49 protein-coding genes, 2 tRNA genes and 1 pseudogene (1 of these 52 cut by a window edge) are annotated in these 55,488 nt (G+C 62.7%); 20 read left to right on the plus strand and 32 right to left on the minus strand.

Annotation, left to right across the window (positions count from 1 at the left end):
* The 4 genes from DNK06_RS13295 to DNK06_RS13310 all read left to right on the plus strand — a co-directional run.
* Positions 1 to 297, plus strand: partial view of a hypothetical protein gene (locus tag DNK06_RS13295; RefSeq protein WP_131174542.1) — the 3' portion only. 75 nt of this gene lie to the left of the window's left edge; only the last 297 of its 372 coding nucleotides appear in the window; its start codon lies beyond the left edge, outside the window; it ends in the stop codon at positions 295 to 297.
* Positions 298 to 308: 11 nt separating this feature from the next.
* Positions 309 to 569, plus strand: a complete 261-nt coding sequence (locus DNK06_RS13300; protein WP_131174543.1) for a hypothetical protein — start codon at positions 309 to 311, stop codon at positions 567 to 569.
* 144 nt (positions 570 to 713) lie between these two features.
* Positions 714 to 3,164: an autotransporter family protein gene (locus DNK06_RS13305; RefSeq protein ID WP_131180485.1), complete on the plus strand. Its 2,451-nt coding sequence runs from the start codon at positions 714 to 716 to the stop codon at positions 3,162 to 3,164.
* Positions 3,164 to 4,072 carry an alpha/beta hydrolase gene (locus DNK06_RS13310; RefSeq protein ID WP_165493625.1) on the plus strand — a complete coding sequence of 303 codons (909 nt, stop codon included), beginning with the start codon at positions 3,164 to 3,166 and terminating at the stop codon, positions 4,070 to 4,072. The genes DNK06_RS13305 and DNK06_RS13310 overlap by 1 nt, the downstream gene beginning before the upstream one ends.
* Before the next feature lie 17 nt (positions 4,073 to 4,089).
* On the opposite strand, the gene DNK06_RS13315 is transcribed toward DNK06_RS13310, so the two are convergent.
* Positions 4,090 to 4,746, minus strand: a complete 657-nt coding sequence (locus DNK06_RS13315) for an inovirus Gp2 family protein (RefSeq protein WP_131180486.1) — start codon at positions 4,744 to 4,746, stop codon at positions 4,090 to 4,092.
* 211 nt (positions 4,747 to 4,957) lie between these two features.
* Positions 4,958 to 5,140 carry a helix-turn-helix transcriptional regulator gene (locus DNK06_RS13320; RefSeq protein WP_131174546.1) on the minus strand — a complete coding sequence of 61 codons (183 nt, stop codon included), beginning with the start codon at positions 5,138 to 5,140 and terminating at the stop codon, positions 4,958 to 4,960.
* A gap of 348 nt (positions 5,141 to 5,488) precedes the next feature.
* Between DNK06_RS13320 and DNK06_RS13325 the strand changes: the two genes are divergently transcribed.
* Positions 5,489 to 6,226 carry a hypothetical protein gene (locus DNK06_RS13325; protein ID WP_131180487.1) on the plus strand — a complete coding sequence of 246 codons (738 nt, stop codon included), beginning with the start codon at positions 5,489 to 5,491 and terminating at the stop codon, positions 6,224 to 6,226.
* A gap of 173 nt (positions 6,227 to 6,399) precedes the next feature.
* On the opposite strand, the gene DNK06_RS13330 is transcribed toward DNK06_RS13325, so the two are convergent.
* From DNK06_RS13330 to DNK06_RS13415, 18 genes and pseudogenes are all read right to left on the minus strand, one after another.
* Positions 6,400 to 6,729, minus strand: coding sequence for a type II toxin-antitoxin system RelE/ParE family toxin (locus tag DNK06_RS13330; protein WP_131180488.1), 330 nt, complete (start codon positions 6,727 to 6,729; stop codon positions 6,400 to 6,402).
* Positions 6,726 to 6,962, minus strand: a complete 237-nt coding sequence (locus DNK06_RS13335; protein ID WP_131180489.1) for a type II toxin-antitoxin system ParD family antitoxin — start codon at positions 6,960 to 6,962, stop codon at positions 6,726 to 6,728. The genes DNK06_RS13330 and DNK06_RS13335 overlap by 4 nt, the downstream gene beginning before the upstream one ends.
* 296 nt (positions 6,963 to 7,258) lie before the next feature.
* A pseudogene (locus tag DNK06_RS13340) lies at positions 7,259 to 7,882 on the minus strand (HipA domain-containing protein); the annotation flags it as partial.
* A gap of 143 nt (positions 7,883 to 8,025) precedes the next feature.
* Positions 8,026 to 8,988, minus strand: a complete 963-nt coding sequence (locus DNK06_RS13345) for a nucleotidyl transferase AbiEii/AbiGii toxin family protein (RefSeq protein WP_131180490.1) — start codon at positions 8,986 to 8,988, stop codon at positions 8,026 to 8,028.
* Positions 8,969 to 9,376: a DUF6088 family protein gene (locus tag DNK06_RS13350; RefSeq protein WP_131174551.1), complete on the minus strand. Its 408-nt coding sequence runs from the start codon at positions 9,374 to 9,376 to the stop codon at positions 8,969 to 8,971. Before DNK06_RS13350 ends, DNK06_RS13345 begins: the two co-directional genes overlap by 20 nt.
* A gap of 473 nt (positions 9,377 to 9,849) precedes the next feature.
* Positions 9,850 to 9,926: transfer RNA gene (locus tag DNK06_RS13355), tRNA-Pro, on the minus strand.
* A 91-nt stretch (positions 9,927 to 10,017) separates the two neighbouring features.
* Complete coding sequence (locus DNK06_RS13360) at positions 10,018 to 10,374, minus strand: MerR family transcriptional regulator (protein ID WP_084303926.1); 357 nt, start codon at positions 10,372 to 10,374, stop codon at positions 10,018 to 10,020.
* On the minus strand, positions 10,355 to 10,657 hold the full coding sequence (gene ihfA / locus DNK06_RS13365; protein WP_013791841.1) for an integration host factor subunit alpha: 303 nt from the start codon (positions 10,655 to 10,657) through the stop codon (positions 10,355 to 10,357). Before ihfA ends, DNK06_RS13360 begins: the two co-directional genes overlap by 20 nt.
* Positions 10,658 to 10,660: 3 nt before the next feature.
* Entirely contained in the window at positions 10,661 to 13,039 is a 2,379-nt protein-coding gene (pheT, locus tag DNK06_RS13370; RefSeq protein ID WP_131180491.1) for a phenylalanine--tRNA ligase subunit beta, read from the minus strand.
* Between the two features lie 46 nt (positions 13,040 to 13,085).
* Positions 13,086 to 14,102, minus strand: coding sequence for a phenylalanine--tRNA ligase subunit alpha (pheS, locus tag DNK06_RS13375; protein ID WP_070883499.1), 1,017 nt, complete (start codon positions 14,100 to 14,102; stop codon positions 13,086 to 13,088).
* A 97-nt stretch (positions 14,103 to 14,199) separates the two neighbouring features.
* Positions 14,200 to 14,556 (minus strand): 50S ribosomal protein L20, encoded by a 357-nt coding sequence (gene rplT, locus DNK06_RS13380; protein ID WP_003461224.1) that lies wholly within the window; start codon positions 14,554 to 14,556, stop codon positions 14,200 to 14,202.
* Positions 14,557 to 14,583: 27 nt separating this feature from the next.
* Complete coding sequence (gene rpmI, locus DNK06_RS13385) at positions 14,584 to 14,778, minus strand: 50S ribosomal protein L35 (RefSeq protein ID WP_042552869.1); 195 nt, start codon at positions 14,776 to 14,778, stop codon at positions 14,584 to 14,586.
* A 60-nt stretch (positions 14,779 to 14,838) separates the two neighbouring features.
* Positions 14,839 to 15,390 carry a translation initiation factor IF-3 gene (gene infC / locus DNK06_RS13390; protein ID WP_207390023.1) on the minus strand — a complete coding sequence of 184 codons (552 nt, stop codon included), beginning with the start codon at positions 15,388 to 15,390 and terminating at the stop codon, positions 14,839 to 14,841.
* Positions 15,390 to 17,312: a threonine--tRNA ligase gene (thrS, locus tag DNK06_RS13395; protein ID WP_131180493.1), complete on the minus strand. Its 1,923-nt coding sequence runs from the start codon at positions 17,310 to 17,312 to the stop codon at positions 15,390 to 15,392. The genes infC and thrS overlap by 1 nt, the downstream gene beginning before the upstream one ends.
* A 295-nt stretch (positions 17,313 to 17,607) precedes the next feature.
* A tRNA-Val gene (locus tag DNK06_RS13400) sits at positions 17,608 to 17,684 on the minus strand.
* 327 nt (positions 17,685 to 18,011) lie between these two features.
* Positions 18,012 to 18,971, minus strand: a complete 960-nt coding sequence (locus DNK06_RS13405) for a PA2778 family cysteine peptidase (RefSeq protein ID WP_131180494.1) — start codon at positions 18,969 to 18,971, stop codon at positions 18,012 to 18,014.
* Positions 18,956 to 19,357 carry a PA2779 family protein gene (locus tag DNK06_RS13410; protein ID WP_131180495.1) on the minus strand — a complete coding sequence of 134 codons (402 nt, stop codon included), beginning with the start codon at positions 19,355 to 19,357 and terminating at the stop codon, positions 18,956 to 18,958. Before DNK06_RS13410 ends, DNK06_RS13405 begins: the two co-directional genes overlap by 16 nt.
* Positions 19,358 to 19,551: 194 nt before the next feature.
* Positions 19,552 to 20,445 (minus strand): LysR family transcriptional regulator, encoded by an 894-nt coding sequence (locus DNK06_RS13415; protein ID WP_131180496.1) that lies wholly within the window; start codon positions 20,443 to 20,445, stop codon positions 19,552 to 19,554.
* Between the two features lie 158 nt (positions 20,446 to 20,603).
* Between DNK06_RS13415 and dkgB the strand changes: the two genes are divergently transcribed.
* Positions 20,604 to 21,407: a 2,5-didehydrogluconate reductase DkgB gene (gene dkgB / locus DNK06_RS13420; RefSeq protein WP_131180497.1), complete on the plus strand. Its 804-nt coding sequence runs from the start codon at positions 20,604 to 20,606 to the stop codon at positions 21,405 to 21,407.
* On the opposite strand, the gene arfB is transcribed toward dkgB, so the two are convergent.
* The gene (arfB, locus tag DNK06_RS13425) at positions 21,404 to 21,817 is read right to left on the minus strand and encodes an alternative ribosome rescue aminoacyl-tRNA hydrolase ArfB (RefSeq protein ID WP_042552863.1); all 414 of its coding nucleotides are present in this window, start codon (positions 21,815 to 21,817) and stop codon (positions 21,404 to 21,406) included. The genes dkgB and arfB overlap by 4 nt on opposite strands.
* A 148-nt stretch (positions 21,818 to 21,965) precedes the next feature.
* Between arfB and DNK06_RS13430 the strand changes: the two genes are divergently transcribed.
* Entirely contained in the window at positions 21,966 to 23,099 is a 1,134-nt protein-coding gene (locus tag DNK06_RS13430) for a metal-dependent hydrolase (protein ID WP_131180498.1), read from the plus strand.
* A gap of 155 nt (positions 23,100 to 23,254) precedes the next feature.
* Here the strand turns inward: DNK06_RS13430 and DNK06_RS13435 are convergent, their stop codons facing one another.
* From DNK06_RS13435 to hppD, 6 genes are all read right to left on the minus strand, one after another.
* Positions 23,255 to 25,210 carry a methyl-accepting chemotaxis protein gene (locus DNK06_RS13435; protein WP_131180499.1) on the minus strand — a complete coding sequence of 652 codons (1,956 nt, stop codon included), beginning with the start codon at positions 25,208 to 25,210 and terminating at the stop codon, positions 23,255 to 23,257.
* Between the two features lie 282 nt (positions 25,211 to 25,492).
* Complete coding sequence (locus DNK06_RS13440) at positions 25,493 to 26,881, minus strand: amino acid permease (RefSeq protein WP_131180500.1); 1,389 nt, start codon at positions 26,879 to 26,881, stop codon at positions 25,493 to 25,495.
* A 104-nt stretch (positions 26,882 to 26,985) separates the two neighbouring features.
* Positions 26,986 to 27,636, minus strand: a complete 651-nt coding sequence (gene maiA / locus DNK06_RS13445; protein WP_242674665.1) for a maleylacetoacetate isomerase — start codon at positions 27,634 to 27,636, stop codon at positions 26,986 to 26,988.
* A gap of 79 nt (positions 27,637 to 27,715) precedes the next feature.
* Positions 27,716 to 28,696, minus strand: a complete 981-nt coding sequence (locus DNK06_RS13450) for a fumarylacetoacetate hydrolase family protein (protein WP_131180502.1) — start codon at positions 28,694 to 28,696, stop codon at positions 27,716 to 27,718.
* A complete protein-coding gene (locus DNK06_RS13455; RefSeq protein ID WP_131180503.1) occupies positions 28,696 to 29,835 on the minus strand; it encodes a homogentisate 1,2-dioxygenase in 1,140 nt (379 codons plus the stop codon). Before DNK06_RS13455 ends, DNK06_RS13450 begins: the two co-directional genes overlap by 1 nt.
* A 3-nt stretch (positions 29,836 to 29,838) precedes the next feature.
* The gene (gene hppD, locus DNK06_RS13460; protein WP_131180504.1) at positions 29,839 to 30,933 is read right to left on the minus strand and encodes a 4-hydroxyphenylpyruvate dioxygenase; all 1,095 of its coding nucleotides are present in this window, start codon (positions 30,931 to 30,933) and stop codon (positions 29,839 to 29,841) included.
* Between the two features lie 298 nt (positions 30,934 to 31,231).
* Here hppD and DNK06_RS13465 point away from each other — a divergent pair, with 298 nt between their 5' ends.
* From DNK06_RS13465 to DNK06_RS13505, 9 genes are all read left to right on the plus strand, one after another.
* Positions 31,232 to 31,834, plus strand: a complete 603-nt coding sequence (locus DNK06_RS13465) for a hypothetical protein (protein WP_131180505.1) — start codon at positions 31,232 to 31,234, stop codon at positions 31,832 to 31,834.
* A 119-nt stretch (positions 31,835 to 31,953) separates the two neighbouring features.
* Complete coding sequence (locus DNK06_RS13470) at positions 31,954 to 32,730, plus strand: efflux RND transporter periplasmic adaptor subunit (protein WP_131180506.1); 777 nt, start codon at positions 31,954 to 31,956, stop codon at positions 32,728 to 32,730.
* Positions 32,727 to 34,046 carry an efflux RND transporter periplasmic adaptor subunit gene (locus DNK06_RS13475; RefSeq protein ID WP_131180507.1) on the plus strand — a complete coding sequence of 440 codons (1,320 nt, stop codon included), beginning with the start codon at positions 32,727 to 32,729 and terminating at the stop codon, positions 34,044 to 34,046. The genes DNK06_RS13470 and DNK06_RS13475 overlap by 4 nt, the downstream gene beginning before the upstream one ends.
* 1 nt (position 34,047) lies before the next feature.
* On the plus strand, positions 34,048 to 36,144 hold the full coding sequence (locus tag DNK06_RS13480) for a site-2 protease family protein (protein WP_131180508.1): 2,097 nt from the start codon (positions 34,048 to 34,050) through the stop codon (positions 36,142 to 36,144).
* A 317-nt stretch (positions 36,145 to 36,461) separates the two neighbouring features.
* The gene (locus DNK06_RS13485) at positions 36,462 to 36,989 is read left to right on the plus strand and encodes a GNAT family N-acetyltransferase (protein ID WP_131180509.1); all 528 of its coding nucleotides are present in this window, start codon (positions 36,462 to 36,464) and stop codon (positions 36,987 to 36,989) included.
* Positions 36,990 to 36,998: 9 nt separating this feature from the next.
* A complete protein-coding gene (locus DNK06_RS13490; protein WP_131174587.1) occupies positions 36,999 to 37,346 on the plus strand; it encodes a DUF6916 family protein in 348 nt (115 codons plus the stop codon).
* Positions 37,343 to 37,960 (plus strand): phage tail protein, encoded by a 618-nt coding sequence (locus DNK06_RS13495; RefSeq protein WP_131174588.1) that lies wholly within the window; start codon positions 37,343 to 37,345, stop codon positions 37,958 to 37,960. Before DNK06_RS13490 ends, DNK06_RS13495 begins: the two co-directional genes overlap by 4 nt.
* A 61-nt stretch (positions 37,961 to 38,021) precedes the next feature.
* Positions 38,022 to 44,210, plus strand: coding sequence for a DUF4347 domain-containing protein (locus DNK06_RS13500; RefSeq protein WP_131180510.1), 6,189 nt, complete (start codon positions 38,022 to 38,024; stop codon positions 44,208 to 44,210).
* Positions 44,211 to 44,264: 54 nt separating this feature from the next.
* Positions 44,265 to 45,761 carry a TolC family protein gene (locus DNK06_RS13505; protein WP_131180511.1) on the plus strand — a complete coding sequence of 499 codons (1,497 nt, stop codon included), beginning with the start codon at positions 44,265 to 44,267 and terminating at the stop codon, positions 45,759 to 45,761.
* Positions 45,762 to 46,134: 373 nt separating this feature from the next.
* On the opposite strand, the gene DNK06_RS13510 is transcribed toward DNK06_RS13505, so the two are convergent.
* The 3 genes from DNK06_RS13510 to trhO are packed head-to-tail and all read right to left on the minus strand — an operon-like array spanning position 46,135 to position 49,479.
* The gene (locus tag DNK06_RS13510; protein WP_131180512.1) at positions 46,135 to 47,913 is read right to left on the minus strand and encodes an ABC transporter ATP-binding protein; all 1,779 of its coding nucleotides are present in this window, start codon (positions 47,911 to 47,913) and stop codon (positions 46,135 to 46,137) included.
* Positions 47,906 to 48,538 (minus strand): DsbA family protein, encoded by a 633-nt coding sequence (locus DNK06_RS13515; protein ID WP_131180513.1) that lies wholly within the window; start codon positions 48,536 to 48,538, stop codon positions 47,906 to 47,908. The genes DNK06_RS13510 and DNK06_RS13515 overlap by 8 nt, the downstream gene beginning before the upstream one ends.
* A gap of 2 nt (positions 48,539 to 48,540) precedes the next feature.
* A complete protein-coding gene (gene trhO / locus DNK06_RS13520; protein WP_131180514.1) occupies positions 48,541 to 49,479 on the minus strand; it encodes an oxygen-dependent tRNA uridine(34) hydroxylase TrhO in 939 nt (312 codons plus the stop codon).
* A gap of 421 nt (positions 49,480 to 49,900) precedes the next feature.
* Between trhO and yghX the strand changes: the two genes are divergently transcribed.
* Positions 49,901 to 50,788, plus strand: coding sequence for a YghX family hydrolase (gene yghX, locus DNK06_RS13525; protein WP_131180515.1), 888 nt, complete (start codon positions 49,901 to 49,903; stop codon positions 50,786 to 50,788).
* Between the two features lie 321 nt (positions 50,789 to 51,109).
* Here yghX and DNK06_RS13535 read toward each other — a convergent pair whose 3' ends face one another.
* Both DNK06_RS13535 and DNK06_RS13540 read right to left on the minus strand, forming a co-directional pair.
* Positions 51,110 to 51,415, minus strand: coding sequence for a BolA family protein (locus DNK06_RS13535; protein WP_131180516.1), 306 nt, complete (start codon positions 51,413 to 51,415; stop codon positions 51,110 to 51,112).
* Positions 51,416 to 51,468: 53 nt separating this feature from the next.
* Positions 51,469 to 51,969, minus strand: a complete 501-nt coding sequence (locus tag DNK06_RS13540; protein WP_131180517.1) for a DUF2059 domain-containing protein — start codon at positions 51,967 to 51,969, stop codon at positions 51,469 to 51,471.
* A 246-nt stretch (positions 51,970 to 52,215) separates the two neighbouring features.
* Here DNK06_RS13540 and DNK06_RS13545 point away from each other — a divergent pair, with 246 nt between their 5' ends.
* The 3 genes from DNK06_RS13545 to DNK06_RS13555 all read left to right on the plus strand — a co-directional run bounded on the left by DNK06_RS13545 (position 52,216) and on the right by DNK06_RS13555 (position 55,295).
* A complete protein-coding gene (locus tag DNK06_RS13545) occupies positions 52,216 to 53,220 on the plus strand; it encodes a DUF2804 domain-containing protein (protein ID WP_131180518.1) in 1,005 nt (334 codons plus the stop codon).
* A 67-nt stretch (positions 53,221 to 53,287) separates the two neighbouring features.
* On the plus strand, positions 53,288 to 54,682 hold the full coding sequence (locus DNK06_RS13550) for a class II fumarate hydratase (RefSeq protein WP_131180519.1): 1,395 nt from the start codon (positions 53,288 to 53,290) through the stop codon (positions 54,680 to 54,682).
* Entirely contained in the window at positions 54,675 to 55,295 is a 621-nt protein-coding gene (locus tag DNK06_RS13555; RefSeq protein ID WP_131180520.1) for an NAD(P)H-dependent oxidoreductase, read from the plus strand. Before DNK06_RS13550 ends, DNK06_RS13555 begins: the two co-directional genes overlap by 8 nt.
* Positions 55,296 to 55,488: the final 193 nt, after the last annotated feature.

Raw genomic sequence — 55,488 nt, forward strand, 5'->3', positions numbered from 1 at the left:
GGATGGGGCATTGCAGCCATTGTCCTGTCGATCCTCGGCGTCACCTTCAACAACTCCGCCATGGTACTGGGCGCCGGCTTCTTCATGAAGTTCCTGGCGGTGGTGGTCGGGTCGGTGCTCGGCCTGATAGGCGCCCTGCTTGGCGACGCGATCAGGAAATTCGCCCACCCCGACGCGGTTTTCACCAACGGAGGCCTTTTCCAGTTGATCTGGATAAAGGTGTTCTGGCTGATGGGCCCACAGCTCATAGGGCTGGTGCTGGGCGCCTTTCTCGGTATCAGCCTGGTGCTTCGGTAAGGACGCCGCCCATGAAATCCATAGTGATAACGCTATTTGCCATCGTGGCACTTGCCGGGTGCTCCGATGAGAACTCCAAAGTGAGGGGCGAGTTCATGGCCGGCTGCATCAAGGGCGGCGCGGGTAAATCCATCTGCACCTGTACCTTCGAGAAGCTGGAGAACGCCTACAGCCCTGAACAACTCAAGGCGCTAAACACCCCTTACAAGGCACCGCCCGACAGCTTCATCAAAGACACCCTGCGATTCGCGATGGCCTGTCGGACAGAGTAGCCGCTTTCCCCATCACCTTCGTGCGCCCGATCTGTTCGGAACGCTTGCGCGCGGCACCTCAGCACTCGCTCGGACTGACAACGCCCGCCTGTAGCCAACAAAAACACGCCAACACCCACACGCAGTCATGCAAGGAGCAACACAATGACACCCCCTACCTACCGCAAACGGCTTCTGGCACTTGCCATTTCCGCCAGTACTCTCCCGCTGGCGGCCCAGGCCCTCACCTTGACCAACGATGGAATCCACAGCGCAGGCAACACCTATGCCGACCGCGTTGAAGTCACGGGTACCTTCTCCAACCAGGACGTCCAGCCGCTGCAGTTCCATGGCGATGTCTTCAACGATGACCTGGTGCTCGACGCCTCGGTGAATGCGACCGGCAACGAGCTCAATGCCGTCGACCTAGCCTCTGCTGGAGACGACTCCGATCCTTCATCGGCCGGATCGACGACCCGGGTACAGGGCGATCTGATCAACAACGGCAGCCTTACGATGACGGGCGAGCGGGTTTCGGGAATACGGGTCGATTCCGCCGCCATTCACGGTGACCTGATCAATGCGGCCAGCGGCAAAATCCTGGCCGATGGCGAAGAAGCATCCGGCATCCTGCTCGAGGGAGGCAGCATCGCCGGCAAGCTGATCAACCATGGCTTGATCCAGGTCAGCGGAGAAGACGCTTCCGGCCTGCTGGCTACGGCTAATGCCGTAGGCGATCGCGCCGACCTCGGCGGCATCGAAAATCACGGCAGCATCGTTGCCAGTGGCGAGGACGCCACCCCGATCAAACTGGATGGCGTCAGTTTTGCCGGATCGCCAGTACAAGTATTGAACACGGGATTGATCCAGTCCGACGATGCAGCCATCGAGATCGGCACCTTCGACATCGACAGTACCGACGCCGTCGATACGCTGGTGATACAGAACAGCGGCACCATCGTCTCCCGGGATGAAGCCATCGACGCTTCCTTCGCCAGCGGCGACGTCAAACTGCTGTGGGATCAGGGCAGCATCACTGGCAACCTGATCGACCTGACCGGTATCGACATCACCGGCCAGGTTGCCTTCACAGGCAACGATGCCACGGAGGACGGCGCCCATATCCGCATGAAGAATGGCGGTTGGGTGCAGGTGGGTGGCAGCTCGGCCGCTCGCCTGGAGTTCGAGCAGCCGCATACGATCATCCAGGGCAACCTGAATGTCGCGGAGAACGCCGCGCTGGGCCTCAATCTGAGTAGCGCCACCGACCCGAGCAAGGCAGTGGTCGCAGTCTCCGGCACCGCGGCATTCGCCAGCGGTTCGCAGATCCAACTGGCAGCCCGGGGCAGCGATTTCACGGCCGCTGGCAGTACCTACACCCTGGTAGAGGCCAGCACCCTGGAGGATGCAGGTCTCGACGTCACCAGCCGCTCGGCGCTGCTGAATGTCGATACCTTCACCATCGAGGACAACCAGATCGTGGCCAAGGTCAGCACCAAGGCCGAGGAAGAAGTGGGCGAAGAGATCGGCAACGTGGGTGGCACGCCGAATGCCCAGCGGGCCGGGGCGGCGTTCAGCCAGGTAGTCACCGGCCTGGCGCAGAACAACCCCAACGATCCGGTATTCCAGGCCTACGTGAATGCGTCGCAGGATCCTGCCACGCTGAAGGCGCTGGCCGAGCAGTTGACGCCAGAGGTCAATGGCGGTGCCACCCAGGCCGCCACCAGCGGCCAGACCCTGGTCAGCAATGTCACCGGCAACCGCACCAGCAGCCTGCGCGGTGCCTCATCCGGCGACGCCTTCCAGGGCACCGGCGTCTGGGCACAGGCGTTGTACAGCGACGCCAGCCAGGATCTGCGCGACGGTGTGGCCGGCTTCAACGCCTACAGCCGCGGCATCGCCATCGGTGCCGACGGAAAGCTCAGCGATCAGCTCACCCTGGGCGTGGCCTACAGCTTTCTGCGTACCGGCGTGAACAGTGACAGCGGCAACACCACCGATGTCGACGGTAACGCCCTCACCTTGTACGGCAGTTTCGAACAGGGCGGCTACTTCGTCGATGCCAACCTGAGCTACGGGATCAACGACAACGAGAGCAAGCGTCGTATCGCCGGTACAACTGCCAAGGGCGACTACGATAGCAACGTCCTCGGCGCCAGCCTGGTCGGCGGCTACACCTACCGCCTGAACGACCGGTTCCTGGTCGAACCTCGCCTGGCAGCCCGCTACACGCGGGTGGATATCGACGGCTACCGCGAGAAAGGCTCGTCCGCGGCGCTCAGGGTCGAGGATCAACGCTACGAAGTGGCGGAACTGGGTGCCGGCGTGCGAGTGGCAGGCAACTTCCCGCTCGGACGCGGTAACCTGCAACCCCAGGCCAGGCTGATGGCCTACCATGACTTCGCCGCCGACGAGGCGAAAAGCACTTCGACCTTCCTGCTGGGCGGCACGCCGTTCGTGACGCAGGGTGCCGGCTCCGTGCGCAACAGCTATGAAGCAGGTATTGGTGCAGATTACCGTCTCGGCGCGATCACCGTGGGTCTCAGCTACGACTATGTCGGCAAGACCGACTTCAACGCCGACACCTTCAGCGCCAAGGTACGTTACGACTTCTGATGAGAAGCCACCTATCCGGCCTGTACAAGCAGGCCGGCCTTTATCGAATGGCAATGGCGCTGCTGGTCAGCGCCGTTCTCGCTGGATGCCAGACGCCCCATGAAGCCCTGCAGCAATTGGCTGATGAGCAGGGTCGAGCACTGGAAATCCTCCAGGGCCAGTCCTATCCACTTACCCTGCTCTCGCCGCGACAGGTTCCGACGGGTACGCGCCTCAGGGTCTACCTGGAGGGCGATGGCCACGCCTGGATCACCTCGAGGCAACCCAGCCTGGATCCAAGCCCGCGTAACCTGCTGGTGGCGAGGCTGGCAGCCAATGATCCTTATCCCAATGCCTACTTGGCCCGCCCCTGCCAGTTCGTCAGCGCTCCAGGTTGCAAACCGGAACTCTGGACGAACCGCCGCTTTTCCCAGGAAGTCGTGGATAGCCTCGGCCAGGCCCTGGATCACCTCAAGACGCGCTACGGCAACCGGGATTTCGAATTGGTGGGATACTCCGGAGGTGCAGCCTTGGCATTGCTGCTGGCGGCACAACGCGATGACGTCAGCTTCGTCCAGACCATCGCGGGCAACCTCAGCCCGAGGCTATGGGCGCAGATGAAAGGGCTCTCACCTCTCAGTGGCTCACTGGATCCGCTGGACTACGGTGACCGGCTCGCAGCCATGCCCCAACGGCATTTGATCGGGGAACAAGACAGCACCGTACCGGGACGACTGGCAGACCTGTATCAGCAAGCACTTGCGTGGCCATCTTGCTCCCTGCTTATTAGTGTCGCTGGAGCGAGCCACGACAGCGGCTGGGAGACCGCTGCCAGCCTCTGGAATCTATCGCAGCCTGAGCCAACCTGTTTCTCGCCACCTCAAGAGCCAAAGCCGAGCAGCTCCATCATTGGGGCCGCTCGACCCTAACTGGTGACAGTTCTTTTTTAGATTCGGCTGCATCCGAATGCATGCTGCCAGTCACCGTACTGCTTGGTAGCAACCTTGCACAGGTAGCTTGCCCTGTTGTAGAAGTCCACCATGTCTGCAAAGCAGTCACGTCGTAGCACGTAGGCAGCATTCTTCGGCAGCTCGACTAGACCCGCGACTGCCTCGACCGGCAACCCCAGCGCACTTCCCCACGCCTTGTGAAGTCGGTTGAACAGGTTGTCCCTGCCCAACTCGTACTTGCCCAAGCTGCAGTAGGCATCGCAGTTCAAGAAAATCACCAGGTGGTAGTGAGGGCGTCCCAACCGTCCCAACTCCCTGGCCCACACATACCTCACGCTGCTTCCGTGCACACGCTCGTTCGATTGACTGGCAACCTGCCGGTTGTGCCTTATCTGAGCCTTGAGCGATTCGAAGAATCGGTTGAGGGCCTGGTTCGCATTGGCGAGACCAGCCAGATCCGTGCTTGCAGGAAAACGAAGGTCGACCCTGAAGGCCAGCACTCGCGAATACTCATCAAGCGCACGGCTCACCGTCGTGTAGAGACGATCAAGATATTGGGCAATGAAGGGGCCTTTCTGCATCTGGATAGGGAGCCCTCGATAGTGAGGCTCATGGTGAAGAAGCAGATTGCTGTTTTCAGGATGGCGGTTCATTAAGATACTCCAGTGGTTAGTCACATAAACTAACCACCACGAGTATTAAATATATTCCTCTCATTAAGCATATTACTATTACCGACAGTGCTAGAGAGCACTGCCCTGACCAAGGCCACGAAATACGCCACAGAGAAAACCGACAAGAAACAGATGCTGCTCGGGGAAAATACCATTATCACTGACGGCATAACCGACAGCACGACAACAATCACATATCTCGCTCTTCGACCCTGGCAATTATCCAGCCCTGTACCTCACTCTCCAGCCAACCCACACACCGGTCGCCCAAAGGCACTGGTTTGGGAAAGAACCCTTCTGATACGTACTTGTAGATGGTCGAACGCGCCAGCCCGGTGGCGTTGGAGACTTCTTTCAGGCGAATTATTCTCATGAGCGGGTTCCTCTAATTCATTCAGAGGATTGGTTGGTGAGTATTTTTTAGTCTCCGTCAGAGCCAGAGCGCTCTGGCAGTAGCTCAAGCTCACCAGAGTGAGGCGCCTTATCACGATTGATCGCTTTTCTGTCCATACAGTGAATGCCACGTTCCCCCCTTACCTCGAAAGCTAGGCCATAGGGCTGAGACAAAATCGCACCGCGAAATCTCAAAAAAAGGCTGGTAAAACGTCTGAAAAACCGGCATACGTGTTACACGTAACGCTACCTGTAACGGCACCTGTAATGGCACCTGTAACGGCACCTGTAACGGCACAAAAACACTAATAATTAGTATGGTTATTTTATGTTAAAAAGTATGCAGAATGAACTTATAGTATTTCCATGGATTAATAAAATCCCCAAAGAAGATAGACAATGGGCTCGAGAGTATTTACGAAGTAAAAAATGCTACATTGACAACACTGCATTTGAACCATATGGAACTCAGCCAAGCCTTGCAAACGACGCTAATAATCGAGAAATCGAGTCACAACTAAGAAATGCTTGGCGCCAGAGGAAATCAAGGAGCAAACATTCAGAGAGGAAAAGTTATACATTTATTCTATCGCATGATACGAAGCGTGCACTGGATAAAATAGCTGATGAAATGTTTTCAACAATCACGGATGCGCTTGAAAGCTTCATAGGGCATGAACAACAGCGGATCAAAGAACACAAAGAAGCAATCGCTGAGACGAAGAAAAAACTTAAACTCCAAAAAGAAGCGCACCTTAGGGAGATAAAGAAATTAGAGAAAGATAACATGGAAATAGAACAAGTATTAAGGGCAACGCAAACCCAGTTCGAACTGCAAATCATGAAGCTGATACAGATCAGACTTCAACTCGACAACCCCTATGCCGCCCATGTTCCAACTGATGCAATAAAAGAAAAAGCAATCAGTCTATTCGAAAACGAACGCAATGAAGTTCTCAAGAGAATGGGAACCTTGTCGCTGGGGTTGAGAAGACCGGCCTCTAATACTGAAAGACTTTGGGATAGAGCGGTGTCTGAGATAGCTTCGACAGATACTGATAGCTAGCTCAGATCAGTGAATACAGTGCAAAACTCACGTCATTCAGAAATTTAGTCCGCACTGATCCATGCGCTCGCCCCATGCCCATTCGACCGCAAGTGCAATAGCTTCAGGAATGTTGAAATGACTGGACTTCAAAGAGAGTGCAGTCACTCACCCATAACTCAACCGCAACGAATCTAGTGGGAGGCGCTTTCAGCCAGCCATTCAGGAATGTCCCTCACGCCATGTAAGACGCGCCATACATCGACACGGTCATCGCGTTCAACGTAGAACACCAGATAGGGATAGCGTTTCAGCGGCCAGTAGAGCAACCCTGGTAAAGCCAGCTCATGGGCGTACCGAGGCATACCCGAGGCTGGATGGCGGCTGATGTGGGTATAGGCATTTTCCAGAGCATCGATAAACCCGAGTGCAGCCTGCTCGGCCTGCTCCCCCAGGTAATAGCTGACAGCGTCCTCTACATCCTGGCTGGCAAGGGCTCGCGGAATGACCGGCTTGGCCTTCATCCCCGAGCCTTACGAACCCTGGCGCGCAAGGATTCGAAGTAGTCGCCATCCACAGGAGCAGTGGGAGCCGACTCTGCCCCGGCCAGCAGCAGACCACGCAGGTGCTGCCGATCCTGATCCTTGCGAATCAGCTCCCGCACATATTCGCTACTGGTGCTGTAGCCTCGCTGGCTGACTTGGTCATCGACGAAGCTCTTGAGAGCGTCCGGCAGGGAGATGTTCATGGTACTCATGGCTTCGTCCGCCTTTGACAAAATTTGCCAAAGTATACACCCCTGCCCCTACCTCACCAGCATCGAAACCACTATGCCGACCTGCGACAAAACGAACCAACGAGGTCTTGTGGTGGCCTGAGAAAAACAGACGATGGAGATGCGATAGGCTGAAATACGCCCGCTTCCCGCTTATTGGCTACTGGTGCTGTTGTAGAACGCCTTCAGCAAGAAGCTGACCGACGCCTTCAAGGATCGTAAGCAGGGCGTTATCGGCCGAGCGCGCCGCCCTATCACAATAACCGAGGCAAAGCTTGCTAACTGAGCCGCGCAATATTGTCGTCGATGCGTGCCTGAATCGTGTGCGGCGTGTCTCGGGTGATGCTACGAGGAAACTGGCGCTTGGCGCTGGCAGTAAAACTGCTGGTTACCTGGCAGATCCGCTCGATGACGTCGGCGGCGTCCCGGGACGATAGATCCGCCTCCTCCACAGCCAGCCTGAGCAGATGCTTACGCGTGATACGAAGCGCCTCCCCCATCACGTCCATCTGGTGGTATCCGCCCGGCCCTTCGCAGAAAGTCACGTCGTAAGCCGGGGCCAGCTTCCATTGGCCGCTAGAAGACATGAGGTAGGCAAAATTCTTGGGGTGGTCATCGCGCTTGTTGAACGCCACGTTGAACACGATCCGCTCGAAGGCAACCGCCTTCTCCCGCACGTCGCTGCAGCAGTACTGGGTCGCTCGTAAGAAACTGGTGTAATCCAGCGCGCCGGTAAAGGCGGCAAGGCTTTGCATGGGGACACGCATGCCATTATGACGGTCGGAATCGATGGGTAGCGAAGACAGCTGTCCATTCGGCAACTCAAAGCGCTCGGTGTCCGGAGTATCGATGGCGCTCTCACGCAGGCATTGCGCATAGATGGCTTCGACGGCACATGCCTCGGGAGGGGCTCATGCCCTTCCCGGAAACGGGATCAACCCGGCCTCCAACATAACTCCACGAATTCCAGGCTTATGGCCGGACTTGGCCATATAACAAGCAAAATATTGGATTTATCCACTCACACAACGGCGTCATAGGCGGGTCACAATACATCAATCAAGAGCTCAGCCTGTCGGCGGAATACGCCGTAGGCATCATCGAAACCAGGCCTGACCGAGCCGAACACCAGCGGCAGCAAACGTGCTTCATAGTCCTCGCGAATCGCGGGATCCTTCTCGGCCTGCTCCAGCGCAGCGGACAGGATTGCCTTGGGCTCGGAAGCGAACGGCGGAAACTGCTGGCCGAACTCCTGAACATCGAACGCCACAAGGGCCTGAAACCCCGCGACTGCCCGCTCGGTAATCTTTGAGTCCGCTCTACAAATGCAAAAGACATCATAGATATGCCTGACCAACGTCCGATCCCAGTCCTGATGCATGGCACCCGCTCGGTGTTGAGCATATCGACGCAAAAAAGAAATCACCTTCTCCGCCAAGGTCTCCTCAACTGCCACACACTCGATTTGCCCCATAGGCTGGGAACATGACGCCAAACGCTCTACCAAGTAATCCAGGGGCTGGCGCGTAGTGGCGAACTGTGGTCTACGAACCGTAAGCTCAAGGCTCAGGTAGGGTCTCAGGCTGGCGTCATGCCCATAGCGAGGTTGGTACTGCCATCGGGTAGCGAAATAGCGATTCTGGTTACGGGCAATACGCTGCTGCGATTCCTCGACGAATCCCATGGACTCCAGCCGCCGTGCCAGCTCCACCTTCAAATGGCTCAGATGCTTTTTGATTGCGGAGGCGCCACCGAGGCTCGGCTCGTCCAACACAACCTTGAGATCCACATCTTCGGACATGCGCTCGATCAGGCCGTATGCCTTGGACAAGCTGGTACCGCCGCAGAACACCAGATGGGTTGCGGGATACTCCATGCCCAGCAAGGCGCGCAAGGCATCCGTGACGTGGATATCCTTCTCCAGGATGCTGGCAGTCAGCAGGCCGACATCGAGTTCAGCCAATACCGACTCGATCAGTTCGGACTGGTCAGGCGTGATGGCTTTCATAGGCTACCGTCTGCTTGCCGAAACCCAGCTTGCGGGTAATCCGGCGGCGTCCGGTGTCCAGCACAATGCCAGCAGCCAGTTGCTGGGAAGTACCCGAGTTGTAATCGCGCACTGCCTGAGAAGGCTTCACCTTGACACCAAGCTTTTGCAGAACCAGCGGTGCCAACACCTCGAGGGGTTGCACAGGGATGGGTTTGCCGGTCAACGCACTGGGCTTAGCTTTGGCGAACACACCCAGCCCCAGCTTGACCAGCACACCTTCAGCAATGAGCTGCCTCAAGGCTCGGGAGAGCTGGGCCGGGCTGCCAAAACGAGCGAACTCGGAACGCAGGAACACATTGTCCTTGCGCAACGCGATAGCCCTTTTCAAGCGTTCTTCGGTAATCATGCTGTCTCTCACCTACCCATAAAAAATACGCAATAGACTGTTTATAAAAGAATTTACAAGGAAGTACATGCTCATAACGTAACAGCAGTATACGCCACCCAGGATGCTGGCTCCACCTGCGCACCCTCGTTCCTTCAGACCCAGAAACACCACTCGCAGGGACACGATCGAGGGTTGTCATTGCGCCGGAGCACTATCGCCGATGCGACCATGCCCCATACCCCCCAACTCGACCTGGAACCAGGAAAGCAAGCTCGCCTCGAAGAGGCACTAGAGGAACAGGCGAAATCAGCACCTCGTTGGGACAAAGGCACATGGCTGACCGTTGCGGTTAACGCTCGACCGGAGTCGGCATTCATAGGGTGAAAACCCGCGGTGGGGCAAAAAGTGGGGCAAAAATCGGAAGCCCTCAAAAACCACCAGGCATAAAAAAATCCAGTCACCGCTAAGTGACTGGATTTCTTGAGGTTTTTTGGTCGGGACGGAGTGATTCGAACACTCGACCCCTTGCACCCCATGCAAGTGCGCTACCAGGCTGCGCTACGCCCCGACGGGTGTTACTGGTGCCTTTGGCGTTAGCCGAAAGCGGGAGGAACTATAAACTAAGCATCTGAATTACGGAAGGTTTTTCTTCACGAAAATCATTTGCGCAGTACGTGGAGGACATCTTCCAGCTCGGCGATCATCTGTTTGATGAGCTGCTTGTACTGGGTGGTGTCGTCCTTGGCTTCGTCGCCGGTCAGGCGCAGTCGCGCACCGCCGATGGTGAAGCCCTGGTCGTACAGCAAGGCGCGGATCTGGCGGATCATCAGCACATCCTGGCGCTGATAATACCGACGGTTGCCGCGGCGCTTGACCGGGTTTAGCTGCGGAAACTCCTGCTCCCAGTAACGAAGCACGTGCGGTTTGACCGCACAGAGTTCACTGACCTCGCCGATCGTGAAATACCGTTTGCCGGGTATGACAGGTAGTTCGTCGTTATGACTTGGTTCCAGCATATGCTTCGACCCTGGCTTTGAGCTTCTGGCCGGGGCGGAAAGTCACTACACGGCGGGCCGTGATAGGGATTTCCTCCCCTGTTTTTGGATTACGACCGGGGCGCTGACGCTTATCGCGCAGATCGAAGTTACCGAAGCCTGAGAGTTTCACCTGCTCATTGAGTTCCAGGGCCTGGCGGATTTCTTCGAAGAAGAGTTCCACCAGTTCCTTGGCTTCTCGCTTGTTCAGGCCCAGCTCATCGTACAGACGTTCGGCCATTTCAGCTTTCGTCAGAGCCCCCATACGCTAGTTCCTTAACGTGGCGTTGAACCTTTGTTCCAGGGAGGTGAGGATGTTCTGGGTTGCGGTGCTCACCTCATCGTCATTTAGAGTGCGCGATGGATGCTGCCAGGTCAAGCCAACGGCGAGGCTTTTTCTAAGCGGATCAATGCCTTTACCATGATAAACATCAAACAACCTGAGGTCGGTGAGCCATTCGCCGGCCTGCTCGCGGATATCGGCCAGCAAATGCTGGGCTGGCACGTCGCGGTCGACCAGCAAAGCCAGGTCGCGGCGCACTTCGGGGAAGCGCGACAGTTCCTTGAATGCCGGCATGCGGCCCTGGGTGATTTCACTCAGCACCAGCTCGAACAGGAACAGCGGCTGATCCAGGCCCAGGGTCTTGGCCAGCTCCGGGTGGATGGCACCCACGTAGCCGACCAGGCGCCCTTCCCGCTCGATGCGTGCGGTCTGGCCCGGATGCAGGGCACTGTGCTCACCCGGCACGAAGGCGAAGCTGCCGATGTCGCCAGCTGCAGCCAGCAGGGCTTCCACGTCTGCCTTGGCGTCGTAGAAATCCACGCCGTCACGGCCATGGGCCCAGCTCTCCGGCAGGCGGCTGCCGGTGATCACGCCAGCCAGCATCGGCTCTTGCTTGAGTTCGTCCAGCCGGCCAACGAAGCGCAGGCCGCTTTCGAACAGGCGCACGCGCGACTGCTGACGGTTGAGGTTGTGCTCCACGGCTTTGACCAGGCCCGGCCACAGCGAGGCGCGCATGGCGGCCATGTCGGCAGAGATCGGGTTGGCCAGGGTCAGTGGCTGCACGCCCGGGCTGAACAGTTCGAACAGCTTGGGATCGATGAAGCTGTAGGTGATCGCTTCCTGGTAACCACGGGCTACCAGCAGACGGCGCAGCGCCGGCAGATCGGCCACGGCCTCGGCCTTGGTCTGTGGTGCCAGACGCGCCTGCGGGTAACGCACCGGCAGGCGGTTGTAGCCGTACAGGCGGGCCAGCTCTTCGATCAGGTCGACTTCCAGGCTGATGTCGAAGCGGTGGCTCGGCACTTTGACCAGCCACTGCCCTGCCCCTTGGGCTTCGATACCCAGGCCCAGGGCGCCGAGCAGTTTGACGATCAGCTCGTCATCGAGCTTGAGGCCGAGCATCTGCTCGACGCGCTCGGCACGCAGGCTGATCGGTGCGATGTTCGGCAGTTGAGCGGCATCGACCGCTTCGATGATCGGGCCGGCTTCGCCGCCGACGATCTCCAGCAGCAGCGCAGTGGCGCGCTCCATGGCTTCGCGGGCCAGTTGCCAGTCCACGCCACGCTCGAAGCGGTGCGAGGAGTCGGTGTGCAGGCCGTAGGAACGGGCCTTGCCAGCGACGGCGATGGTGTCGAAGAAGGCGCTTTCGAGGAACAGGTCGCGAGTGCTGTCGCTGACGCCGCTGTGCTCGCCCCCCATCACGCCGGCGATGGCCAGGGCGCGCTGGTGGTCGGCGATGACCAGGGTGTCGGCACGCAGGCTGACTTCCTGGCCGTCGAGCAGTACCAGCTTCTCGCCCTCTTCGGCCATGCGCACACGAATGCCGCCCTGGATCACGTCGAGGTCGAAGGCGTGCATTGGCTGGCCGAGTTCGAGCATCACATAGTTGGTGACGTCTACCGCGGCGTCGATGCTGCGTACGTCGGCGCGGCGCAGGCGTTCGACCATCCAGCGCGGGGTCGGCCTGGACAGATCGACATTGCGCACCACGCGGCCCAGGTAACGCGGGCAGGCCTCGGTGGCGAGCACGTCGACCGGGCGCACTTCGTCGTGGGCCGGGGCGACTGCGGCGACTTGCGGGCGGGTTACCGGCACATCGTACAAGGCGCCGACTTCACGGGCCAGACCAGCCAGCGACAGGCAGTCGCCGCGGTTCGGAGTGAGGTCGACTTCGATGCTGACGTCATTCAGCTCGAAGTACTCGCGGATGTCCTGGCCTACCGGCGCATCAGCCGGCAGTTCCAGCAGGCCGTCGTTGTCTTCGCTGATCTGCAGCTCGGAGGCCGAGCAGAGCATGCCGTTGGATTCGACGCCGCGCAGCTTGGCCTTCTTGATCTTGAAGTCGCCAGGCAGTTCGGCGCCGATCATGGCGAACGGGATCTTCAGGCCGGGGCGCACGTTGGGCGCGCCGCACACCACCTGGAAGGTTTCGCTGCCGTTGCTGACCTGGCATACACGCAGTTTGTCGGCGTCCGGATGCTGCTCGGTGCTCAGCACCTCGCCCACGATCACGCCGCTGAAGGCGCCGGCCACCGGGCTGACGCTGTCGACTTCGAGGCCGGCCATGGAGAGGCGCGCGACCAGTTCGTCACGGGAAACCTGCGGGCTGACCCAGCTGCGCAGCCACTGTTCACTGAATTTCATACTGTCTGTTCTCCTGATCCGATTCGATTACAAAATGCGAGAGGTACTAGCGAAATTGCGCCAGGAACCGCAGATCGTTATCGAAGAACAGCCGTAAGTCGTTTACCCCGTAGCGCAGCATGGCCAGGCGCTCGACGCCCATGCCGAAGGCGAAGCCGGAGTATTTTTCCGGGTCGATGCCTGACATGCGCAGCACGTTCGGGTGCACCATGCCGCAGCCCATCACTTCCAGCCAACCGGTCTGCTTGCACACGCGGCAGCCTTTGCCGCTGCACATCACGCACTGCATGTCGACTTCGGCCGATGGCTCGGTGAACGGGAAGAACGAAGGGCGGAAGCGCACGCCCAGGGGCTTCTCGAAGAACACGCGGAGGAATTCCTCGATGGTGCCCTTGAGGTCGGCGAAGCTCACGCCCTCGTCGACCAGCAGGCCTTCGACCTGGTGGAACATCGGCGAGTGGGTGATATCGGAATCGCAACGGTACACGCGGCCCGGGCAGACGATACGAATCGGCGGCTGCTGGGACTCCATGGTGCGCACCTGCACCGGCGAGGTATGGGTGCGCAGCAGCATGTTGGCGTTGAAATAGAAGGTGTCGTGCATGGCACGCGCCGGGTGGTGGCCCGGAATGTTGAGCGCCTCGAAGTTGTGGTAGTCGTTCTCCACTTCGGGGCCTTCGGCGATGCCGTAACCAATGCGCGTAAAGAATTGCTCGACGCGCTCCAGGGTACGGGTAACCGGGTGCAGGCCACCCGATGCCTGGCCACGGCCCGGCAGGGTGACATCGATACGTTCGGCGGCGAGCTTGGCGCTCAGCGCGGCCGATTCGAGAATCTCTTTACGGCTGTTGAGGGCGTCCTGGACGCGCTCCTTGGCCGAGTTGATCAGAGCGCCCGCCTTGGGACGTTCTTCGGCAGACAGGTTGCCCAGAGTCTTCATCACCTGGGTCAGTTCGCCTTTCTTGCCCAGATAGTGAACCCGCAGTTGCTCCAGGGCGTTCACATCGTCGGTGTGGCTGACGGCCTCAAGCGCTTGCGAGACCAGCACATCCAGATTTTCCATTTACAGACTCCAGATACGAAACAGGGGAAGAGCTTGAAGGCTCTTCCCCTATTGGTGACGTTTAGCACCGGGCCGAAACCCGGTGATTGTCGGGGACTTAAGCCAGTACGGCTTTCGCTTTCTCGACAATCGCAGCAAACGCCGCTTTTTCGTTCACTGCCAGATCAGCCAGAACCTTACGGTCGATTTCGATCGACGCTTTTTTCAGGCCAGCGATCAAGCGGCTGTAGGACAGACCGTTGACGCGAGCACCAGCGTTGATACGAGCGATCCACAGAGCGCGGAACTGACGTTTTTTCTGACGACGGTCACGGTAGGCATATTGACCAGCCTTGATGACAGCCTGCTTGGCAACACGGAATACGCGCGAACGTGCACCGTAGTAGCCTTTAGCGAGTTTCAGAATTTTTTTGTGACGAGCACGAGCGATAACGCCACGCTTAACACGAGCCATGAGTAATTTCCTCTATCTTGACCGAGATTAACGAACGCGCAGCATGCGCGCGACCTTTGCAACGTCAGACGGATGCACCATGGTGCTGCCGCGCAGGTGACGCTTACGTTTGGTCGACATCTTGGTCAGGATGTGGCTCTTGAAAGCGTGTTTGTGCTTGAAGCCGGTGGCGGTTTTCAGGAAACGCTTAGCCGCACCGCTTTTGGTTTTCATCTTTGGCATGTTCGGATACTCCGCATTCAGTTGATATAGATAACCATAAGGCCTGCCGTGCCCTGGAGGTTACTTCTTGCGTTTGGGAGCGATGACCATCATCAGTTGGCGTCCTTCCATCTTAGGATGCTGTTCGACGGTACCGTATTCGATCAGGTCAGCTTCGACCCGCTTCAACAGTTCCATACCCAGCTCCTGGTGGGCCATCTCACGACCACGGAATCTCAGAGAGATCTTGGCCTTGTCCCCTTCCATCAGGAAACGTACCAGGTTGCGAAGTTTTACCTGGTAATCCCCATCTTCCGTCCCTGGACGAAACTTGATTTCTTTAATTTGCTGCTGGTGCTGGTTTTTCTTGGCAATCGCTGCCTGCTTCTTCTTTTCGAAGAGGTGCTTGCCGTAATCCATGATCCGGCAAACCGGCGGCAATGCGTCCGCAGAAATTTCCACCAGATCCAGCTTGGCGTCTTCGGCTATTCTAAGCGCTTCATCAATCGAGACGATGCCAATCTGCTCGCCCTCAGCGCCAATTAACCGAACCTCGCGTGCCGAGATATTCTCGTTGATCGGGGCCTTCGGTGCAGCTCGTTTATCTTGTCTCATTTCACGCTTAATAATAATTACTCCAAATCTTGGCGACCGCGCCGGGAAACCGCTTGTGCGAGCAACTCATTGAATTGGGCGACGGGCATGGAGCCCAGGTCGGCACCTTCACGGGTACGCACAGCGACAGTTTGCGTCTCGACTTCACGATCCCCGATGACCAGCAGATAGGGAACCTTGAGCAGAGTATGCTCGCGGATTTTAAAGCCTATCTTCTCGTTCCTCAAGTCGGACTTGGCACGATAGCCGCTTTGAGTGAGCGTTTTTTCCACTTCGAGGGCGAAATCGGCCTGTTTGTCGGTGATATTCATCACCACCGCCTGGGTTGGCGCCAGCCAAGCCGGAAATGCGCCTTCGTAGTGCTCGATCAGAATTCCGATGAAACGCTCGAAGGAACCGAGGATCGCGCGGTGCAGCATGACCGGAACCTTGCGGCTGTTGTCTTCGGAAACGTAGCTCGCTTCCAGACGCTGCGGCATGTTCGGATCGTATTGCAGGGTGCCGCACTGCCAGGCGCGGCCCAGGCAGTCGAGCAGCGTGAATTCGATCTTCGGGCCGTAGAACGCGCCCTCGCCCGGCAGGTATTCCCACGGCAGGCCAGCATCGTTCAAAGCGTCGGCCAGGGCTTTCTCGGCGCGATCCCAGAAGGCGTCATCGCCGACGCGCTTGGCCGGACGGGTGGAGAGCTTCATCTTGATGTCGCTGAAACCGAAGTCCGAGTATACCTGCAGGGTCAGCTTGATGAAGTCGGCCGCTTCTTTCTTCACCTGTTCTTCGGTGCAGAAGATGTGCGCGTCGTCCTGAGTGAAGCCGCGCACGCGCATGATGCCGTGCAGCGCGCCGGACGCCTCGTTACGGTGGCAGGAGCCGAACTCGGCCAGACGCAGCGGCAGCTCGCGGTAGCTCTTCAGGCCCTGATTGAAGATCTGCACGTGGCACGGGCAGTTCATCGGCTTGATGGCGTAGTCGCGGCTTTCCGACTCGGTGGTGAACATGTTGTCGGCGTAGTTGCCCCAGTGCCCGGACTTTTCCCACAGCACACGGTCGACGACCTGTGGGGTACGGACTTCCTGGTAGCCATTTTCGCGCTGCACGCCACGCATGTACTGCTCGAGCACCTGGTAGATGGTCCAGCCATTGGGGTGCCAGAACACCATGCCCGGCGCTTCTTCCTGGGTATGGAACAGATCCAGGCGTTTGCCGATCTTGCGGTGATCGCGCTTCTCGGCTTCTTCGATGCGCTGGATGTAGGCCGCCAGTTGCTTCTTGTCAGCCCAGGCAGTGCCGTAGATGCGCTGCAGCTGCTCGTTCTTGGCATCGCCACGCCAGTAGGCGCCGGACAGCTTGGTCAGCTTGAATGCCTTGAGGAAGCGGGTATTGGGCACGTGCGGACCACGGCACATGTCCACGTACTCTTCGTGGTAGTACAGGCCCATGGCCTGCTCGTTCGGCATGTCTTCGACGAGGCGCAGTTTGTAGTCTTCGCCGCGGGACTGGAACACGTCGATGACGCCGGCGCGCGGTGTCACTTTCTTGATGACGTCGTAGTCCTTGTCGATCAGCTCCTTCATGCGCGCTTCGATGGCGGTGACGTCATCCGGCGTGAAGGGGCGTTCGTAGGCGATGTCGTAATAGAAGCCATCGTCGATCACCGGGCCGATGACCATGCGCGCAGTCGGGTACAGCTGCTTGACCGCGTGGCCGATCAGGTGGGCGCAGGAGTGACGGATGATTTCCACACCCTCGTCGTCCTTGGGCGTGATGATCTGCAGGGTCGCATCGGTTTCGATGAGGTCGCAGGCGTCGACGAGACGGCCATTGACCTTGCCGGCAACGGTGGCTTTCGCCAGACCGGCACCAATGGATTGCGCCACCTCGAGTACGGATACCGGGTGATCGAACGAACGCTGACTGCCGTCGGGAAGAGTAATGATGGGCATGGCGCCTCCTCTCCTAGTGGTGACCTCTACCAAAGGCCACGTGGGTTGGGATGAGCCAGTAAGCGATCCGGTGGCGTATCTGCCATACAGAGGCAGGAGCCGTGAGGCTGGCCACAGAACCGCAGTCACTGGAAGGTGTGAAACGGTGGATGCTTTCAGAATCATGACCGCCTGACAAGACGGCCAAAAAATTTCCGGGAGAAATTTTTGACGTCGCGAAGCGACGGCCCGGAGGGTGACCACCAAGGATGGTGGTCACAAAAAAAATGGCCGCCGAAGCGACCATTTTTAAATTTGGTAGGCACAATTGGATTCGAACCAACGACCCCCACCATGTCAAGGTGGTGCTCTAACCAACTGAGCTATGTGCCTGCTGTGGGTGCGCATTCTACGGAGGCGCGCTGAAGAGTCAATACCCTTTTTCGCTAACTGACTAAAAAAACTGAGTTTTTTGGGTTTGCTGCGATGAAAGCATGGTCGTAGTGTGTTGCGCCCAGCGCGCCCGTAGGGTGGAAAACGCTTCATCTTTCCACCGTTGCGATCGCACGCGAGACGGCGAGCCGGCAACGATACGAAACCATGCGTGGATGAAAAGAGCGTCAGATACGCACCCCGCCCCATCCTACCGCAGCCTAACCCGGATGAGCCCGCCTGCAAGAACGGCGCTCATCGAGCGCCGTTCTGTTTTGCGTGAATCCGTTATTGGGCCGGGCAGGCAATGGGGGCCGTGCATTGGCCGGATACGTTGCCTTGCTTGCCAATGACGCTGAAGCGTTCGTCGTCCGGCGCCAGTCGCTGGGCACACTGACGGGCGCTGGTGGCTTCGGCCTTGCAGCCGCGCTCATCCATTACCTGGGACAGGTTGAACCAGCCCGCGGCGAAATCCGGTTGGCGGCTGACGCTCTCGCGTAACGCGGTTTCGGCGCCGCGCAGGTCACCGCCGGCATAACGGCTATTGGCCAGGGCAAACCAGCCTACGGCCTGCTCCGGCCAACGCTGGGTCGCGGTGCGATAAGCGTGCTGGGCGGCATCCTTGCGGCCGACCTCTTCCAGGTCTGCGGCGGCCTTGAGCCATACGGTCGGTTCGGCGGTAGCTGGCAACGTGTCCGGGGACATTGTCACGACTGCCCAGCGACTGCCTCGCGCCCAGGTTTTATCGAATGCGGCGAAGTCGGTCACCCAGCGTCGCGTGGTACCGGAGCGCAGAATGAGCGTCTGCTCGCGGCGGTCGTAGCCCACCAGCACCGCGAAATGCCACTGCGGGTACCAGTCGAACGCCAGGTTCTGCAGCACCAGCACGGGGTTGCCGGCGGCCACTTCGGCAAGCAGCGCATCGAGCTTCGGCTTGAGCGGGTAGACGAGCAGATCGTGGGAGCGCGCCGCAGCGACCATTTCCACCTGCAGGCTGCCTTCGCGACCCGGGATGTAGACCTGGTTCTGCAGGAAACCTGGCGTTGTCAGCACACCGCGCTGGTTGAGCATGGTCGCCAAGGCAGCCGGCCCACACTGGTAGGCAGTCTGCGGATAAAAGGGAACGCTGCTGAGTTCGACTCGCTCAGGCAGGCGCTCGGCCTCCGGTGAAAGAACCGGAGACCTGGCGCATGCACTGAGCAGGACGATCAGAAGTGAAGCGAGTAGTGGTCTTAGCGATTTATGCATTTCACGAAACTGAAGAGGTTTGTGGCGCAGAGCATATCGGTGATGATGAAGATCACCAAGAACAACACGATCACGCCAACTACACCGGCACCGGCCGGCGCTTCAGACAGTTGCGCATTGAATTGCGACAGTTCGGCGCTGGTCAGGTTGTTGATGCGGTTTTCCACCTGATCACGCTCGACACCCATGGCGAGCAGCTTTTCCTTGACCTGCTGATCGTCGAGCATCGACAGCAGTTGCTGACGGTCGACCTGCTGTTGCTGCTCGGTGAGCACTTCACCCGTACCGATCATCGCGGCATTGGCGAGTGGAACCTGAACGATCATCAGGACATGGAACACTGCCAGCATGGCAGCCAGACGACGAAAGAATGGGGATGTGGTCATTTTGGTATCTCCTTATCAACCATAATCCTAGACCCCTGTGGCAGACAGCCAGTTCCACCTATATCCGCGGCCCCTTCGATATGCGCTGTAGCCCAGTAAAATCGGGCGCTCGGGCGCGCATCGACAACGCCCCGAAACGGCGAAAACCGGCCCGAAAAGCCACCCGCTCCTTGCACGCCCGAAACCGCAAAAACTCAAGCCGTCGCACCCAGCTGACTGCTCAGGTAATCGAGAAAACAGGTGATGCGCGAAGTGAGCGCGGTATTACGGTAGTAGACGGCGTGGATCGGCTGACGGACTTCCACGGTGTGCGCCGTCAGGATCTGCACCAGATCACCAGCGGCGCGGTCGCGATGGGTCATGAAATCCGCCAGGCAGACGATACCGGCGTCAGCCAGAGCCAATTGCCGCAACGTTTCACCACTGGATGCCTGCAGGCTGGGTTCGATGGTCAATCTATCGCCCAAAGGATGACGCAACGGCCATTGGTTAAGGCTTTCCGGCTGGGTGAAGCCGAGCAGGCTGTGCGCTTTCAGCGCCTCGACGCTGGCCGGCACACCATGGGTTTCAAGATAAGCCGGGCTGGCCAGCACGCGCAGGCGATTGCTACCCAGTGGCCGGGCATGCAGTGTCGAGTCGCGCAGCGGGCCGATGCGGATCGCCACGTCGGTGCGCTGCTCGATCAGGTCGATTATTTCATCGCTGCTGTGCAGCTCCAGTTCGATATTCGGATAACGCTCACGAAAGCCCTTCACCAGCGGCACCACCGCATGCAGCATGAACGGCGCGGCAGCGTTGATGCGCAACCGCCCGGCCGGCGTCTGCCGACGCACGCGCATCTGCTCCTCGGCCTCCTCGACGCTATCGAGAATGCGCCGTGCCTGGACGAGAAAAGCCTGACCTTCTTCGGTCAGTTCCAGACGTCGGGTAGTACGTTGCAAGAGCGTGACATCGAGCTTTTCTTCCAGCCGACTGAGAGCCCGGCTAATGCCCGAAGCGGTCTGCCCCAGTTGCTGCGCGGCGGCACTGATGGAACCGCTGGCCACCACGGTGCTGAAGGCAAGGAGTTCGTCGAGGGTGGTCTTCATGGGCGCCATTCGTGAGTGCAGGTCAAATATGTTCTGCATGAGACGCGGTTTTTCCGCATAAGTCCACGCTACATACTGGTTCACGAATCCAGCGCAACAACCTCTGGACAGCGCTGTCAGCTACAGACAATCGTCCATTCCATATAAGGAGCCTCTCAATGCAGCAGATTCCCGCCCTCGGCCTCGGCACCTTCCGCCTCAAGGATCAGCAGGTCATCGACTCGGTACGCAACGGCCTGGAGCTTGGCTACCGGCATATCGACACCGCGCAGATCTACGGCAACGAGGCAGAAGTGGGTCAGGCCATCGCCGAAAGCGCCGTGCCGCGCAGCGAACTGTTCGTCACCACCAAGATCTGGGTCGACAACCTGGGCGCAGACAAACTGATCCCCAGCCTGGAAGAAAGCCTGCGCAAGCTGCGCCTCGATCAGGTCGATCTGACGCTGATCCACTGGCCTTCGCCCAAGGATGAAATCCAGGTGGCCGAATACATGGCCGCGCTGCTGGAGGCCAAGGCCGCTGGCCTGACCGCACTGATCGGGGTCTCCAACTTCACCAACGCGCACCTGCAACAGGCCATGGAAGTGGTCGGCGCCGATCAGATCGCTACCCACCAGGTGGAAGTCCACCCGTTCCTGCAGAACCGCAAGGTAGTCGAATTCGCCAAGGAGCATGGCATTCACCTGACCGCCTATATGCCGCTGGCCTACGGCAAGGTCATGACCGATCCGGTGATCCAGGACATCGCCGCCAGGCACGCCGCCAATCCGGCTCAGGTCGCGCTGGCGTGGGCTCTGCAGCAGGGCTTCGCGGTGATTCCGTCGTCGACCAAACGCGCCAACCTGGAAAGCAACCTGGGGGCGCTGCAGTTGACGCTCAGCGAACAGGACATGGCCGCCATCGCCAAGCTGGAGCGCGGCGAGCGCCTGGCCAATCCGGATTTCGCCCCGCACTGGGATTAGAAGTCGACCTTGCCCCTGCCCGCCTTGATCGCCCCGCGCTTGGTCTTGCCTTCCAGCCGACGCTTTTTCGAGCCGAGGGTCGGCTTGGTCGGGCGCCGGGCCTTTTCGGTTTTACCCGCCGAACGAATCAGCTCCGCCAGCCGCTCCAGGGCGTCGGCGCGGTTCTGCTCCTGAGTGCGATATTGCTGGGCCTTGATGATCACCACGCCATCGGCAGTGATGCGGCTGTCACGCAGGGCCAGCAGGCGCTCTTTGTAGAACGGCGGCAATGACGACGCCTGGCTGTCGAAGCGCAGGTGCATGGCGCTGGACACCTTGTTGACGTTCTGCCCGCCCGCGCCCTGGGCGCGGATCGCGGTGAGTTCGACTTCGTCGTCAGGCAGATGAATGCTGTTGGAAATGACCAGCATGGTGCGCCTTGTCTGGGGTGGGCATGCAGGATAGCCCATGGCAGACGCAGCATGGTTGAAACCTTTGCTTGAAATTTCCTTCTACGAATAACCAAGCGCTCAAGTAAGTTAAGCGGCCGCACCTCATTACAGAGCACGAGAGAGCCCCATGGACTCGATTACCCAAGCCGTACTCGGCGCCAGCATTCAGGGCGCCTTGCTGGGTCGCTGGCAGGGACGCAAGGCTCTGCTCTACGGTGCGGTGCTGGGCACCCTGCCGGATCTGGATGTGGTCATCGATTATGGCGACTCGGTAGCCGCCATGACCTACCACCGTGGTTTCAGCCATTCGCTGTTCGTGCTCAGCGGCTTCGCCCTGCTGCTGACCTGGCTGCTACGACAGTGGCGACCAAACCCAGGTTATTCGGCGCGACGGCTGTTTCTGGCGATCTGGCTGGTGTTGATCACCCATCCGCTGCTCGATGCCTTTACCAGTTACGGCACGCAACTACTCTGGCCTTTCGCCCCCACGCCAGCGGCCTGGTCGAGCATCTTCATCATCGATCCGATCTACAGCCTGCCGCTGCTTGGCGCGGTGATCTATGGCCTGATCAGTGGATTGCGTGACAAGGCCAACCCAGCCATCAACTGGGCCCTGGCCTTCTCTACCGTCTACCTGGCCTCGACCCTGGGCGGCAAATACATGGCCGAGCATCGGGTGGAAAAGGAACTCGCGCGCCAGGGTATCGAGGCGGAGGCCATTTTCAGCTCGCCAACGCCTTTCAATACGCTGCTGTGGCGGGTCATCGTGATCGAAGGCGAGGATTATCACGAAGCGCTGGTCGGCTGGTTCGACGGCACGCCGCCAGTGCTGGAACGAATACCGCGCGGCGCGGCGCTGGGCGAGGCGCTGAGCGACTCGCTTCCCCATCAGCGACTGAAGTGGTTCACCAATGACGTGCTGCGCTACGACCGGATCGGCGACCATCTGGTGGTGACCGACATTCGCCTGGGCATGACGGGTTTCCACCCGTTCCGCTTCGACTTCGCCCATTGGCAGGGTGATCTCTGGCAGGTGCAGCCCTATATCGAGCGCTGGCCAACGGAGCGTGGTGACATGCAACGCCTGGCTTTGCTCTGGCAGCGCATCTGGCAACCTTCCACACCAGTACCGCTGGCGCTCTGGGCCAGCGAGCTGAGTCACTACCCGCAAGGCGACAGCTCACCACCCGATACCGACCTCGCACCCGGCCGCAAAGCCGCCAGCTCAGCGAAGAAGGACGCCGCCGACCCGGCGCTGTAAAGCGATAGCCGGGCTATGTGGGGCTGGTGTTCATCCACCAGAGCGGTGGGTCTGTGACATCGATGGTGGAACGGTGAAGCGGGTTCCACCCTACGAAAAGCAGACCGTGGTTGAGCGGAGCGAAACCCGGGAAACGCTCCCGGGTATCGTTGGCTTCAGGTTCGGAACTGGCGCACCAGACCTTGCAGCTCGACGCCAAGGCGCGCCAGTTCGGCGCTCGAGGCCGCGGTCTGCTGGCTGGCACTGGCGCTCTGCTCGCCGATATCGCGTACCCGGGTAATGCTCTCGCTGATGGTTTCCGCAACGGCGCTCTGCTCTTCCGCTGCCGCAGCGATCTGCTGGTTCATCTGCTCGATGGTGCTCACCGCCTGAGTGATGCGGCCAAGGGCATCGCCTGCCTCGCCCGCCAGGCTCACGGTACGCTGAGTCAACGTGCGGCTACCTTCCATCTGGGTGGCAGCACCATTGGCCAGGCGCTGCAGATTGGCGATCAGATTTTCGATTTCCTGGGTCGAATCATGGGTGCGACGCGCCAGTGCTCGCACTTCGTCTGCCACGACAGCGAACCCACGGCCCTGATCGCCCGCACGGGCGGCTTCGATGGCGGCATTGAGCGCCAACAGGTTGGTCTGCTCGGCGACCGCACGGATCACTTCCAGCACGCTGCCGATACGCCCACTTTCCTGGTTCAGCTCCTGCATGACTTCGGACGACTGCTCGACTTCCTGGGCCAGCTTGCCGATCTGACTGATGGCCTGCTGCACCACCTGATTGCCCTGCTGGGCTTCACGGTCGGCATCGGCGGCGGCCAGCGAGGCCTGCTCGGCGTTCTGCGCCACTTCCTGCACGGTGGCCGCCATCTGGTGCATGGCGGTGGCGGTCTGTTCGGTTTCCAGCTTCTGGGTCTGCACGCCGGCACTGGTCTGGGCGGTGATCGCCGAGAGCTGCTCAGCCGCCGCGGCGATTTGCCCGACACCGCCGCCAATGCGGCCGACCAGATCGCGCAGGCTGCGGGTCATGCCCTGCATGGCTTCGAGCAGTTGGCCGAGTTCGTCGTGACGATCCTGAGGCAGATCCTGGCTCAAGTCGCCCTCGGCGATGCGGCGGGCGAAGGCCACGGTCTGACGTAGCGGCGCGACGATGGAGCGACTGATGCTCAGCGCTGCGAACAAGCCGATCAGCACCGCCGCGACACCCATGCTGGCAAACACCAATATGGCGTTACGGCTGCCATCGGTCATGCTCTGCTCTTCGATATTCTTGGCCTGCTCGGCCAGCACCAGCACCTGATCGGCCTGCTGCAACATGGCCGCATCGCCGGCCTTGCTCTGCTCATATACCTGCTGATAGTTGGTAAAGGCCTGCTGATAATTACCGAGCGCCTCCAACGCGGCTTCGATGGCACGCTTCTGGTCATCGTTGAGCCATACCATCAGCCCGTTGGCCGATGATTGCAGGTCATAGCTGACGAAGTTCCAGTCTTCCAGCGCAGCCGGCGAGCCGTCGATGATGAACTGACTTTCGTGGCCACGCAGTTCGAGCATGCGCTTGCTGAGGTTGGAGGCGGTTTCCGCCAGGGTCAGCGGGTCGCTGCCGCGTAACTGGTCGCCGGCCAGGCGCAATTCACGCACGGCGTCGTACATGCCCAGCTCGATCATCTCGAACTGGCTGCGCGCCTCCTCGGCCGCCTCGGCCATCTGGGTGCGAGCTTCGGCGGCGCGTACCTGCAGTTGCACACTGGCATCGAACTGCTGCAGATAATCGGCAGTGGCAGTGTCCATGCCTTGCAGGCGCTCGCGCTCGGCGGGTGTGGCACTGGCGATCAGCTCGGCCAGCCCGGCCCGTACCTTGGCGAGTTGCTCACGCATGCGCTGCGCGTCGGCCTCGCTGTGGCTCAAGGCGTAATCACGTTCCATGCGCCGCGCACCGAGTATCTGCGCATCTATGGTCGACAGCCCCAGGGACTGGGCGTGCCCCTGCATCACCGCCTGCACGGCGACGAAGCCGCTACCGGTCACGGCAACGGTCAACAAGAGCACCAGGCCAAACCCCATCAGAAGTTTCTTGCCCACGGAAAGGTCGACGAACAGTCGAGTGGCAGAATGCAACATCCTAAGCGGCTCCATTTGTTTTTATAGACTGCAGTGCACGAGCGCCTCTACAGCGGCGCTATTCATGGCTCTCGAAAGGTCATCGGCCACGTGGCGCAAAGCCTTAGCGAAAAAGGCCCGGTGAGCGGCGATATTGAGTGGCCACTATACCTTCACGCGTCCGGCGAGGATTGTCGCAAGGCAACAAAAGGTCGCAGCGTGGCGACCAATGGTCAGCAGGTTGGCGAAAATGGCACCCGCAGTACCTTGCACTGCGGGTGCTCGAAACGGCGGCTCCGGCGGTTACCGCCCCAGTCTGCGCTGGCGCAGTTGATAGCAGCCCCAGATGAACAGCAGCCAGAACGGGATGGCGAAGACCGACATGCGAATGCCTGGAATGAACAGCATCACGCCGAGGATGAACAGCACGAAGGCCAGGCACAGGTAGTTGGCGAAGGGGAACCAGAACGCCTTGAATGAAGGCTTCACGCCCTTGGCCTGCATGGCCTTGCGGAACTTGATGTGGGCCAGGCTGATCATCGCCCAGTTGATCACCAGGGCAGCGACCACCAGGGACATCAGCAACTCCAGCGCGCTCTTCGGCACCAGGTAATTGACCACCACGCAGAGCAGCGTGAACGTCGCCGAGAAAAAGATCGCCAGCACCGGCACGCCACGCTTGTCGACCTTGAGCAGCGACCTGGGCGCATTACCCTGCTCCGCCAAGCCGTAAAGCATGCGGCTGTTGCAGTATACGCCGCTGTTGTAGACCGACAACGCCGCGGTGAGCACCACGAAGTTGAGGATGTGCGCGGCGGTGTCGCTGCCGATCAACGAGAAGATCTGTACGAAGGGGCTGCTGCCGTAGGAGTCGCCACCCGCGGTCAGGGTTGCCACCAGGTCGTCCCAGGGGTGCAGCGACAGCAGCACGGTCAGCGCGCCGATGTAGAAGATCAGGATGCGGTAGACCACCTGGTTGATCGCCTTGGGGATCACCGTCTTCGGCTGATCGGCCTCGGCCGCTGTAATGCCCACCAGTTCCAGGCCGCCGAAGGAGAACATGATGATGGCCATCATCATCACCAGCCCCGATACGCCGTTGGGGAAGAACCCACCGTGGCTCCACAGGTTGCTCACCGAAGCCTGTTCACCGCCTGCACCGCTGAACAACAGGTAGCAGCCGAGCAGGATCATGCCCATGATCGCCACCACCTTGATGATCGAGAACCAGAACTCGGCCTCGCCGAACACCCGCACGTTGGTCAGGTTGATCGCGTTGATGACCACGAAGAACACCGCCGCGGTAGTCCAGGAGGGAACCTCCGGCCACCAGTACTGCACGTACTTGCCCACCGCCGTGAGTTCGGCCATGCCGACCAGTACGTAGAGCACCCAGTAGTTCCAGCCCGAGAGAAAGCCCGCGAACGGCCCCCAGTAAGCATGCGCGAAGTGGCTGAAGGAGCCGGCTACCGGCTCTTCGACGATCATTTCGCCGAGCTGGCGCATGATCAGGAAGGCGATGAAGCCGCCAATCGCGTAACCGAGGATCATCGACGGCCCGGCGGACGCCATGACCCCGGCGGAACCGAGGAACAGACCGGTTCCGATGGCACCGCCCAGGGCGATCAATTGAATATGACGGTTCTTCAGGCCGCGCTTGAGCGGGCCTGTCTGGAGCATTTCGCTTGGCATCTCTCACCTGTGGGTGATCGACCGTGACGGGATCGAACCCGCTCGGCTCGTGGCCTGGCGGAATGGCTTGGGTTGTTTCTCGCTCGCAGTTACCGGCCGGCGGCTCACTGCGCGTCGGGCTGGGCATCCGGCGCGGCTTGCCGAAACGCATCGAGGGCTTCACAGCGTGCGGTCAGAGCGAGGATGCGAGGGTACGCATCGAGGTCACAGTCGAAACGGCGCGCATTGTACACCTGTGGAATCAAACAGGCTTCCAGATAGCCGGGCCGCTTACCGAGGGAAAATGTTTCACCGTACGCCATCAGCCCCTGCTCCACGGCCGCCAGGCCTTCGGCCAGCCAATGCCGGTACCAGGCGCTTTTCTCCTGTTCGGACGCGCCCAGCTCGCGCCCGAGATACTGCAGCACCCTCAGGTTGTTGAGCGGATGCACCTCGCAAGCGATATGCAGCGCCATGGCACGCACCGCCGCGCGCTCGAGTGGATCGCCCGGCAGTAGCGCCGGCACCGGAAAGATCTCGTCGAGGTATTCGAGAATCGCAAGGGACTGGGCGATCCGCACGCCACCGCTCCCTTCATCCACCAGCAATGGCACCAGCCCCTGAGGGTTCAGCGCCTTGTATGCCTCCCCATGCTGTTCACCGCCGTCCCTGACCAGGTGCACGGGCACCTGGCAATAGCTCAGCCCCTTGAGGTTGAGCGCAATGCGCACCCGGTAGGCGGCGCTGGAACGCCAGTAGCCGTATAACGTCAACACGGTGACCTCCATATTTCCTGCAGGATCCGGGGTAACGAATCGCCCGCAAGCGAGCTCCTTCGGACGGATACCGGCACCGCTAGCTGTATCGTTCGACCTGCTGGTCGATGGCGCCGAAGATGCTTGCGCCAGTGGCATCGAACATCTCGATGCGCACCCGGTCGCCGAACTTGAGAAACGGCGTTTTCGCCTCGCCGTACTCGAGCACTTCCAGCATGCGTTTTTCGGCCAGGCAGCTGGAACCGGCACTGCGGTCGTAGTTCGAGACGGTGCCCGAGCCGATGATCGTGCCGCTGCCCAGAGGCCGGGTGCGGGCGGCGTGGGCGATCAGCGTGGGGAAATCGAAGGTCATGTCGGTGCCGGCATCGGGCTGGCCGAACAGCCGCTCGTTGATATGCGACACCAGTGGCCGGTGCACCCGCCCCTCACGCCAGCTATCGCCCAGTTCGTCCGGCGTGACCGCCACCGGCGAGAAACTCGACGACGGCTTGCTCTGGTAGAAGCCGAAACCCTTGGCCAACTCGCCGGGAATCAGGTTGCGCAGCGACACATCGTTGACCAGCAGCAACAACTGGATGTGCCCGAGTGCCTGGGCAGGCGTGGCTCCCATGGGCACGTCGTCGGTGATCACTGCCAGCTCGGCTTCCAGATCGATGCCCCAGGCTTCGTCGCCCAGGCGGATCGGCGCGTGGGGCGGGATGAAGGTGTCCGCGCCGCCCTGATACATCAGCGGCTCGTGCCAGAACGACTCGGGCATCTCGGCGCCGCGGGCCTTGCGCACCAGCTCGACATGATTGACGTAGGCACTGCCATCGGCCCAGTGATAGGCGCGCGGCAACGGGCTATGGCAATCGCCCTGGTGGAAATCGAATGCGCCGGACTCCAGACCGTCATTGAGGCGCTGATAAACCGACTCCAACTGCGGCCGTTTGCTGGGCCACTCATCCAGCGCGGCCTGCAGCGTATGGGCGATCTGCGGCACAGCAACGGCGCGGGACAGATCGCGGGAAACGACCACGAGCACGCCGTCGCGGCCCTGGTTCAGTGATGCGAGTTTCATCAGGATTCCTTACCCGGCGCGCGCCAGGAATTCACGTACTCGGCGACATCCACCGCAGCGGCGGCGTCAGCCACTTCCAGGGCACGGCGCGTGTCGATCATCACCGCCACTTCTTCGGCGAAGGTGGCCGGATCGGTCTGCGCCTTCTTCAGCGCCTTGGGATGTGGCCCATGAGGGAACCCGCAAGGGTGCAGGGTGACCATGCCGGCTTCGATATTGTCGCGGCTGAAGAAATTGCCACGGTGGTAGAACAGCACTTCGTCGTAGTCGTCATTGTTGTGGAAGAACGGCACCTTGAGCGCACCGGGGTCGGATTCCACCGGTCGAGGCGTGAAGGTGCAGACCACGAAACCATTGGCGACGAAGGTGGTGTGCGCCGAAGGCGGCAGGTGATAGCGATGGCTCATCAGCGGGCGGATATCGCGCCAGTTCAGACGCACCACGGTGTTGTCACCGTGCCAGCCCACTGCATCCAGCGGGTTGTAGGGATAGGTCACGGTACTGATCTGGTTACGCCGCTTGATGCGGATCTGCCAGGTTCGCTCGTCCTGCTGGGCCTTGAAGGCGTCATCGATATGTGGGTGATCGAGCACCGCCGGGTCGAAGATCGCCTGGGGGCCGAGCAGGCCCTTGTCGGGCAGTTGATAGGCACCGTCGGTGTTCTCGATCAGCAGGAAGTGGCTGGGCGCCGTCGGCTCGATACGCCAGGCGGTGCCACGGGGAATCAGCAGGTAATCGCCGTCGCGGTATTCCAGGTGACCGAAATCGCAGTAGAAGTGCCCTGCTCCGTCATGCACGAACAGCAGTTCGTCGCCATCGCTGTTGCGTACCAGGTGATTCATGGCGCCGGCGGTCTTCCAGACGCGCAGGCGGATGTCGGCGTTGTGCAGGGTCAGCGGCGCTTGCAACGGGCAATCGTGCTCGCTGGGGATCTGGTTGAAGTTGAAGGCGTGGGGCCGCAACGGCCCCTGCCAATCGACCCAGCCGGTGGGTGGGTGCTTGTGATGCAAGTGGGTCACGGGGCCGAAGAAACCCTCACGGCCCATTTCCCGCTCGTAGGTCTCGGCCGGAAAATCGCAGTGAGCCTGGCGCGAGTGCTCGCCTTCACGCAGGGGAAAACTGATCCATTTGCGGCTCATGGGTTACTCCTCGGTGATCACGCCGCGACGCAACTGATCCTCTTCGATGGATTCGAACAAGGCCTTGAAGTTGCCCTCGCCGAACCCCTGGTTGCCCTTGCGCTGGATGATCTCGAAGAAGATCGGGCCGATCACCGTGTTGGTGAAGATCTGCAGCAGAATGCCGTCATCACCGGGCGCGCCATCGATCAGCAGGCTCAGCTCGCGCAACTCGTCCAGTGACTCGCCGTGCCCGGCCACGCGCTGGTCGACCTTCTCGTAGTAAGTGTCCGGCGTGCTCATGAAGGCTACGCCGTTGGCTTGCAGCTTGCGCACGGTGGCATAGATGTCATCGGTGGACAGCGCGATGTGCTGGATGCCCTCGCCGTGGTACTCGCGGATGAATTCCTCGATCTGCGACTTGTCGTCCGCCGACTCGTTGATTGGGATGCGGATCTTGCCGCAGGGCGCGGTCATGGCTCGGGAAACCAGGCCGGTGAGCTTGCCTTCGATACCGAAATAGCGAATCTCGCGAAAGCCGGCGATGCGCTCGTAGAAACCGGACCAGACATCCATTTGCCCACGCTTCACGTTGTGGGTGAGGTGGTCGATCATCTGCAGACCGACGGCGTTGTCGTCCGGGCCGCGGCCTTCGATGAATTCGAAGTCCACGTCATAGATGCTGTGTTCGCCGCTTTCGTTGGCATAACGGTCGACCAGATACAGCAGCGAGCCGCCGATGCCCTCGACGCAGGGAATGTTCAGCTCACCGAAGTTGGCGTGGCTGCCCACCAGGGTAGCGCCCTGCTGCTCGACATAGGCCGCCGCCTGGGCGGCGTTCCTGACCCGGAAGGCCATGGCGCAGGCGCTTGGCCCGTGCTTCTCGGCGAAGGCGTGCACGTGGCCGGTCGGGCTGCCATTGAGGACGAAGTTGATGCCGTGCTGCTGGAACAGCCAGACCTGCTTGCTGCGATGCTTGGCCGTTTCGGTGAAGCCCATGGAAGTGAACAGCTGGCGCAGCTGCTCGATGCCTTCGGGCGTGGGAGCGGTGAATTCGACGAATTCGAAACCGTCGGTTCCGATGGGGTTGTGCTGTTCGATCTTGGCCACGGCGTTCATGGGTTGTCCTCGTTGTCGTTATGGCTCCATAACAATCGAGGGAGTGATCAGGGGCAAGGCCATCGACCTGATCGTAAAGACCTACCGGGAGACACAGTGGCAAGGCTTCAATACATGCCGGGTGTACTGCCCAGTGATTCGGTGACTCCCAAGCCTCCAACCGCGCCAGCTTCGTAAACTTTTCTTTACGGAATGGTCGATTTCGCTGCCGATGGGATGAGGACTGAATAGCAGGGCAGACAATCGCAAATGATGCCAGAATGACATCAATCCAAGATGAGCCGACAACGAGGCCGCCATGAGCAGTGAAACGCCTTCCGAAGCCAAGAGCGCCGCCGCGTTCGATCTCGCGCCCGATAGCGATGAGGAGCGTCTGGACAGGCTGGAAAAAGCCAACCGTCTCAACCGCATACTGATCTTCGTGTTGGCGCTGCTGCTGTTCATCGTGCTGTCCAGCCTGGCCACGGCCGCCGTGGTGAAGATGCTGGCCGACGAACCACCGCCCTTCGACCCGCAAGCCTTCGCCACCCTGCAACACCGCGCCGAAGCACTGGAGAAGGAGCTGACCGGCCTGAAACAGGATCAGACGCGCCAGGATGCCTTGCTGAAACTGGCCACGGCTCCGCTTCCTTCCCCCTCGGCAGCCGCCGCTCCTGCAGCATCGCCCTCCCAGGACATTGCTGCCTTGCAACTCATGAGTCGCACTCTGCTTGGCCAGGAACAGAGTTTCCAGCAGAGCTTGCAGGCATTGAAAAGCGGCATGCGCGATCTGGCCGATATGATTCCCGGCTCACGCAGCTGGCTGGACGACTACAACGAGGAGTTGGACAAAGCCGTCAACGCCAGCGTGCAGCGGGCCAAGGCCGTGCAGCAATGGGCCGCCAGGCTGCCACAGCAATAGCGAATCTGGCCCCGGCAAAGATCCCGTTCTCGCCCCATTCATGACCTCGGAATCGGGTAATGTGCGCCGGACGGCTTATCTCGTACACTGCCTACACTCAACGTGCACGGACGCTTCCCATGCAACACACTCTCAAATGGATCTGCGCGGCGCTCGGCCTGATCAGCGCTATGGTCAGTGCCGATGAATTGCAGTTCGAGCTCATTCCGGATACCCCCGCCACGACCGTTGCGCAACGCAGCGCCCGCGGGGTTCTGCGCGCCCGCGACCAGGCCGTGCTGTCCAGTGAGCTGGCCGGACGCATCGTCGAAATGCCCTATGCCGATGGCCAGGATTTCAAGAAGGGCGAGGTCTTGGTTCGCTTCGACTGCAGCGCCTATCAGGCCCAGCTCAATGCCGCCCAGGCCGCCGTGCGCGCCGCGCGTGAGGAACTCAATCACAACCAGCAACTGGCCGCCCTCAACTCGGTCGGCCGCTTCGAAGTGACGCTGGCCGAGGCCAGACAGGCTCAGGCCCAGGCCGAAGCCCAGGTGTATCAGGTACAGGTCAAGCGTTGTGCCGTCAGCGCCCCGTTCGACGGTCGCCTGGTGCAGCGCAAGGTGCAGCCCCACGAAAGCGTGGCCAGTGGCACGCCCCTGCTGGAGATAGTCGACAACCGCACCCTGGAAGTGCACCTGCTGGTGCCCTCGGCCTGGCTGAACCGGCTCGAGCCCGGTGAGCGCTTCGAGTTCACCCCGGATGAGACCGGCCAGCCGCTGCAGGTCGAGGTCAGGCGCCTCGGCGCGCGTATCGACGAAGGCAGCCAGACCCTCCTGCTGATCGGCGCTCTGCCCGAGGCGGCGCCGGGCCTGCTGGCCGGTATGAGCGGCAGCGCGCGTTTCCCGGTGACGCCATGACCGCCCAGGTGGCCGGGCCAGTGGAGCGGGCCTTCGCCCAGTTCATCGCCCTCGAACAGCAGGCGCGGGCCGCGGCGGACACCGATGCCCTGGCCTATGTGCTGGTCAACGATGGCCAGGCGCTGTTCGGCTACCGCCACGCCGCCCTGCTGATCGCCGGCCGGGTCAGGGCCGTGACCGGCATCAGCGTGGTCGAGCCGAATGCCCCGTTCGTCGCCTTCGTCGAAAACGCCGCGCGCCAGTTGCTCGCCCAGGGCCAGTCGGACAAGGCCCATACCGTCGACCCGGCGACCCTGGACGAACAGACCCTGGCCGACTGGCGCGGCCTGTCGGCGGGCTCGGCGTTCTGGCTGCCGCTGCTCGACCGCCGCCAGCAAGCCTTCGGCGGCCTGTGGATCGCCCGTGACCAGGCCTGGAGCCAGGCCGAACAAGCCCTGCTCGCCCCGCTCGGCAACGCCTACGGCCATGCCTGGCTGGCCTTGCAGCCACGCAAGCCATGGCGCCTGCGCTGGCCGAAAAAGAAGATCGCCGCCGTGCTGGCCGCCGCCCTGCTGTTGCTGCTGGTGCCGGTACGCCAGTCGGTACTGGCGCCAGCCGAGGTGGTGCCGCTCGACGGCCAGGTGGTGGCGGCGCCCCTGGACGGGGTGATCGTCGAATTCCTGATCGAGCCCAACCAGCCGGTGCGCAAGGGCGATACCCTGCTGCGTTTCGACGCCACCGGCATCCGCGCCCAGGCGGACGTCGCCAGTCGCAGCCTGAGCGTCGCCGAGGCCGAGCTCAAGGCCAATGCCCAGCGCGCCTTCGCCGATGCCGAGGCCAACGCCCGCATCGACCTGTTCGCCGCCCGCGTCGAACAGAAGCGTGCCGAGCTCGTCTATGCCCGCGAACTGCTGGCACGCAGCGAGGTGAAGGCCGAGCGCGACGGTATCGCGGTGTTCGCCGACGCCCAGCGCTGGATCGGCAGGCCGGTGCAGACCGGCGAACGACTGATGGAAATCGCCGAACCGAGCCAGGCCGAACTGCGCATCGAACTGGCCGTGGCCGACGTCCTGGACTTCGCCGCGGACGCGCCGGTCGCGCTGTTCCTCGACAGCGACCCGTTGCATCGCCACGACGCCCGCCTGCGGCGCGTCGCCTACGAGGCACAGACGACCGCCAGCGGCCAGTTGGCCTATCGCCTCGACGCCGCCTTCGACGAGGCGCCGCCGCGCATCGGCCTGCGCGGAACCGCCAAGGTCTACGCCAGCTCGGTGCCGCTCGGCCTCTACCTGCTGCGCCGGCCCCTGGCGGCGCTGCGCCAGACCGTGGGTTTCTGAGGTGCGCCTGCCCGCCCTGCGCCCCGACCTGCAGCTGTCGGACGCCGCGCCGGCGAACGACGGCGCCCCCCGCTGGATCCTCGCCGACCCGCTGCGCGGCCGTTACTTCCAGCTGGGTGAGGCGGCCATGCGCCTGTTGCGCCACTGGCCCCTGGGTGAGGTGCGAGGGGTGCTCGCCGCCGCCAACCGCACCCCCGGCGTACCGCTGGGTGACGACGACCTGGAGCAGATGCTGCGCTTTCTGCGCGAGCACGACCTGATCGCCGCCAGCGACGCCGAACAGCGCGCCGGCTACGCGACCAGGGCCGCCCTGCTGCGCCAGTCGCCGTGGAAAAAGGCACTGCACCAGTATCTGTTCTTCCGCATCCCGCTGTGGCGCCCGGACGCCTTCCTCGAACGCAGTTGGCCCTGGCTGGCGCGCTTCGGCCCCGGCCTGCTACGCCACGGCCTGCCGCTCACCCTGCTGCTGGGCATCCTCCTGGCGGCGCGCGACTGGGAACGTTTCATCGCCTCCTTCCCGCACCTGTTCAGCCTCGGCGGCATGCTCGCCTTCGGCGTGGCCCTGGTGTTCGCCAAGCTCTGTCACGAGTTCGGCCACGCCTACATGGCCAAGCGCGCCGGCTGCCGGGTACAGAGCATGGGCCTGGCGTTCATGGTGCTGTTCCCCCTGTTCTACACCGACGTCAGCGACGCCTGGCGGGTCAGGGAGCGCCGCTCGCGGCTGCTGATCGGCGCCGGCGGCATGCTCGCCGAACTGCTGCTGGCCTGCATCGCCCTGCTCGCCTGGTCGCTGCTCGAGGACGGCCCGCTGCGCACCGCCGCCTTCCTGCTCGCCACCGCGACCTGGATCACCACCCTGCTGGTCAACCTCAACCCCTTCCTGCGCTTCGACGGCTATTTCCTGCTCAGCGACCTGTGGGGCGTGGAAAACCTGCAGGGGCGGGCCTTCGCCCTGTGTCGCTGGCGCCTGCGCGAAATCCTGTTCGGCTACGGCGAGGCGATGCCGGAACCGCTGCCGCCGGACCTGCGTCGGCGCCTGCTGTGCTGGGGCTACGCCTCCTGGCTGTGGCGGGCGCTGCTGTTCCTGGGCATCGCCCTGGCGGTCTACCACCTGTTCTTCAAGCTGCTCGGCATCGTCCTGATGCTGGTCGAACTGGTCTGGTTCATCGGCCTGCCGATCTGGCGCGAGATGCGCGAATGGTGGCGCCGGCGCAACCACGCCCACCCACCCAGGCTGCTGCTGAGCGCGACCCTGGCGTTGGCCCTGATGGCCGTGCTGGTGCTGCCCTGGAGCGCCGGCGTCGAAGTGCCGGCGTTGCTCGAGGCGCAGCGGGTGAGCGCCGTGCACGCGCCGGTGCCGGCGCGGGTACGGGCGCTGCAGGTGATCGACGGCCAGACCGTGCAGGCCGGCGAGGTGCTGCTGGAACTGGAATCGCCGGATCTCGACTCGCGGCTGGTCATCGTCCGCCGCGAGATCGACGTCCTCCAGTTGCAACTGCGTCGCCAGGCCGGACGCAGCGAAACGGTGGCCGAAGCCGCTATCCTCGAGCAGAACCTCGCCGAGGCCCTGGCCGAATACCGCGGCCTGCAGGCCCGACGCGAACGCCTGCAACTGCGCGCCCCCCATGCCGGCACGGTACGCGACCTGCAGGCCGACCTGCGCAGCGGCCGCTGGTTGCCAGCGCAGTTGCCTTTGCTGCAAGTGGTGGAAACCGGCACGCGCCTGCGCGGCTATCTGGCCGAGAAGGAGCTCTGGCGCCTCGAGGCAGGCGCCGAAGGCCGCTTCATCAGCGATGACCCGTCCCGCGCCACGATCCGCGTACGCCTGGAACAGGTGGACGCCACCGGCACGCCGCACCTGCAACTGGAGGCCCTGGCCTCGGATCGCCAGGGGCCGATCGCCGTGCGCCGCGACGACCGGGGCCGCGCCGAACCGCTGCAGGCCCAGTACGGCGTGCGCTTGCGGGCACTGGAGGAACGACCCGCGCCACCCCAGCCGCTACGCGGAGTGGTGCACCTGCACGGCCAGGGCGAATCGCTGCTGGGCGCCGCCTGGCGGCGGGTCGCCGCCCTGGGGATCAGGGAAAGCGGGTTCTGAAGCGCCAGGGTCTGTTGCCGTTTCAGCACGCGCCGGCAACAGACCCCAACCAGTCCAAATGGACTATATCCAGTCTTGCTTGATTCGCTCTACAATCGACAGGGCTAACATCCTTTTGCCATCACTGCCGGGCATGCGCGGCGACACGCTCGAGCTGCCTGCGGACGTGCATGACAGCCATTCTCGACTATTCTTCGAGCTGGCTTCGCACTGCTCCGCAGAGACGGCATCGAGCCGTACCGCCGGGCTCGTATGCAGACCCGGCATCACCGAACAAAGGACGCGGCTGCCCATTCTCTCGGCAGACAGGAGCAAGGATGTCGAACCCAGCACCCGTAGCAGTTCGCCCCATCTCGGCAACCGATATGGACTTCCTGCGCCACCTGTACGCCACCACCCGTGCCGATGAAATGGCCCATACCCAGTGGGACGAAACGACCATCGCCCACTTCCTCGCCCAGCAATTCGATACCCAGCATCGTTACTATCAGGCCCATTACCCGGACGCGCAGTTCCTGCTGATCGAAAACGGCGATCGGCCCATCGGTCGCCTGTACCTGTCCTGGGGGCCGAGCAACCTGCAGATCATCGATATCGCCCTGCTGCCCGAACACCGCGGCCTGGGTATCGGCAGCCATCTCCTGCACGAGCTGATCGAGCGCGCCGATGCGCTCGGCCTGAGCATCGGCCTGTACGTCGAGACCTACAACCCGGCACTGCGCCTCTACCGGCATCTCGGTTTCCATCGGGTCGGTGAAAACGGCGTCTACCTGGCCTTGCGTCGGCCGCCCCGCGGCGAAGCAGCCGCACCAGGTGCCGACGCGCACCTGCAAGCCCTGCCCTGAGGAGCGGCCATGTACCCGATGCCCACCCTGGAACGCCTCGCGCAATCGCGCAATACCTGCTTCCAGCTATGGATAGCCCCCGAACGGGCCCTCGACGTCGAACTCCTCCAGGTCGCCGAGGGCCAGCCCATGACGCCGGAGCACCAGACGTTCAGCGCCTTCTTCGCACTCCCCGAAGGCAGCCTCCTGCCGCAGGCGGTGTACCGGTTGTCGGCACACGGTGAGGAAGGCTGGCCCGTGCTGATGACCCCGGCAGCGCCGGAAGCGGATGGACGTCCGGTGCTGCAAGCCGTTTTCCATTGGAAAAAACCGCTGGACCAACCCGCAACCACGAAAAGCGCAGGAGAAGCGAGATGAGCGATCCATTCCTCGGCGAGATCAAGATGTTCGGCGGCAACTATGCACCGTACGGCTATGCCTTCTGTGACGGCAGCCCGGTGCCGCTCAACCAGAACCAGGCACTGTTCTCCCTTCTGGGAATCACCTACGGCGGCGACGGTGTCAGTACTTTCGCCCTGCCGGATCTGCGCGGCCGCAGCCCGGTGGGCTTCGGCCAGGGCCAGGGGCTGTCGCCGATTGCCCTGGGCCAGTCGGCCGGCAACGAGAGCGTGAGCCTGAGCCTGGCCCAGTTGCCGCCGCACTCCATCCAGATCCCCGCGCACAGCGCGAGCGTCACCGTCTCGGGCAGCGTGGGCATCCCCGTATCCAGCGCCACCGCAACCGTCGCCTCGCCGGTCGGCGCGGTACCAGCGGCGCCCGCCAGCAGTGGCCGTCCATTCCCGGTGTACGGCAGCGCCCAGAGCGGCAGCGACACCCTGGCCCCGTTCGACCTGAGCCTGAAGAGTTCCGTCGACATACCCGCGGTGCAATCCCAACCCGTCGGCGAAGGGCTGCCGCTGCCCGTGCGCACGCCCTACCTGGGCGTCAACTTCATCATCGCGCTGCAGGGCATCTACCCCTCGCGCGGCTGATCGCAACACCGTCCCCGCGAACGCGGGGACGAAACGACAATGCAAGGTGAGGAAGCGTGTCATGTGGTGGAACAGGATAGCCCGCAAGCAGTCGCCTGGCATGCCGGCCAGGGCCGCCCTGGTTCAGGCGCTCGAACCGCGGATGATGTTCGATGGCGCGGTCGCCGCCACCCTGGCGGAGACCGCGGATGCCCAGCCGACGGACGCCGCCGCCACAACGGACATTGCCAGTTACGAGATGGCCGCCACGGCCAGCGGCGGGACAGCGCCGGGACGCCAGGAGGTGGTGTTCGTCGATGCCCAGGTGCAGGACTACCAGCAACTGCTCGGCAGCCTGCAGCCCGGCACGGAAGTGGTGGTGCTGGACAGCGGGGCCGACGGGCTGCAGCAGATCGCCGACTATCTGCAGGGCCGTTCCGGCATAGACGCCATCCACCTGCTCAGCCACGGCGACGTCGGCAAGCTGCAACTGGCAGGCCAATGGCTGGACAGCGGCAGCCTCGAAGCCCGCTCCGACCTGCTGGCGTCCATCGGCCAGGCCCTGACCGACGATGGCGACATCCTCCTCTACGGCTGCCAGGTCGGTGCCGATGGCGCGGGAAGTGCTTTCCTCCAGGCACTGGCTGCAGCGACGGGAGCGGACGTCGCCGCCTCCGACGACCCGACCGGCGCCAGCGACAAAGGCGGCGACTGGACACTGGAAGTCAGCCTGGGGTCGATCGAGACCGCCAGCCTGACCGGCTTCGACGCCTATGCGAGCCTGCTCGCCGCCCCCTCCAGCGAGAACTTCGACGGGGTGGCGGTGGATGCCAGCGGCTACAGCTTCGGCGACAGCCCGCGGGTGATCAATGGCTGGACGATCCGGCTGCTGGATGCCGCGGGCAACGATGCCCCGGACTACATCGACGTGACGCAGAACGCCAACGATACGGCCCTGGCAGGGAGCGGCGATGGCGCACTCGCTCTCACCGGCTACTACGGCGAGGCCCAGGCCGCCCAGTTCCAGTCCACCTCCGGCGATGCCTTCTGGTTGCGTTCCTTCAGCCTGGAGAACAACACGGCCAGTTCGGCCCTGCGCGTGGTGGGCTACCGGGACGGCGTCATCGTCGCCAGCCAGGACATCACGGAAACCAACCTGGATGCCCTGGGCAGCACCATCACCCTCGATCACAGGCTGAACCAAGACTGGCAGAATATCGATGAATTCCGCATCGTCCAGCAGGACGGCTCGGCCGACATCCTGTTCTACGTCGACGACATCAGCGTCGACGCGGCCAACCTGCCGCCGGTGATCGGCAACCTCGACGGCGACAGCAGCAATTTCATCGAAGGCAGCGCCCCCGTGCTGCTCGACGTCGGCAGCAATGCCACCGTGATCGATGGCGACTCCAGCAATTTCAGCGGCGGCAACGTCACCGTCACCCTCGTCGCCGGCGGTGTGGCGGGCGTGGATGTCCTGGGCATACGCAACCAGGGCACCGGTGCCGGACAGATCGGCGTATCCGGCACCAACGTCACCTACGGCGGCACAACGATCGGCACCTTCACCGGCGGCAGCAGCGGCAATGCCCTGGTCGTCACCTTCAACGCCAATGCCAGCGCCGACGCGGTACAGGCCCTGGTACGCAACCTCACCTACGCCAACCAGAGCGACGATCCGGGCGCCTCCCAACGAACCGTGCAGGTCACCGTCACCGACAGCAACGAAGGCACCAGCAATCCGGCCAACGTGGTGCTCAGCATCACCCCGGTCAACGACGCGCCGACCCTCAGCGCAACCGGCAACAGCGTCACCTTCACCGAGAACGGCTCGGCGGTGGATCTGTTCAGCAACGTGAGCGTCGGCACCGTCGAAGCGGGTCAGACCATCACCGGCCTGACCCTGGCCGTGTCCAACGTCGCCAACGGCGCCAGCGAGATCCTGCGCATCGACGGCACCGACATCGCGCTGTTCGACGGCAATACCGGCACCACCATCAACGGGGTTACCTACAGCGTCAGCGTCACCACTGGCACCGCCACGCTCACGCTCACCTCCAGCGGCCTGGCCACGGCCACCGCGCAGAGCCTGGTGGACGGCATCACCTACCGCAACGCCAGCGAGGCGCCCACCACCACCGCACGCACGGTGACGCTGACGTCCATCACCGACAGCGGCGGCATCGACAACGGCGGCAGTGATACCCGCTACCTGGCGATCGCCGCCAACGTGGCCGTCGTCGCGGTCAACGACGCCCCCACCCTTTCCGGAGGCCCCTACGCCCTGCCCGCCACCAACGAGAACACCATCTCCACCGGCACCCTGGTTTCCACCCTGCTCGCCGGCCTGAGCCATGCCGACGCGGATGGCCCCGCCGCCGGCATCGCCGTGACCGTCACCGCCGGCAGTGGAACCTGGCAGTATTCGCTGGACGGCAGCAGCTGGAACAACATCGGCACCGTCTCCGGCGCGGCCGCGCTGCTGCTCTCCGACACGACCTGGGTGCGCTACGCGCCGGACGGCATGAACGGCGAAACCGCCACCCTCACCTTCCGCGCCTGGGACCAGACCAGCGGCGCCGCGTCCACCAACATGACCCGCAGCACCGCCGACACCAGCAACAACGGCGGCAGCACGGCATTCTCCAGCGGCATGGCGCAGGCCAATATCGTCGTGCAGGCCGTCAACGACGCCCCCATCAACGTCAGCCTGAGCAACACCACGGTCGCCGAGAACAGCTCGACCGCCACCGAGCTGACCATCGGTACCCTCACCTCCACCGACGTGGACATCGGCGACAGCCACAGCTACAGCATCGTCGGTGGCACGGACGCGGGGGTCTTCGTCATCGTCGGCACCCAGCTGCGTTTCCAGGCCGGCACCGTGCTCGACTACGAGACCCAGAGCAGCTACACGGTCATCGTGCGCAGCACGGACTCCGGCGGCGCCTGGCTCGACAAAGCCTTCACCATTACCCTCACCGACGTCAACGAAGCCCCGATAGTCGCCACGCCGCTGGCCGACCAGACCGGCGCCGTCGGTGCCGCCTTCTCCTACACCGTGCCGGCCGGCGCCTTCGCCGATCCGGATGCCGGTACCACGCTCAGCTACAGCGCCACCCTGACGGACGGTAGCGCGCTGCCCGCGTGGCTGCAGTTCGACGCCGCCAGCCGCACCTTCAGCGGCACACCCGGCGCCGATGGCGCGATCAGCGTGCGCGTGACCGCCAGCGATGGCAGCCTGAGCGTGTACGACGATTTCACCCTGACGATCACGCAAGCGCCTCCCGAGGTGACGGGCATCGTGCGCGCGGGCGGTGCCGCCCAGTGGACCAATGCCGACACCCTGGTCTTCACGGTCACCTTCAGCGAAGCGGTGACCGGCGTGGACGCGAGCGACTTCTCACTGAGCACGACCGGCACGGCGGTGGGCAGCCTCACCGCCATCCAGACCTCGGACAACATCACCTACAGCGTGACGCTCACCGGCATCAGCGGCGACGGCACCCTGCGCCTGAACCTCAACGCCAGCGGCACTGGCATCGCCAACGGCAATGCCAGCCCCATCGCGGGCGGCTACAGCAGCGGGGAAATCTACATCCTCGACAACACCGCGCCCAGCACGCCCAGCCTCACCATCGCGCCCGCGTCCGACAGCGGGACGCTCGGCGACCGTATCACCAACGTCACCACGCCCACGCTCACCGGCACGGCGGAGGCGAACAGCAGCGTCCGCCTCTACGACAGCGACGGCACCACCCTGCTGGGCATGACCACGGCCGACGGCAGCGGCAACTGGAGCATCACCAGCAGCGCCCTGGCCGAGGGCAGCCACAACCTCACCGTCACCGCCACCGACGCGGTGGGCAACATCTCGGGCGCCAGCGCGACGTTGGTTCTGGTCATCGACACCACCGCGCCCGCCACGCCCGCCGTGACCTCGCCGGCCCTGAGCAACAGCGCGGCACCGCTGCTGAGCGGCACCGCCGAAACCGGCAGCACCGTGACCATCAGCATCGGCGGCGCGACCTATACCACCGTCGCCAGCAGCGGCGCCTGGAGTCTCGATCTGGCCAGCGCCACCCCGGTCGCCGGCGTCCTGGCGCTGAACGCCAACGGTGCCAACCCCGTTTCGGTCACCGCCACCGACGCCGCCGGCAATGTCTCGGCCACCGCCTCGCAGACCCTGCTTATCGATACCACCGCGCCCACCGCGCCCGCGGTGACCTCGCCGGCCCTGACCAACAGCACGACACCGCTGCTGAGCGGCACCGCCGAAACCGGCAGCACCGTGACCATCAGCATCGGCGGCGCGACCTATACCACCGTCGCCAGCGGCGGCGCCTGGAGCCTCGACCTGGCCAGCGCCACACCGGTCGCCGGCGTCCTGGCGCTGAACAGCAACGGCGCCAACCCGGTCAGCGTCACCAGCACCGATGCGGCGGGCAACACCTCGAGCGCCGCCACCCAGACCCTGATCATCGACACCGCCGCGCCCACCGCGCCAGCCGTGACCTCGCCGGCCCTGACCAACAGCACGACACCGCTGCTGAGCGGCACCGCTGAAACTGGCAGCACCGTGACCATCAGCATCGGCGGCGCGACCTATACCACCGTCGCCAGCAGCGGCGCCTGGAGTCTCGATCTGGCCAGCGCCACACCGGTCGCCGGCGTCCTGGCGCTGAACGCCAACGGTGCCAACCCCGTTTCGGTCACCGCCACCGACGCCGCCGGCAATGTCTCGGCCACCGCCTCGCAGACCCTGCTTATCGATACCGCCGCGCCCACCGCACCCACCGTGACCTCGCCGGCTCTGACCAACAGCGCGGCGCCGCTGCTGAGCGGCACCGCTGAAACCGGCAGCACCGTCACTGTCAGCATTGGCGGCGCGACCTATACCACCGTCGCCAGCGGCGGCGCCTGGAGCCTCGACCTGGCCAGCGCCACCCCGGTCGCCGGCAGCCTGGCGCTGGACGTCAACGGTAGCAACGCGGTTTCCGTCATCAGTACCGATGCCGCCGGCAACAGTAGTTCGTCCGCCGCGCAAAGCCTGGTCATCGATACCCAGCCAGCCTCGACCGTCTCGGTTGGCGTTCCCCCCGGCGGCGCCTACGTGGCCGGGCAGCCTCTCGACTTCACCGTCAATCTGTCCGAGGCGGTCCTCGTCGACAGCAGCGGCGGCACCCCGCGTATCGCCATCACCCTGGAAGACGGCAGCATCCTGTACGCCGACTACCTGTCCGGCTCGGGCAGCCCGACGCTGGTATTCCGCCTCACGCTCGCCGAGGGTCAGGCGGACGGCAGCGGTTTCAGCCTCGGCGGCGCGATCGAAACCAATGGCGGCAGCCTGCGCGATGCGGCGGGCAACGACACCCTCCCCGCCCTCAATGGCGTCGGCGATACCTCGGGCATCCTGCTCGACAGCACAGCGCCGAGCGTGTCGAGCATCGTTCGCGACCCTGGCTCGTCCGCCACGACTCTGCAGTTCCTCGTCACCTTCAGCGAAGCGGTCACCGGGGTGGACGCCGGCGACTTCTCCCTGCTCACCAGCGGCACCGCCGCCGGCACCATCCAGTCGCTGGTGCAGGTCGATGCCCGAACCTATCGCGTCCAGGTCGGCAACCTCAGCGGCATGGGTGGTATCGGCCTGGCCCTGAACGCGGCCGGCAGCGGCATCAGCGATGCCGTGGGCAATACCCTGAGCGCCAGCGCGGCGGGCGAGATCGCCGCGGTGAATGCGCAACAGCCGCAAGGCGATCCCGAGTTCCGCGCCAATCCCCCGGCGAACATGCCGGACATGACGCCCGCGCCGTACCCGTCTGCACCGCCATTGCCGGAAGCGCCAATGCACGCGCCCCTGCTGCCCACCCCGCTCTTCGAGCCGCGCACCCTGGGCAGCGGCATGCCGGCGCCGGGCTCCATCTTCTTGCCCAACGGCACCCTGGCGCCGGGTTACCTCGCCCAGGTGTTCGCCAGCCACTACGGCAGCATCGGCGGCTCCGCCGCCAGCCGCCTCGGTTTCGCTGGGGGCGATGGCGGTGTCTTCGGCGCCAGCACCCTGTCGCTGATCTTCGGCAGCGAAGCGGCGAGCGCGCCGGCATCGCAGAACAGCCTCGATGGCAAGGCCGACGCTGGTCCAGGGCTGCCGGGCATCTTCGGCGCGCCGACGCTCGGCCAGCAGTTGCACGACATGCAGGAAAGCGAGCAACGGCAGTTGCGCGACCTGGCCCTGGCGCTGGGCCAGCTTACGGCGGTCGAATCACAGGTCTGATTGCAACGAAAGAAGAATAATGAGTTTGAGCCGTAACAAGGGGGCGGCCCAAGGATGAAAAGAAAGCAGAAACTATTCGGTGCCAGCCTGCTGGCCCTGGCTATCAGCGGGTGTGCCGTGACCAGCCAACCGATCGAGCGTGGCATCAGCGAACAGCGCGCCCAACACGATCTGCTCGCCATGTTCAAGGATCAGGAGCCGCTCAGCGGTCCCCTGACCCTGCATGAGGCCATGGCGCGCGCGGTGAAATACAACCTCGAGGGTCGCCTCAAGGTCATGGAGGAAGCCTTGGCCAAGCGCCAGCTCGATCTCGCCAGCTTCGACATGCTGCCGCGCATGGCGCTCTCCGCCGGGTATGCCGGGCGCAACAACGTCAGCGCCTCCAGCAGCCAGAGCATCAACACCGGTACCCAGTCCCTCGAGCCCTCCACCTCCCAGGATCGCGACCGCGGCGTGGCGGACCTGACCATGGTGTGGAACGTGCTGGACTTCGGTGTCAGCTACGTCAGCGCCAAGCAACAGGCCGACCAGCGCCTAATCGTCCAGGAGCGGCGACGCAAGGTCGTGCACACCATCATCCAGGACGTGCGCTCGGCCTACTGGCGCGCCGTGGCGGCTGAACGCATGCTGCAGCAGATCGACAACCTGATGGCCCGCGTCGGCCAGGCCCGCGACAACAGCCAGAGCCTCAGCGAGCAACGCATCGGCGATCCGGTACAGGCCCTGAGCTACCAGCGCGCCCTGATCGAGGCCACGCGCCAGCTGGAAGAGCAGCGCCGGGCGCTGTCCCTGGCCAAGACCGAGCTGGCGACGCTGATCAACCTGCCCCTGGGCACAGACCTCACACTGGCCGCCTCCAGCGACTACGAGGTACCGGAACTCAAGGTCGAGCTGGCGCAGATGGAGCAGCAGGCCCTGGCCAACCGCCCGGAACTGCGCGAACAGGACTACCAGGCGCGCATCAGCGCCGCGGAAACCCGCAAGGCCATGCTGCGCCTGCTGCCCGGCCTGGAGTTCAGCGCCGGCGGCCATTACGACAGCAACAGCTTCCTAGTCAACCAGAGCTGGGCCGACTATGGCGTCAAGGTCACCTGGAACCTGTTCAACGTGCTCTCCGCACCGGCGGCCATCGATGTGGCCAAAGCCGGCGAGGAAGTGGCGGCGGCGCGGCGCCAGGCGATGTCCATGGCGGTGCTGGCCCAGCTCCACGTGGCCAACGCCAACTTCAACGAGGCCCGGCGTCAGTTCCTGACCAGCCAGCAATTGTCCCGCCTCGACAGCCAGATCGCCGAGCAGTTGCGTAACCGCCACACGGCCCAGGGGATCGGTGAACTCGCGCTGATCCAGGGCGAGCTGAATGCCCTGCAGGCCGATCTGCGCCGCGATCTGGCCTATGCCGAGCTCCGCAACAGCTATGGTCAACTGTTCGCCAGCATCGGTCTCGATCCGCTGCCCAACGAATTGCCTTCGACCCAGTTGAGCGACGTCGCCCAGGCGCTAGCCGACAGTGAAACGCGCTGGCAGCAAGGGAACATTCGAGCGGGCCTCTAGCTCATGTGTCGGCCTGGGTGGTAGATGTACGCGAGGCGGCGAACGGGGCAATCGTAATGGGGGATGGCAACCCGCGAAAGCGGGCGGCCGATAGGAGCGCTAGCGGCTGGAGGCCGAACGACAGGCAAACCGCATAGGCTCTTTCGTCCAGCTTTCCAGCCTCAAGCGTTTTCGATCGAAGGCCGCTTTCGTCCTTCAGACCGTAGGATGGGTCGGGCCGCGCAGGTGAAACCCATCAATTGCCGATGGGTTGCACCCATCCTACGGGCGCCCGCTCCTGCCTTTGCGCAACCTCGCTCGGATACGACATTTTATCTGTGATGTGGCACTAGCACTCAGCCACATTGCTGCGCCGGCGGCGGCTGCCGGGCCGTCAGTGCTGCAGGTTACCGTAGAGCTTGGCGTACAGCCCGCCGTCGGCGATCAGTTGGCGGTGATCGCCATCCTCGGCGACGCTGCCGCCGTCGAACACCAGCACCCGATCCGCCTGTTTCACCGCACTCAGACGGTGGGCGATGATCAGCGTGGTGCGGCCGTTGAGGAACTGCCCCAGGGCTTCGTGCAAGGCGTATTCGGTAGCGGCATCCAGGGCCGAGGTGGCTTCGTCGAGTATCACTACCTTGGGTTCGGCGAGCACCATTCGCGCGATGGCCAGGCGCTGCCGCTGGCCACCGGACAGGCGCACGCCGGAGCGGCCGACCACGGTGTCCAGGCCTTGCGGCAACAGGCGAATGGTCTGCGCCAACTGGGCGATGGTCAGCGCTTGCCAGCAGGCTTCGTCACTGCGTTCGCGGCCCATGCACAGGTTCGCGCGCACCGTGTCGTTGAACAGCGACGGATGCTGCAGTACCACCGCCACATGCTCACGAATGACCGGCAGACCGATCTCTTCCTGGCTGCTGCCACCGAAGCGAATGATCCCTGCCTGCGGCGTGTACAACCCCAACAGCAGTTGCACCAGGGTGCTCTTGCCGCCGCCGCTGGCGCCGACGATAGCCACCTTCTCCCCAGGTGCAATGGACAGATTGAGGCCCTGCAGTACAGGTTCCTCTCCATAAGAGAACGTCAGATCATGAACGTCGATGCCGACCGTCTCATGCCCTTCGAAGGGGTCGGCGCCACCGACGTAATCCGGCTCGTCGCGGCGCGCCAGCAGCTCGTTGATTCGCGTCAACGCACCACCGGCGGCATAGAAGGCGTACTGCAGGCTGAGCAGTTGCTCGACAGGGCCGATCATGAACCATAGGTAGCTGAACACCGCGAGCATCTGGCCGATGGACAGGTCGGAGAACAGCACGGTGAGCATGGCCGCCGCGCGGAACACGTCGATACCGAACTGGAACAGCAGGCCACTGGCGCGGTTGGAGGCGTCGGTCTTCCACTGCGAGGCCACGGCGTAATCGCGCACCTCACGGGCACGCCCACCAAGGCGGCCGAGGAAGTAGCCCTGGCGATTGCCGGCACGCACTTCCTGGATCGAATCCAGAGTTTCCGTCAGCGCCTGGGTGAAGCGCGAGGTGCTGTCGTTCTCGAGTTTCTTCAGGTGTTTGACGCGCTTGCCCAGTTGCACCGTGGCATAGATCACCAGCGGGTTGAACAGCAGGATCAGCAGCGCCAACTGCCAGTGCATCCACAGCAGGATCGCCGAGGTGCCGGCCAGGGTCAGCACGCCGACCAGGAAACGGCTCAGGGTTTCGCCAATGAATTTATCCAGGGTGTCGAGATCGGTGACCAGGTGGGTGGTCACCGTGCCGCCGCCGAGGCTTTCGTATTCCGTGAGGGAAATACGCTTGAGGCGTTCGATCAGGCGGATACGGATGCGATAGACGATGTCCTTGGAAAGCCGCGCGAACAGGCGCGCCTGCACCACGTTGAAGATCAGCGCGCAGCCGCGCAGCAAGAAGGTCAGCGCCAGCATCAGCAGGATGTAGCCGAGCGCACTCTGCCAGGCCGCAGGCAGGAAGTTGTCCATTACCTTGAGCGCCGCATTGCCGTCGCCAAGCAGCACTTCGTCGACCAGCAACGGCAGCAGCAAGGGAATCGGCACGCTACACAGGGTCGCCAGCACCGCGACCAGATTGGCCAGGATCAGCGCCCGTTTGTGACGCAAGGCCAGGCGACGGATTTCCGCCCAGCTCAGCCGATCAACCATCGATGGCATGCTCCAGCCAGCGCGCGAGCAGTGGCGACAGGGCATCGAGTGGCTGGTAGCCGTTGGTGAGCAAGGCCAGGCGCCCGTCCTTCTCGGCCAGCAAGGTCGGGAAACCGGCGATGCCGAGATCCTGCACCCAGCTGAAATCCGCGGCGGTGGCCCTGTGCTGTTCTTCGCTGTCGAAAGCTTCGGCAAACTCGATTCGCGGAATACCCACTTCTTCGGCCAGTCGCACCAGGGTCGATGCCTGGGTCACATCCGCGCCTTCCTGATAAAAGGCCTGCTGGATGCGCCGCGCCATCGGCCAGGCACTCTGCGGGTCGAGCGCACGCACGGTGACCACCGCGCGGCAGGCCGCTTCGGTGTCGTAAAGCATGCCCTCGGGCATCCCTGCATCGAAGTTGAATAGTTGACCGGTGCTGGCGTTGACCGCCTGCCAGTAGCCCAGGTAACGCACCCGTGTGGCGGCATCGATGGCCACCTGGTCACGGCGCAGGCCGCCGAGCATCAGTTCCATCGGCACGCCGCGCTCGGCGGCCTGGGCTGCGAGCGCTTCGACCACCGGCGCAAAGCCCCAGCACCAGGAGCACATCGGATCCATCACATAGAGCAGGCGCGCATGCATCCTCAGGCCTCGTGTTTTTGGCGGGGGTTGTTGCCCAGAGGATGGGGCTGATTGCGCACTTTCGCCAGTTCGATCTGCCGCTGCCGCTCACGGGCACCTTCACGGGTCTTCTCCGGCAGGGAGTCCCAGCAGTGCGGGCAACTGACGCCCGGGCTGAAGTATTCGGAGGCGCGATCCTCGACCGATATCGGCGTGCGGCAGGCGTGGCACTGGTCGTAGTCGCCTTCGCTGAGGTCGTGGCGCACGGTGACGCGGTTGTCGAAGACGAAGCAGTCACCCTGCCACTTGGTTTCTTCCAGGGGCACTTCTTCCAGGTATTTGAGGATGCCGCCCTTGAGGTGGTACACCTCTTCGAACCCTTCGGTGAGCATGTAGCTGGAGGCCTTCTCGCAGCGGATGCCTCCGGTGCAGAACATCGCGACCTTCTTGTGCCTGCTCGGGTCGAAGTGCTCGCGGATGTACTCGGGAAACTCGCGGAAGGATTTGGTCTGCGGGTCGATGGCGCCTTCGAAGGTGCCGATGGCCACTTCGTAATCGTTGCGGGTATCGATCAGCAGCACTTCGGGATCGCTGATCAGCGCGTTCCAGTCCTGCGGTTCGACGTAGGTGCCGACACGCTGGTTGGGGTCGACGCCCGGCACGCCAAGGGTGACGATTTCCTTCTTCAGCTTGACCTTGGTGCGGTAGAACGGCTGTTCGGCGCAGTAGGACTCCTTGTGATCCACATCGGCCAGACGCGGATCCAGCGCGAACCAGGCGAACAGACCATCGATGCCTTCGCGGCTGCCGGAAACGGTACCGTTGATACCTTCTTCGGCGAGCAACAGCGTGCCCTTGATGCCGTTGGCCAGCAGGGTGTCGAGCAGGGGTTGGCGCAGCGCCTCGTAGTCCGGCAGGGAAACGAACTTGTAGAGCGCCGCCACGACGATGTTGTCGGTCATGTCACTGTCCTTCAGTAGTCGCCCTCGCAAAGGGCGGACTGGGTACGAAATGGGAAACCATTGTCGCAAAAACTCGCCACTGCCCCTGGCGTTGCCGGAGCATGAGGAGGCTTGGAAATGGGGCGCCTAGTTTACTGGTGTTGGCCGCTCAGGTGTAGGGAGGGCCGGTAATTGTCGGCAGAACGAGCTGTAGCATCGATCACTGACAGAAGCAGAGACAGGTGCACATCCGCACAAGACGGCATAAATAATCCCGGTCAGGTCAACTCCTGGCAATTTACCTCGACGCAGATGACCAGTGAGCTACCGTTGCAGGTGCACGTCGTTTTCGTCGAGCGATGAAAGAATCTCTACCTGCTGCTATCGGTCACAGCACCGGCATCGACGTGAGCCGTTATCAACCAGATTGAAGGAACCTCACATGACCCGCCTCACCGCCAAGGATTTTCCCCCTGAGCTGCTGGAGCTCTACGACTATTACGTACATGGCCGGATCAGCCGTCGAGACTTTCTCGACCGCGCGACCAAATTCGCCGTCGGTGGCCTGACCGCAGCCACCCTGCTCGCCTCCCTGAGCCCGGATTACGCGCTGGCCGAGCAGGTCAAGTTCACCGATCCGGACATCATCGCCGAGTACATCCACTACCCCTCGCCCAATGGTACAGGCCAGGTACGCGGCTATCTGATCCGCCCGGCCAATGCCAAGGGGCCGGTGCCCGGCGTGGTGGTGGTGCATGAAAATCGCGGCCTCAATCCCTATATCGAGGATGTCGCACGGCGAGTGGCCAAGGCCGGCTTCATTGCCCTGGCACCAGACGGTCTGAGCTCGGTGGGCGGCTACCCCGGCAATGACGAGAAAGGTCGCGAACTGCAACAGCAGGTCGATCCGGAAAAGCTGATGAACGACTTTTTCGCCGCCATCGAATACCTTCGCGACAGCGACCTGACCACCGACAAGATCGGCATTACCGGCTTCTGCTACGGCGGTGGCGTATCCAATGCCGCCACCGTGGCCTACCCGGAACTGGCGGCGGCAGTCCCTTTCTACGGCCGGCAGGCGAAACCTGAAGACGTGACCCGCATCAAGACCCCTCTGCTGCTGCATTTCGCCGAGACGGATCCCAACGTCAACGACACCTGGCCCGCTTACGAGGCTGCGCTCAAGGCTGCCGGCAAGACCTACGAGGCATACATCTATCCAGGCACCAATCACGGCTTCCACAACGACTCGACGCCACGCTACGACGAAGCTGCAGCCGAACTCGCCTGGGAACGCACCATCGCCTGGTTCAAACGCTATCTGGCCTGACTCGCGTCGGGAACCTGATCATTTACGGGCGATGTGCCGGCGTCGCTGCTGATGGCCGGTGCGTCTGCAGGGGCTTATCGTCGGTAGCGTCGCCCTGGAAAGCCTGGCGGATGCCTTCCGCCTGCAGGAGAGCGGCGGCCATTTCGGCAAGATCGTGGTCGAGTGGTGATGGGCGTGATGCCGGCGTAGCACGCGGTTGAACGAAGCGATACCCGGGAATGCTCTCGGTTGGTTCGCCTGCCACTATCGGCGTTGAATGGCCTGGTGGATCGGTGGATCGGTGGAGCGTGACCCACCCTACGGGGCTTCCGCCACCGAGGATCAATGGTCGTGCTTGCTGCCGCCGCGGCAGGTTGGCGAATCCGGGGCGATGCCCTGGGCGGCCCATTCCTGCGGGGTGTAGGTGTGCAGTGCCAGGGCGTGCACCTGGCTCATCAGCTCACCCAGCGCGCCATATACTTTCTGGTGGCGCTTGACGGCGTTCAGCCCGTCGAACTGTGGGCTGACGATCACGGCCTTGTAATGGGTTTCCAGACCGCGGCTGTGCATGTGGCTCTCGTCCAGCACCTCGAGGTGCTCGGGTTGCAAGGCCGCAAAGGCAGTCTGAAGGTGTTCACGTTTGGACATCGAGGGCTCCACGGAGAAACCGTGGCCGGCCAGGTGCCGGCCCACGGCGGGTATCAGGGTTTCTTGACGCCCAGTTCATTGCTCATGTCGGCCAGCAGCTTGTTCACCGACGGTACCGCGCTCTCCAGCTTGGCCTGGGTGATTTCAGCAGACTGAGCGGTCAGCGCAGGCATCTTCTGCAGCACTTTCTGTCCCAGTGGCGACTGGTAGAAGGCGATCAGATCCTTGAGTTCCTGCTCGTTGAAGTTGCTGGTGTAGAGTTTCACCATATCGGGTTTGAGCTTGTCCCAGCCGACGGCCTTGTCCAGCTCGGCGTTGGCCTTGGCCTGGTAGGTTTCCAGTACGGCCTGCTTGCTTTCCGGTGCCTGGGCCTCGGCGAAACGCTGGGCGAACATCTGCTGAACCTGGGCGTACACCGGAACGGCCAGCTTGTCGGCGTGGGCGAGCTGCAGGAAGCGCTCGGCATCGGCGGCATGGCTGCGGGCATCGGCCAGCACCTGGGTGCTGCCGGCAGCCAACAGAGCGGCAATACAGAGTGCGGGGATACGGGACATCGGGTACTCCTGATCACGAGGGTGAGGTGCTTTGACCGACTATCGTGCATTTTGTGCCCCAAGGCTGTGCCTCTCAAGCCTTTTCGCACGTGCTGACTGTCGTCGCCTGGCGATCAACGGGCTCATGGCTAGCGCTAAATGCCTACTGGCGCACCCTTTCAGCCACGTTCAGAATGCCAGCACTTGCTCGCTCCGACCGACGCCTGCATGCTCGGTGGCTGACTCCTGCACACATGGACGTGTCTGATGAATAGCCCTTTCGTTCCACCACCAACGATCCCCCTGTGCGATTCGCGCGGCCGCCTCAACCCGGATGCCGTCGGCTGGTCGTCGCAACCGCGGGTCGACTGCTCCCTGCCGGGCAATCTGGGGCGGCGCAAGCGCTGGAACCACTGGAGCATCAATACGCCCGATTGGACGCTCTCACTGACTCAGGCCGACCTCGACTACGTCGGCTACGGCGCTGCCTATTTTCTCGACCTGAACAGCGGCCATAACGTGGCCCACAGCCAACTGAGCCTGTTCGGCCGTGGCTGCAGCCTGCCGGATACGCCCCTGGGCAGCCACGCCTTCGACCACCCTCGCCTGCAACTGCATTTCAACGAGTACCCAGGCCGCGTGCGGCTGACCGCCACCTCGGCGAATATCGGCGGCCTGCCCCTGAACCTGGCGCTGGATATCCAGCGTCCCGCCCATCTGGAGTCGGTGAATCTGGTCGTGCCGTTCGGCAAGAAGGGCTTTCATGCCACTTGCCGCCAAGTGGGTCTGCCGGTAAGTGGCAGCATCCAACTGGGTAATAGCGAATATCACTGCACCAGCGCCCAGAGCTTTGCATCGATGGATTTCGGCCGTGGCGTCTGGCCGCTCAACAGCCACTGGACGCGTGCGGCCTTTGCAGCGCCCGGCGGCATCGCCGGCAATTTCGGCGATGGCTGGACGGATCACAGCGGCCTGTCGGAGAACGCGCTATGGTTTGGTGGGATCTTGCTGCACCTCGATCAAGTCGTACACATGCGGCAACCCCTGGCAAAGCCGCTGGCACCCTGGCAGCTCTACACCGATGACGGTCAGATCGACCTCATCTTCACTCCGCGCCAGATTCATATCGCCAAACCCCGATTGGGCCTGCTGTATGCCGATACCCAGCAGTGGTTCGGCCAGTACGACGGCCTGCTGCGTGACGCCCAGGGCGAACGCGTGCCGGTCAAGGCTGCACTGGGCTGGATGGGCGCCACGCAAACGCGCTGGTAGCCGATTCGAAGTGGAACGTGTAGCCGTTGTCACAGCCTAAATGCCTGAACAGCAACGGAGAGCCCCCATGAGCCGCACAGAAACCGACAGCATCGGCCCCATCGATGTACCTGAAGAAGCCTACTGGGGCGCCCAGACACAGCGCTCGCGAGTCAATTTCGCCATCGGCGAGGAGCGTATGCCCATCGCCGTGGTGCATTCGCTCGCCCTGATCAAGAAAGCCGCTGCGCGTATCAACGACCGCATCGGCGACCTGCCTCAGGACATCGCCCGGCTGATCGAGCAGGCCGCCGATGAAGTGATCGACGGCCAGCACGACGACCAGTTTCCACTGGTGGTATGGCAGACCGGCAGCGGCACCCAGAGCAATATGAACGTCAACGAAGTGATCGCCGGACGCGCCAATGAGTTGGCCGGCAATCCCCGTGGCGGCAAGAGCCCGGTACACCCCAACGACCACGTCAACCGTGCCCAGAGCTCCAACGACTGCTTTCCCACGGCCATGCACATCGCTACGGCCGGCGCCGTGCAGCGCGATCTGCTGCCGGCGATCGGCGAGCTGTCCGAAGCACTCGCGGATCAGGCTGCGCGCCACAGCCGCCTGGTGAAGACCGGCCGTACGCATATGATGGACGCCACGCCTATCACCTTCGGCCAGGAACTCTCGGCTTTCGTCGCTCAGTTGGAGCTGGCGGAACAGGCGATCCGCGCCACCCTGCCGGCGGTCTGCGAGCTGGCCCAGGGCGGCACGGCAGTCGGTACCGGCCTGAATTCACCGCCCGGCTTCGGTGAAGCCATCGCTGCCGAACTGGCCGCGTTGAGCGGTCTGCCACTGCGCAGCGCGCCGAACAAGTTCGCCGCCCTCGCCGGCCACGAACCGCTGGCAGCCCTTTCCGGCGCGCTGAAAACCCTGGCCATCGCCCTGATGAAGATTGCCAATGACCTGCGCCTGCTCGGCTCCGGCCCGCGCGGCGGTCTTGCCGAAGTGCGCCTGCCGGCCAACGAGCCGGGCAGCTCGATCATGCCCGGCAAGGTCAACCCGACCCAGTGCGAGGCGCTGTCCATGCTCGCCTGCCAGGTGATGGGCAACGATGTGACCATCGGCTTTGCGGCCAGCCAGGGCCACTTGCAGCTCAACGTCTACAAACCGGTGATCATCCATAACGTCTTGCAGTCGATTCGCCTGCTGGCCGATGGATGTCGAAATTTCCGCCAACACTGTATCGTCGGCCTGCAACCGGATGCGCAGCGAATGGCGGAGCACCTGGAGCGTGGCCTGATGCTGGTCACCGCCCTGAACCCGCATATCGGTTATGACAAGGCCGCCGAGATCGCCAAGAAGGCTTATCAGGATGGCACCACCCTGCGCGAAGCAGCGTTGGCGCTGGGTCATCTGACCGCGGAACAGTTCGACGCCTGGGTTCGCCCGGAAACCATGCTGGAGGCAGGGCAACATGACTGAAACCGCCAAAAGCGGCGCCACCCCACTGGAGGGTGATGGCAAGCGCATCCTGATGATCATCGGTACGCCGAAAAGCGACAGCCTGTGCCATTCTCTGGCCGAGGCCTACGCGCTGGGCGCGCGCACCGAAGGCCATGTGGTGCGGCAGATCCGCCTCGGGGAAATAGCCTTCGATCCGGTGCTGCACGAAGGCTATACCCAGAGCCAGACCCTGGAGCCGGATCTGCTCGAAGCGCAGCGGCAGATCCACTGGGCTCAGCATCTGGTGTTCGTCTACCCGGTCTGGTGGGGTGGCCTGCCGGCGCTGCTGAAGGGCTTTCTCGACCGCGTGCTGCTGCCCGGCTTCGCCTTCAAGTACCGCAGCAACTCGCAACTCTGGGACAAGCTGCTCAGCGGCCGTACCGCAGATTTGCTGGTAACGCTGGACACGCCGAACTGGTACTTCCGCTGGATCTACGGCGCGCCGGCTCATCGGCAGATGAAGCGCACCATTCTCGGCTTCTGCGGCATCAAGACCCTTCGCCTGGCGCAATTCTCGCCAGTACGCCCATCCTCGGAAACCCAGCGCCAGAACTGGTTGCGCCGCGCCGAACTGCTCGGTAGCCGGGTATAGGCCTGTTCACGATCTTTCGACGAGATACCACGCGCAATGACGGCAAAAGGCGGAAGCTGACGTAGTCGTAATTAGATGGACTCGCCCCCGCCGAGGCGTCGATGCGCCACGGTGGCATTCTAATGATGACCAACGGCAGCGAGGGCAAGGCCATGCAAAAGCGTACGACGAAATCGCCAGCAGCGCATCCAGT

Source organism: Phytopseudomonas daroniae (genome assembly GCF_004327285.1).
Classification (GTDB): Bacteria; Pseudomonadota; Gammaproteobacteria; order Pseudomonadales; family Pseudomonadaceae; genus Aquipseudomonas; species Aquipseudomonas daroniae.

Coding starts and splice junctions, on each gene's coding strand:
- DNK06_RS13455 (WP_131180503.1), bottom strand. CDS start 29,835: ATGAGCCGCAAATGGATCAGTTTTCCCCTGCGTGAAGGCGAGCACTCG.
- DNK06_RS13335 (WP_131180489.1), bottom strand. CDS start 6,962: ATGAGTACCATGAACATCTCCCTGCCGGACGCTCTCAAGAGCTTCGTC.
- hppD (WP_131180504.1), bottom strand. CDS start 30,933: ATGAACGCCGTGGCCAAGATCGAACAGCACAACCCCATCGGAACCGAC.
- DNK06_RS13310 (WP_165493625.1), top strand. CDS start 3,164: ATGAGAAGCCACCTATCCGGCCTGTACAAGCAGGCCGGCCTTTATCGA.
- arfB (WP_042552863.1), bottom strand. CDS start 21,817: ATGCTGGTCATTTCCAACAGCATTCATCTGCCTGACGACGAAGTCGAA.
- DNK06_RS13430 (WP_131180498.1), top strand. CDS start 21,966: ATGGACTCGATTACCCAAGCCGTACTCGGCGCCAGCATTCAGGGCGCC.
- DNK06_RS13300 (WP_131174543.1), top strand. CDS start 309: ATGAAATCCATAGTGATAACGCTATTTGCCATCGTGGCACTTGCCGGG.
- DNK06_RS13515 (WP_131180513.1), bottom strand. CDS start 48,538: ATGCATGCGCGCCTGCTCTATGTGATGGATCCGATGTGCTCCTGGTGC.
- DNK06_RS13305 (WP_131180485.1), top strand. CDS start 714: ATGACACCCCCTACCTACCGCAAACGGCTTCTGGCACTTGCCATTTCC.
- DNK06_RS13360 (WP_084303926.1), bottom strand. CDS start 10,374: ATGCTGGAACCAAGTCATAACGACGAACTACCTGTCATACCCGGCAAA.
- dkgB (WP_131180497.1), top strand. CDS start 20,604: ATGCAGCAGATTCCCGCCCTCGGCCTCGGCACCTTCCGCCTCAAGGAT.
- DNK06_RS13555 (WP_131180520.1), top strand. CDS start 54,675: ATGACTGAAACCGCCAAAAGCGGCGCCACCCCACTGGAGGGTGATGGC.
- DNK06_RS13485 (WP_131180509.1), top strand. CDS start 36,462: ATGTCGAACCCAGCACCCGTAGCAGTTCGCCCCATCTCGGCAACCGAT.
- pheS (WP_070883499.1), bottom strand. CDS start 14,102: ATGGAAAATCTGGATGTGCTGGTCTCGCAAGCGCTTGAGGCCGTCAGC.
- DNK06_RS13510 (WP_131180512.1), bottom strand. CDS start 47,913: ATGGTTGATCGGCTGAGCTGGGCGGAAATCCGTCGCCTGGCCTTGCGT.
- DNK06_RS13405 (WP_131180494.1), bottom strand. CDS start 18,971: ATGCATAAATCGCTAAGACCACTACTCGCTTCACTTCTGATCGTCCTG.
- DNK06_RS13330 (WP_131180488.1), bottom strand. CDS start 6,729: ATGAAGGCCAAGCCGGTCATTCCGCGAGCCCTTGCCAGCCAGGATGTA.
- DNK06_RS13350 (WP_131174551.1), bottom strand. CDS start 9,376: ATGATTACCGAAGAACGCTTGAAAAGGGCTATCGCGTTGCGCAAGGAC.
- DNK06_RS13490 (WP_131174587.1), top strand. CDS start 36,999: ATGTACCCGATGCCCACCCTGGAACGCCTCGCGCAATCGCGCAATACC.
- DNK06_RS13465 (WP_131180505.1), top strand. CDS start 31,232: ATGAGCAGTGAAACGCCTTCCGAAGCCAAGAGCGCCGCCGCGTTCGAT.
- DNK06_RS13440 (WP_131180500.1), bottom strand. CDS start 26,881: ATGCCAAGCGAAATGCTCCAGACAGGCCCGCTCAAGCGCGGCCTGAAG.
- DNK06_RS13475 (WP_131180507.1), top strand. CDS start 32,727: ATGACCGCCCAGGTGGCCGGGCCAGTGGAGCGGGCCTTCGCCCAGTTC.
- ihfA (WP_013791841.1), bottom strand. CDS start 10,657: ATGGGGGCTCTGACGAAAGCTGAAATGGCCGAACGTCTGTACGATGAG.
- pheT (WP_131180491.1), bottom strand. CDS start 13,039: ATGAAATTCAGTGAACAGTGGCTGCGCAGCTGGGTCAGCCCGCAGGTT.
- DNK06_RS13470 (WP_131180506.1), top strand. CDS start 31,954: ATGCAACACACTCTCAAATGGATCTGCGCGGCGCTCGGCCTGATCAGC.
- DNK06_RS13415 (WP_131180496.1), bottom strand. CDS start 20,445: ATGAAGACCACCCTCGACGAACTCCTTGCCTTCAGCACCGTGGTGGCC.
- DNK06_RS13495 (WP_131174588.1), top strand. CDS start 37,343: ATGAGCGATCCATTCCTCGGCGAGATCAAGATGTTCGGCGGCAACTAT.
- rplT (WP_003461224.1), bottom strand. CDS start 14,556: ATGGCTCGTGTTAAGCGTGGCGTTATCGCTCGTGCTCGTCACAAAAAA.
- DNK06_RS13450 (WP_131180502.1), bottom strand. CDS start 28,696: ATGAAACTCGCATCACTGAACCAGGGCCGCGACGGCGTGCTCGTGGTC.
- DNK06_RS13435 (WP_131180499.1), bottom strand. CDS start 25,210: ATGTTGCATTCTGCCACTCGACTGTTCGTCGACCTTTCCGTGGGCAAG.
- DNK06_RS13550 (WP_131180519.1), top strand. CDS start 53,288: ATGAGCCGCACAGAAACCGACAGCATCGGCCCCATCGATGTACCTGAA.
- DNK06_RS13545 (WP_131180518.1), top strand. CDS start 52,216: ATGAATAGCCCTTTCGTTCCACCACCAACGATCCCCCTGTGCGATTCG.
- rpmI (WP_042552869.1), bottom strand. CDS start 14,778: ATGCCAAAGATGAAAACCAAAAGCGGTGCGGCTAAGCGTTTCCTGAAA.
- DNK06_RS13410 (WP_131180495.1), bottom strand. CDS start 19,357: ATGACCACATCCCCATTCTTTCGTCGTCTGGCTGCCATGCTGGCAGTG.
- DNK06_RS13345 (WP_131180490.1), bottom strand. CDS start 8,988: ATGAAAGCCATCACGCCTGACCAGTCCGAACTGATCGAGTCGGTATTG.
- DNK06_RS13505 (WP_131180511.1), top strand. CDS start 44,265: ATGAAAAGAAAGCAGAAACTATTCGGTGCCAGCCTGCTGGCCCTGGCT.
- DNK06_RS13325 (WP_131180487.1), top strand. CDS start 5,489: ATGTTAAAAAGTATGCAGAATGAACTTATAGTATTTCCATGGATTAAT.
- yghX (WP_131180515.1), top strand. CDS start 49,901: ATGACCCGCCTCACCGCCAAGGATTTTCCCCCTGAGCTGCTGGAGCTC.
- trhO (WP_131180514.1), bottom strand. CDS start 49,479: ATGACCGACAACATCGTCGTGGCGGCGCTCTACAAGTTCGTTTCCCTG.
- DNK06_RS13500 (WP_131180510.1), top strand. CDS start 38,022: ATGTGGTGGAACAGGATAGCCCGCAAGCAGTCGCCTGGCATGCCGGCC.
- thrS (WP_131180493.1), bottom strand. CDS start 17,312: ATGCCCATCATTACTCTTCCCGACGGCAGTCAGCGTTCGTTCGATCAC.
- DNK06_RS13540 (WP_131180517.1), bottom strand. CDS start 51,969: ATGTCCCGTATCCCCGCACTCTGTATTGCCGCTCTGTTGGCTGCCGGC.
- DNK06_RS13315 (WP_131180486.1), bottom strand. CDS start 4,746: ATGAACCGCCATCCTGAAAACAGCAATCTGCTTCTTCACCATGAGCCT.
- DNK06_RS13535 (WP_131180516.1), bottom strand. CDS start 51,415: ATGTCCAAACGTGAACACCTTCAGACTGCCTTTGCGGCCTTGCAACCC.
- DNK06_RS13320 (WP_131174546.1), bottom strand. CDS start 5,140: ATGAGAATAATTCGCCTGAAAGAAGTCTCCAACGCCACCGGGCTGGCG.